Consider the following 57,671-nt stretch of genomic DNA (forward strand, 5'->3'; position numbering starts at 1 on the left):
GCGGACTTCTCCTTGCCAGGCGGCAGACTGCGCTGGCAAAATGGGTCATATTAAAAGAAACATGCTTTAGGGTCCCCGGCAACGTCGGCAACAGGTAGAAAAGGGATTTCAATTGTGCGGTGGGTAAAATGGCGCGGCACAAAAGCAATCCCGGTCGGAGCATTGCACCCCGAGCGGTGAAAAAGAGGAACACCGGACAGCCTGCCTGTGGGCGGCAGGCTGTCCGCGCAAGGCGATTACATGATGCCTTTTTCTTTGTAGTAACGTTCTGCACCCGGGTGCAGCGGCAATGGCATGCCTTTAATCGCATTTTCCAGTTTGATCGCCTTGGCAGCGTTGTGGGCAGCTTCAAGGGTCGGCAGGTTTTCAAACAGCTGTTTGGTCATCTGATAGGCGATTTCATCGGAAACGCCGGAATGACTGACCAGGAAGTTGACGATGGCCACGGTCGGAACATCGTCGGCCTGCCCTTCATAGGTGCCAGCCGGAATTTCGCGGGCAATATAAGGGGCACCCAGCTTGTCGGTAACGTCAGCAGGAACCGACACAATGGTGACTTCCATTGATGCCGACAGATCCTTAAGCGATGCAACGCCAAGACCGGCAGATTGCAGGGTCGCATCAAGCTGACGGTTTTTCATCAGTTCGACCGATTCTGCAAACGGCAGATATTCAACTTTGCCAAGGTCCTCATAGGACATGCCTGCGGCTTCGAAAATCTTGCGAGCGTTTAGCTCGGTGCCCGATTTCGGCGCGCCAACAGAAACGCTTTTGCCTTTGAGGTCGGCCAGCGACTTGATACCGGATTCCTTGGACGCCACGATCTGGATGTAGTTCGGATAAATGGCGGCAATACCGCGCAGCTTATCAAGTGGCTTTTTAAAACCGACTTCTTCGTTGCCTTCCCAGGCAAGTTTAACTGAATCGCCCAGGGCAAAACCGATTTCGCCCCGGCCAGCCTGTAGCAGGTTCAGGTTTTCAACCGAGGCTTTGGTTGACTGAACCTGGGTGCGGGCCCCTTCGATCTTTTCGCCATAAACATTGGCCAGTGCCGCGCCCAGCGGGTAATAAACACCCGATGTACCGCCGGTCAGAACATTGATAAATTCGTCGGCCTTGGCCATCGAGACGGAGCCAAAGCTCAGTGCTACCGCCATTGCCCCTGCAAGTACGGATTTCGCACGGATAGATGTCATCAGGTCTTCCTCCCTTGAAGATATGAATTCGGTTGCACCCCGGTGCCGCATCCTTCACGGTTCTTTCTTCACGCCAGCGTGAAGCAGCTTAGGGGACTTCCAAAGAATAGGCCAGATTATATCTGTGGCATATATACATATTGTCGTACCGAAATCTGTTTGGCATTGCAGCGACCGCATTGCAACAGTGTTTAATAGATATGAAAAACCTCAAATATGTCGCATCAGGTTATTTTTTCGCCACAAAGCAGTGTTTTTTGTATAGTCCACGTTAAGTAGTTCAATTTTTGAAACGAGGATCCAGGTGAGTAAGATTGCGCTTGTGGATGACGACCGGAACATTCTGACATCGGTTTCGATGGCACTGGAAGAAGAAGGTTATGAAGTCAGCACCTATTCCGACGGGTCAGAAGCCTTGCATGCTTTGACCAGGGAAGAGCCGGATCTGGCCGTTCTGGATATTAAAATGCCGCGTATGGACGGGTTGGAACTTTTGACGCATTTGCGCAAAAAGACCCAGATGCCGGTTATTTTCCTGACATCCAAGGATGACGAGGTCGATGAATTGACCGGTTTGCGCCTTGGTGCGGACGACTATATTAAAAAGCCGTTTTCCCAGCGTTTGCTGATCGAACGTATTCGCACCCTTTTGCGCCGCGCTGAAATTATTCGCGCCGGGGGTGTGCGCCCGACCGGGTCGGATGATGTTATCCAGCGCGGCGACCTGGTGCTGGATCCGTCGCGCCATATGTGCAGTTGGAAAGGTCAACATGTGAACCTGACCGTGACGGAATTTTTGTTGATTCAGGCACTGGCAAAACATCCGGGCCACGTTAAAAACCGCGATCAGCTGATTGATGCGGCCTATGGCGAGCATATTTATGTCGATGACCGGACCATTGACAGTCACATCAAGCGCCTGCGCAAGAAATTCCGCGAAACTGACAGGGAATTCAAGGAAATCGAGACGCTCTATGGTGTGGGGTATCGCTACCGTGATACGGCAGCCGCCGTTGTTCCTGGTGCCGTTGGTATTTCAACGGACTAAAGCATATTAAAGGAAAAATGCTTTAGGCATCAGGCTTCTGGCATCAAACATCAAGCACGGCTTCAACAACCCGGCGCGCACAAATGTGCCGGGATAAAGTATGGATTGCATGAGCGATAAAACTGCTTCGGCACCCCAACAGGGCGGAAACCAGACCGATTCCCGATCCGGCGAGGCGCGTTCTGTGCGCCTCGAGGAACGGCATGGGTTATTTTCTCCGCTGACATGGCGAATCCTTGCCGTTAATGCGCTGGCCCTTTTTGTGCTGGTGGCGGGGATTTTGTATCTGGGGCGTTACAAGCAGGAACTTATTCATTCCGAACTTGAAGCAATGGCCGTGCAGGCCGAAATGTATGCAGCCGCCCTGTCAACCGCGGCTGTGGGGCGCGGCGATGATGCCACTGAACGGGTTAAACTGGAAACCGCGCGTGAAATGGTGCGGCGCCTGGTGGGCATTACCGGGGCGCGCGCCCGTTTGTTTGGTGCCAACGGGCAATTGATTGCCGATAGCCGCAATATTCAATCCTTTGGTGCCGGTGCCGTGCAGGCCGAAGAATTGCCCGCCCCGGGGGATGACGACGAACTTGCCGAGATTATGCGCAACCTGACCGAAGGGGTGTTATCGCTGTTTGAAGGCGATCAGCCGTTGCCGCTTTATGTGGACCCGCCAATTGCCAGCGCATCGGATTACCCCGAGGTGCGCGCCGCCCTTGCCGGTTATTCGCGCGGGGTGGTGCGGGTCGATGGAAGGGGGCGGCGGGTATTGTCGGTTTCGGTGCCGGTTCAGCGGTTCAAGCAGGTTCTGGCATCGATCATGCTGACCAAAAATGGCGACACGATTGAGAGTGCCCTGCACGCGGTTCGGCTTGATATCCTGAAAATCTTTGTTTTTGCCTTTGGTATTACCGTGCTGCTGTCGATTTATCTGGCCGGGGTGATTACCCGTCCGCTAAACCGGCTGGCCCGTGCCGCTGAACGGGTGCGGCGTAGCAAAAATCGCCAGTTCACCATCCCCGATCTAACCGACCGTAACGATGAAATTGGCGATTTGTCGGGCACCTTGCGCGATATGACGGAAACCCTGTGGGACCGCATGGATGCCATTGAACGTTTTGCCGCCGATGTGGCCCATGAAATCAAAAATCCGCTAACATCTTTGCGCAGTGCTGTTGAAACCGCGACCCGGTTAAAAGATGCCGAACGCCAGCGCCGCCTGATGGAAATCATTGCCGAAGACGTGCAGCGCCTGGACCGGTTGATCAGCGATATTTCCGATTATTCACGCATGGATGCTGAATTGTCGCGCGCTGAAAGCGAAGAAGTTGATTTGCGGATTTTACTGCAAACCCTGTCGGAACTTTACAATGCTGGCGGGAAAGGGCCACAGGTGAAGGTCTCCGCCCCTGAAAATCTGGTGGTGCCCGCCCTTGAAAGCCGCCTGGTGCAGGTGTTTCGCAATCTGATTTCCAACGCCCTGACCTTTAGCCCCGAAGACGGCGAAGTGCGCGTGCGGGCATGGCGCGATAAAAACCAGGCCGTGATTACCATCGAAGATGACGGGCCGGGCATACCGGCGGGCAAGGAAGAAGCCATTTTCAACCGGTTTTACACCGAACGTCCCTCAAGCGAGAAGTTTGGTCAGCATTCCGGGCTGGGTTTGTCGATTTCGCAGCGAATCGTCGCGGCCCACAATGGTCACTTGAGTGCATCGAATCGCACCCTTGAAGGGGCGGTTAAAGGGGCCATGTTTACCGTGCGTTTGCCGCTATAAATGGCGGCCATTCATTGCTTGAATATGTTTTTTGTGCAGTGCGGGCGGTTTACCTTAATTCCCCGTTTGACAAGCCGTGCCGGGCCGCGCATCGTTTTGCCCGACATGACACAGCTTCACGCAAACTGCGTCGCGTTTGACGGGCTCGGCATTTTGTTGCGAGGCCCGTCAGGCAGCGGCAAATCCGATCTTTCCCTGCGCCTTATTTCGCGCGGCGCGCAACTGGTATCGGATGACTGGACCAATATTGTTGCGCAAAACGGGGTTCTGGTTGCCTCCGCCCCCGATGAAATTGCCGGATTGATGGAAATACGCGGGTTGGGCATTGTTGCGGGTATGGCGCTTTGCCCTCATGCCGAAATTTGTGTCATTGCTGATCTGGTCGAACCCGGTGCAGATGATATAATTGATCGTATGCCAGACCTTGCAAGCGATATTCTGTGCGGGGTTTCACTTCCGGTCTGGAAGATAAATGCGTTCGAGGCCAGCGCGCCTGACAAAGTCAAAATGGCCCTGGCCCTGGCCACCGGGAAGATGCGGATTGTATCATGACTGACTTGCCCCAAAAAACTGACCTGCCGCCAGGCAGCAAAAGCCAGCCCGCCCACGCCGATACGGTTGATGCCCTGACCGTCATGCGTGCCCGGGCGCGCGACACGGATCAGCATGGCGGTGGCAACCCCGATGCCCGGCTGGTGCTGGTCACCGGTGTTTCGGGGGCGGGGCGCACCACCAGCCTTAAAATTCTGGAAGATTTTGGCTTTGACGCAGTGGATAATTTGCCCCTGCGCCTGTTGCCCAACCTGTTATCGGGCGATGCCGAATTACATGTGCCTGTTGCCATTGGCCTTGATATTCGCACCCGCGATTTTGGCGTGGACCAGTTTGGCGATATTATCGCTTCCCTGCGGGCGCAAAGCGGGCTGGATGTAACGGTGGTTTTTGTTGATGCCGAAAATGCTGTTTTGCAACAGCGTTTTACCGAAAGCCGCCGTCCTCATCCGCTGACCCAGGACCGGCCGCTGGTTGATGCGATTGCCCATGAAAAACGGTTAATGGCCCCGATTGCCACCATCGCAGATGTGCAAATCGACACATCTCGTTTAAAGGCAGCCGAACTTCGCAAAATTTTACAAGATCAGTTCGCCAGCCCGACATCCGGGCAGATGGCGATTTTTGTCAAAAGCTTTTCGTTCCGGCAAGGGGTGCCGGGCGAAGCCGACCTTGTTTTTGATGTGCGCTTTTTGCGCAATCCGCATTATGATCCCGATCTTCGCAATCTGACCGGCATGGACCTGCGGGTGGGGGATTATGTTGCGCAGGATCGTGATTTTGCCGGTTTTATGGATCGGTTAAAGGCCCTGATCGGGCCGATACTGCCCCGCTATGCCGAAGAAGGTAAAAGTTATCTGACCATTGCGGTCGGTTGCACTGGCGGGAAACACAGGTCCGTGTATATTGCGCGCCTGCTAAATGAGTGGATATCAACACTGGGATATGACGTTCATCTCAGTCATCGTGACAAACCGGCAGAGCCGGATGAAACCAAGCAGGGGGAAATGATTTGATGGAGAAAACGGCATGATCGGGATGGTGCTTGTCACCCACGGCGATCTCGCACGGGAATTTGTTGCCGCGCTTGAACATGTTGTTGGCGCGCAGGACAATGTCGCAGCCGTGTGCATCGGGCCGGATGACGATATGGAACAGCGTCGTGCCGATATACTGGCTGCGGTCGAGGAAGTTGATAGTGGTCAGGGTGTGGTTCTGTTGACCGACATGTTCGGTGGGACGCCGTCCAATCTGGCGATTTCCATTATGGAACAGGCCCATGTCGAAGTGATTGCCGGGGTCAATTTACCGTTATTGATCAAGCTGGCATCGGTTCGGGTTGAGGGGACACTGGCCCAGTCAGTGAATGCCGCACAGGATGCAGGCCGGAAATATATCAATGTCGCTTCACGTTTGTTAAGTGGCGAAGAATAAGACCATTAAAGGTGCGGCAGCCAGGATCCGATTTCCTTCTGCCGACGGGGAACAGAATGTCGCAAACTGAAAAGCATATCGTTACCATCGTCAATCAGCGTGGATTGCACGCGCGGGCGGCGGCGAAATTTGTTAAACTGGCGGGCGAGTTCGAGGCCCGTATCATGGTTCGCAACCGGGGAACCGAGGTTTCGGGGGTGTCCATTATGGGCTTGATGATGCTGGCAGCATCAACCGGCACTGAAATTGAAATAGAAGCAACCGGCATGGATTGTAATCAGGCGATTGCGGCACTAAGTGAACTGGTCGAGGCCAAGTTCCACGAAGAATAGGGTCGGCATCCTAAAACGGTAAAAACCGATCAGGAAACGTTTGCAAGTTACACCGCGCGATACGACTGACCAGAGCAAGGACGCCTCGGTTACCGGGCGACGTATGATTGTCGGCCTGGGGGCTTCTGGCGGCATCGTCATTGGCCGGGCCTTTGTGCTGGACCGGCAATATATCCATGTTGTTCGTCAGACCATTTCTTCTGACCGTATCGACGACGAAGTCGCCGCCCTGCATCGGGGCGTTGATGACAGTATCGAGCAGTTGCGGCGCCTGAAATCGCAATCTGGTGCGCGGGAAGCCTCGGGGTCCGACGAACTGGGTTTTCTGCTTGATGCCTATATCCAGATGCTGACGCAGTCGCGCCTGTTGCGTGGGGCCGAAGACCGGATTCGCCAGCAGAAAATGAATGCGGTCTGGGCGGTCAGCGACGTGATCGACAGCATCGCCCAGCAATTTTTCGGCATTAAAGACAAATACATTGCCGCGCGCGCCGCCGATATTCGCGAGGTGGGCCTGCGCCTGATGCGCAGCCTGACCGGCGAAAGTGACCGTGCGTTAGACCAGGCCCCGCCGGGCGCCATTCTGATTGCCGAAGAACTCAGCCCGGCTGACATGGCCCGCCTGCAACCGGGCAGTGTTGGCGCGTTTGTAACCGCCATTGGCGGGGCCGAAGGCCACACGGCCATTATGGCCCGGGCGCTGGGCCTTCCGGCTGTTTTGGGGGCGGCGGATATTATTCGCGGCATTTCGGGGGGCGATACCATCATTGTTGATGGTTTGCGCGGCGAAGTTATTTTGCGGCCCACTGCGGCTGATTTGGCCCTGTATGGCAAAAGGCGGGAAGACTGGCAGGCAAAACGTACCAAATTGCTGGGCTTGCGCAGCCTGCGGTCGGAAACCCGGGATAATGTGCCGGTAGAACTGCATGCCAATATCGAATTGCCTGTCGAGGTCTCGACCGTTTTGCAAAACGGGGCATCGGGCATCGGGCTTTTGCGCAGCGAGTTCATGTTTATGAACAAAAGCTATCTGCCCGATGAAGAAGAACAATATCAGGAACTTGCCGGTATTGTCAGCCAGATGAAAGACCTGCCCGTTACCATCCGGACCCTTGATATCGGCGGTGAAAAACTGGCAGTGGCCCTGCAAAACGACGTTGGCAGTGGCCCGAATCCGGCGCTGGGGCTGCGTGGTGTGCGCTTGTCACTGCGCCGCGAGGATTTGTTGGAAACCCAGCTTGCCGCCATTTTGCGCGCATCCTTGCACGGCAAGGTTCGCGTATTGGTGCCTATGGTGGTGACTGTGGGTGAAATGACCCGTGTGCGCCAGATTTACACCAAAGTCGCCGACCGTTTGCGCTGCGATGGTCATGCCCTGCCCCAAACGCTGCCGCCGCTCGGCGCGATGATCGAAATACCGGCCGCCGCCCTTAGCATTGATGCGCTGGCGCGCGAATGCGAATTTTTTGCCATCGGCACCAACGATTTAACCCAATACACCCTGGCCATTGACCGCAGCGACGACCAGGTGGCGCATTTATATGACCCGCTTCATCCCGCTATTTTACGCCTGATTTACGAGGCGGCAAAGGCCGCGGCCCGTACGGGCATCCCCATGAGTGTTTGTGGTGAAATGGCCGGGGATCCGCGCTATACGCCTCTGTTTTTGGGCATGGGACTGCGTAAATTATCGATGTCGCCGGGCAGTTTGTTGCAGGTAAAACAACGGGTGCGCCGCCTTGACAGCCGGACATCCGAATATCAGGCCCAGCAAATTCTGGATCAATGGGACCCGGACCGTATTGCCGTGATGTTAGATGATTTTAACGATCTGGCCTGATCGCGCCGGTTTGCCAACAGCGTAAGTTTTCTTTGCGGGCTGGGCACTGGTTATCACATGACAGCGTACCGATATGTGGCAGGCACGCCGCGCCATGATGTGAACAGCGCGTTGGGCGATATGTTTGGCGTTGCGTTTGCCACGGGAATAAGAAAACACTTGATGCCGATATAAACATATCTTTATATATGCGTCAGGCAAGGTTGGCATTGCTGGCCAGATGCACGTAATTTAACGGCGGTTTCATTTCCTTTTTCGGTGAAAATCGGCAAAGGATATGAAAGCGCCATATCTGATTGATGGAGACGACATGTCTAATTTTACCGATTGCAAGGTCGCAGACCTTTCGCTGGCCGGCTGGGGTCGCAAGGAAATTGCGATTGCCGAAACTGAAATGCCGGGCCTGATGGCGCTGCGCGAAGAATTTGGCACCACCAAGCCGCTGAAGGGTGCCCGCATTGCCGGTTGCCTGCATATGACCATTCAGACCGCCGTTCTGATGGAAACCCTGATTGCCTTGGGCGCCACCGTTCGCTGGTCGTCTTGCAACATTTTCTCGACCCAGGATCAGGCTGCGGCGGCGATGGCTGCGGCTGAAATCCCGACTTTCGCCTGGAAAGGTGAAACCGAGGAAGAATTCTGGTGGTGCATCGAGCAGACCATCGAAGGGCCGGATGGCTGGAAACCGAACCTCATCCTGGATGATGGCGGTGATTTGACCCAGTTGATCCACGAAAAATACCCGGAACTGCTGGCCGACATTAAAGGCCTGTCCGAAGAAACCACCACGGGTGTGCATCGTCTTTATGAAATGGCAAAAAAAGGCACCCTGAAGGTTCCGGCCATCAATGTGAATGATTCGGTCACCAAATCGAAATTCGATAACCTTTATGGCTGTCGCGAAAGCCTGGTTGATGGCATCAAACGCGCCACCGACGTCATGGTTGCGGGCAAGGTTGCTGTTGTTGCCGGTTATGGCGACGTGGGCAAAGGCTCTTCTGCATCCTTGCGCAGCCAGGGTGCCCGCGTTCTGGTCACCGAAATTGACCCGATCTGCGCGCTTCAGGCCGCAATGGAAGGTTATGAAGTCACCACGATGGAAGATGCCGCACCGGTTGGCGATATTTTCGTCACCACCACCGGTAACATCGATATCATCACGCTGGACCATATGCGGGCGATGAAAGACCGGGCAATTGTTTGCAATATCGGCCATTTTGATTCCGAAATTCAGATCAATTCGCTGCGCAATTACAAATGGGACAACGTCAAACCGCAGGTCGACGAAGTTGAATTCCCCGATGGCAAACGCCTGATCGTTCTGGCCGAAGGCCGTCTGGTCAATCTGGGTTGCGCAACCGGTCACCCCAGCTTTGTGATGTCGGCATCCTTCACCAACCAGGTGCTGGCCCAGATCGAATTGTGGACCAACCACGCCAATTACGAAAACCAGGTTTATGTTCTGCCCAAACACCTTGACGAAAAGGTTGCTGCCCTGCACCTCGAACGTCTTGGCGTCAAGCTGACCAAACTGTCTGCCGAACAGGCCGAATACATTGCCGTTCCGCAGGCTGGTCCGTTCAAGCCGGATCATTACCGCTATTAATTGCCGCACCTTTTCCGGCACAACAAGCAACCGGCCCGCATTGATGTGCGGGCCGGTTTTTGAATATTCTGTCCATTTGCCCATTGAAAATGCCCGGCGTCACCTCGCACTTGACCTGCCTTGGCCTGGCTTGCCGAGCTGGCGGGAAACCTTATGTTCGATCCGCTTGATCAAGACGGATACTTTAATAGCTGTTGTTACATTAACAGGGCTTCGTGGATGGGGTGGTCTGGGCTGTAACGGTGGTTGAGCAGGCCGATTAATTCTCGCGAAAACTGTTTGCCGTCATCAAACAGTTTGCGTAATTCCGGGTGGTTGCGGTCGTTCTGGTCGATTTTTTCCAGCCGTTGGCGAATTTCCGGGTCATTCAAGCGCGATAGAAAATGATCGTACAGTTCCAGGGCCGCCAGGCTTTTGTCGCCAAACACCGTTTGCAGGCGCGTGATCGGCGGTAATTGCAACAATTCGGACAATTTGGCCCGTTTGCCAACATAGTCAAACCCGGCGGTTTCAGCCGCAGCGATAATGCCGCCGAAATACAGCATCTTGCGCGAAAAAACCAGTTTCAGGCGGCGTGGTGCCCATGCTTTGGCCCGACCTTCACGGGTTTTGATCTCAAAATCCACGCTGATGGTGCGGTAATAGCGGATCACGTCATTGACCAGAAACCGCGCAATTGAGTCGCGCGTGACATTTTCGGTGACGTAATTGGCAATCAATTCGTCAAAAAAGGCGCGTTTGGCCGGTTCGTTATACAGCCATTCGCATTCCAGCAAAAACAGCAACCGACGTGTGGTAATGGAATTTGTATCGCCATCCAGACCAATGCGGTTGACCAGTTCCTCGGCCGGGACATAGGCCGAAAACGGCCCGCCAACGGCTGGCTTTTTGGCCACCATGGCCCCTAAAATATCGCCAACATCGCGATAGGGGGCCAAATTGCGGTCGGCTTCGCGGCCAATCAGAAAATAGTCCAGATCCGATTGGTCCGATGCCTCGTGGCGGCCAAACGACCCGGTCACAACCACGCAAAAGGCACTGCCGTGTAAATGCGCAGCCAGCGCCTGACGCATATTGGTCAGATGCCGGGCCGAATATTTTTGGTTTTGGGCAATACAATCGGGCAGCACAACCGGTTCCGTTTTCTTCGTTTTGAAGGGTTTTACTTTTGATATTATTGACATAACGCTGCGCAATTAAAAACCGGGATTACGGTGTCGGGCGGCGCATTTTTGTAAAATCTGTCAATATTTCGCCCCGTTCGACGGTTACTATCGTCGATAGGGAATAAATATCCCACGAAAATCAGGACCACCAAAGGTGGCCTTAAAACGATACCGGCAAGGCACCTGGTATTGCAGAAATGGTTGATCGACACCGCAAACAAAGGAGTGCCTGTTAAAGTGCAGCTTCGCAAATTTTTGAGGATATTGCCCGTGATCGCAGGTTTGGGGGCAATGCCTGTGCAGGCCTATGGCAAAACCGAACCGACCTTTAACGATATGACGGCGGGCGAAATTCGCGACCATATCGAAAACAAACATCCGGCGGCCTATTATATTCTGGCGCAAAAGCTGTTTAACGCGGCACAGCGCCAGGAAGCGGTTTTCTGGTTTTATGCCGGTCAGTTGCGCTATCGCGTTTATCTGACCTGCCACCCCGATTTGCCCGCCGATGGTGACCCGGCCCTGTTTGGATCACTGAGCGAACAGATCGGACGGCCGCTTAATGTGTATGCGTTTGGTAATGTTGATGCCCTGAGTGCAACACTTGACCGGGTGCTGGACTGGGATCGGGAAACACCTAATGGTTTCACCCCGAAACCCCAATGTGTGGACGCTGTTAAACTGCAACGCGCCGGGCTGGATGATTTACGCCGTATGGTGATCAGCCAGGCCGATGACATCCGTAAGACGCGACGTGAAAACGGCCTTCCAAACCATTAGGAATACTTGGTTTTAAAAACAATATTCACAAACTGTCCCGGGTTTCTTCCACAGAAAAAATGCCGTTTTCCTGCGGTTTTGCACATTCCGCCCACAAAGTTTTCCACAGGCATCAAGCGCGCCCGCCATTGGCTTTTGGCGGTTTAAAAACAGGTCGCCGAGGCAGCATCTGAACCCGATGTTCGATAGGCTATTTTGGCGAATGTGGGACAACAGGGGCTTGAAAACAGGTCTTATTTGGCCGGGCAGATGGCATTGCGGCGGCGAATTTGCCCGCTTAATGAAAGGGCAGCCAGTGCAATCAGGACCATGCCATAGCCATTTGCGGTTGTGATCAACCCAACCTCGTGCACCATTGTACCTGCCACAAGGGCCGGGACACTGAACGCCAGATAGGACATTACGTAAAATGCCGACATAAGACCGGCACGCTGATGGGGTTCTGCCAGGGGCATCAATGTGCGGACAGACCCTAGAAAACTGCCGCCAAATCCGGCACCGGCAACAAGATATCCCAGAAAAAACAACCACAATTGACCGCTATTGACGGCAGTCAAAATGACGGTAATACCGCTGGCCTGGATTGTGGTGCCCAAAAGCAGCACCCGGGCCGGGTCTTTCGTGCGCAATGTTAGCACTGAAATCGTGCCGGAAAGTGCCAGAATCGCCACCACAATTCCGCCATTGAGCGAAGATGTTGACCCGGTTGCCGCTGTAATAAGGGAGGGTGCGAGCGACAGGGTAAACCCGCCCAGGGCCCATGTGGCAATATTGACCGGGGCAATTTCAAGCATGGCCTGGCGCGCCGCAACAGGCACAGAAATACGCGGATATAATGATTTTAAGGCCCCCGGCCGACGTTTTGCCGTTTCGGGCAGGCCAAAAACCATCAATGCCTGCACCACCATTAATCCCGCCATGCCCCAATAGGTCAGATGCAGGGGCATTGGGGCATATTCAACCAGAATGCTGGCAATAAGTCCCCCGGCAGCAAGGCCTATGAGGGGGGAGATACTGTTAAAAAGTGGCCCTTTTTCATGGTCGCTGTCAAACAGGGCAGCGGCAAGGACACTGGTGGCGATACCTGTGGCAAGCCCCTGTAGGACACGGGCAAAAAGAAGCCCGGCAATGCCATCGGCATTGATAAACAGGGCCATCGATAATATTTCCAGTATCAGGGCTGCAAAAATAACCGGTTTGCGGCCAATATGGTCGGAAAGTGACCCCAGAATTAACAGGGAGACTAAAAGTGTGAACGGATAAACCGCAAAAATCAGGGTCAGCATTGGTGCCGAAAAATGCCAGGCCTGCTGATAGAGGTGATACATCGGTGTTGGTGCAGCCGAGGCCGCAAGAAAGGTCATTAAAACCAGTGACAGAAACCAGCGCACAGCCGGGTGGGGCGCATCGGGAACAGTGATATGAGATGGGGAACTCATCAGCATCTCCATAAAGGCGAATTATTTGCGTTAAGTGCAGTGTGATGTAAAACCTCGCTTAACGCAAATAATTTGTGTTAAGGTGTTTCATGGCGATTAACAAAGGCATACGCACCGGCGGTCGTAGCGCCCGGGTGCAACAATCGATTCATGCGGCGGTAAAAAGCCTGCTCGATACCTATGATCGGGCGGATGTGACCGTGCCAATGATCGCCCAGCAAGCAGGTGTTACCCCCTCGACCATTTATCGGCGCTGGGGCGATATTTCGACCTTGCTGGCCGATGTTGCCCTGGAACGGTTTGATCTTGACGATACATTGCCCGATACCGGTGATTTTCGCTGTGATGTTCTGGACTATGCGGAACAGTATTTTGACGAGATGAACTCGGATCTGGGGCGGTCGATGTTGCGCAATATGATTGCGTCAGATGATAACAGTTCGACCTTGCGCTGTGTCGATATGCTTACAACACGCCTTGGGGAGTTGGCCGGACGGGCAGCCGCACGCGGTGAAACCGTTCCCGCGACCGACTTTTTAATCGATGGTATCTTTGCCCCCATGGTCTATCGCATTTTGTTTTCATCCATAGCGCCCGATAATGCCTATGTGCGGGGGCTGGTGGATCGTTGTTTGCCACCTGAACAAGTGGTGCGTTTTTAACAGCCGCGGGCATTAAAGGAAAAGTGCTTTAAAGGAAAAGTGCTTTAATTGGCTCAGGATTTCGGGTTTGCAGACCCCAGGGATGGAGGATGAAATGACGGATGTGGAAAATGAAAATCTGGACCAGTCGCCGTCCCGCCCTGTTTTTCTATCGATTGGCCCCGATCTTTGGCAAACCCCGCGATTGACGCTGCGCCCGCCGCAGATCAGTGATCTGCCTTTTCTAAGCGATATGTTCGCGCGCCCCGAACTGACCCGCCACCGGCCTGACCCAACACCGGACGATGCTGCCGCCAGTGCGGCACGGCTGGATCGCGATATGGCACATTGGGCAGAACACGGCTTTGGCCGTTGGGCGGTTCTGGATGGTGAAAAAATTGTCGGCTTTGGTGGTGTTGCGCATTCGCTTCATTACGATGTGCTTAATCTTTCCTATCATGTGCACCCTGACTGTTGGGGGCGTGGTTTTGCCAGCGAAATTGCCCGGGCTGCGGTTTTTTATGCCCGCCATAATTTGCAGGCACCGCTGATTATCGGGTTGGCACGGGCGGTTAACCCGGCATCGCAACGGGTGTTGATACGGGCCGGTCTGGTCTATCAGCGCGATGTGTTGCTGTATGGCGAAATGACCGGCCTGTTTGAATTGCGCTGATATAAAATTTTGCGGATCGCAACCGATCGTCGGCCTCCTCCATCGGCATGTCGTTTCCCGGAGACATGATATTACCCCAGGAAAATCTGGCTGGACGGATAGCGAATGCGCGGGGGCACCCGGGTCGCCATGAAAAAACCCAAGGTTAACGGGCCAATACGGCCAATAAACATGGTCAGGATGATAACGGTGCGGCCTAATGTATCAAGGTCGCCGGTTGCCCCGCGTGACAGGCCCACGGTGCCAAAGGCCGAGGCCACCTCGAACATCAGGTCTAAAAAGTCGCCATCATTTGAAAGGGTGATCAGGAACAGGGCGGTTGCCACAATCAGCATGCTGATCATGGTTAAGGCCAGCACCTTTAAAACTTCTTCAAGGGCGATGGCGCGGCCAAAGGCGTGAAGTTGTTGCCGACGTTTGAAAAACGCAACCGTTGCCAGCAAAAGGACAATAAAGGTTGTCACCTTGATGCCACCTGCCGTTGATGTGCTGCCGCCGCCAATCAGCATGAGCAAGATGAAGGTCAGGGTTGTGCTGTCATGCATGCCGGCAATATTGACGGTGTTAAACCCGGCGGTGCGCGTTGTGGTGCCCTGAAACCAGCTGATCTGTAATTTGTCAAAAATACTGGCGATATGGCCCAGTGTGGCGGGATTGTTCCATTCCAGAATGGCAAATGACGAAACCGACCACAAAATCAAAGCCGCACTGCCGCACAGCATCAGTTTGCTATGCAGTGAAAACTTTTGCCAGCGGCGCACATAATACAGATCGGACAGCACACTAAAACCCAGCCCGCCGATCAACAACAAACCCGGCACGGTCACATTGACCAGCGGGTTGGTGGCATAGCGGGTTAAACTGTCGGGAAACAGGGAAAACCCGGCATTGTTAAAAGCCGAAACCGAATGAAACAGCGCCTGCCATAGCCCTTCGGCCCAGCCCGCATCGGGGATGAACACAAAAGCCAGCAAAATGGCCCCGATCAGTTCGCACAGTAAAACCACCCGCAAAATGACTTTGACCAGCCGGATCAAATCGCCGATCGAGGTCTGGTTTAAATCCTCGCGCAGATAGGTGCGGTGGGGAATATCAATTGGCAGGCCCAGAACGGATAGCACCAGGGCGGCAAAGGTCATCAGGCCCAGTCCGCCCAACTGGATCAGAACCAGAAGAACAATTTGCCCAAACAGGCTGAAATGGCTGCCAACATCCACCACCGACAGGCCGGTAACGGTGACCGCCGAGGTTGCGGTAAACAGGGCATCGGACCAGGTCAATGGTTGGGAAACGCCGGGTATTTTAAAAAGAACGGTGCCCAGAATGATCAATATCGCATAGGTCGCGGCCAGCACCGCAGGGGGCGGGATGCGAAACTTTTTTGAGGAAATCTGCGGCAGCGAAATTTGCATGACTTGGAAAGATAACCTTGAAAACAGGTGGTGTTGCACCCGTACTTTTTTAAAATGGCGATGACCGCAGGCGGGCTTCGGGCCTATAAGCCATCGCCAAACAGGCGCAATTCATCGCGGCGGCCCAGCACCATCATTTTATCGTCCTTTTTGAGCTGAATATTGCCTTCGCAACCCAGATAGTCGCTGCCACGCATGACGCCAAGGCAGCGGGTTCCGTATTCCTTGCCTAATTTAAGGTCGCTTAACGGTGTGTTTTCAAGCTCTTCGGGAACATTGATATTAATAACATGGAAATTGTTGCCCAGACTAAGATAGTCGCGCACCGCAGGGTTATGCAGCATTTGTGCAATATGCTGGCCCATTTCCTGTTCCGGCAAAATCACCCGGTCCGCCCCCATTTTGCTGAGGATACGGTGGTGGGTTTTGCTTTGCGCTTTGACCCAAACGGTTTTGATGCCCATCAGTTTGACATTCATGGTGCATAAAATATTGGCTTCCAGATCTTCGCCAATGGCGACAACGGCCACGTCATAATGGTCGGCCCCGGCCTGGCGCAGGGCTTCTTCATCGCGGCCATCGGCAATCACGGCTTCGGCCACCGTGTTGGCAAGGTCGCTGACGTTTTTTTCGTTGATGTCAATGCCCAGAACCCGGTTGCCAAAACGGGCCAGTTCGATGGCAATGGTGCCGCCAAATGTGCCCAGACCGATAATGACAAAGCTGCGTTTTATCTTGTCTTTGGTTTGCGCCATGAAACGGAAAATCCCGGTTATGATGTGGTGTGCGCCATGATTTGCAGGGTGATGGCAACACGGGCAGACATCGGCAAACATCTATTGTGAACAATGTCGGGTTTCACCCTCAACGTTTGGTATATGTGCTTGTTCCGCCTGTAAGGGGCAGGCCAGGGGCAGGGTGCGTCCTTGCAGGTTTAGGTCAGGAGCCTAGTCAAACAGGCTGGCGGCGGCGGCCTGTTGTGCCGGGTCTGCCAGGTTGCCAACACGGCGCAGAAAGCTGTGTTTTTCTTCGTAATAGCGTTTGCCAAGGTCGGCAAAGCTGGTCACCGCGACCTCGGTATTAATGTGAAATTCGCGTTTGGGCACTTTGGTCGCCTGTTCTGCCCCGATTAAATTGGCAAGGTCGGCGTCGATCACGTCGGCAACCCCGTCCAGTTCGATACGGTTTTTCAGGCTGTGCAGAAATTTGCGAAAGGCCGGATGGCGGCGCATAAAGGCCGTTTCGGTCAGCAAAAAGTCATTGGCGGCAAAGTCCGGCGCGTTATCAACCACAAATTCCCGGCACAGATGGTCGGTGGCAAAGCACATCGGCCCGAAAATGAAATTGCGATAGATGTCTTCTTTTAACTGCCAGAACTTGTCAAGGCGCTGAAGCGATTCGTCATCAAGCTTGACCGCCGCATCAAGCAACAGGCGCGGATGGCAATGCACATAATGTGGATGCACATATGTTTTTGTCCGGCTAATGCCTTCCAGCGTATCAATATTGACCGGGCCGGTAAAAAGGGTGGCGTGCGGGTGGTCGGATTTTTTTGACAAAATCGCAATCACCGCTTCCGGGTCTACATTGTGCTTTTCCAGCAAATGACGCACCGATAAATCCAGGTCCACTTCACCCAGAATGATTTTGTTGGTCAGTTGATGGTGGTTCAGTTTGAACCGCCGGGCAAATTCAGGTTCGAGCGTATGGGAAAACGGCCCGTGACCAATATCGTGCAGCAGGGCGGCGGCGCCTAAAAGATCGCGATCTTGTTCGGGCAGCCCGTTTAACCGGCAATATTGTTGCGATAACAGGGCAACGCCAATGCTGTGATCATAGCGCGAATGCCGGATATTGGCCGGTTTGCCGTTGGGATGAAACAGATAGTCGATGGCACCCAAAAACGAAATCTCGCGCAGCCTTTCAAAGGCGTGCGAGGCGATCAGGCGTTTATGTAGGGGGCGATCAAAGGCCGAACTGATCTGTGCGCGTTTGAAATGATAGCTATATTGCGGCGCATTGGGAAACAGCTGGTTCCATTCCCGGATGTCTTCGGCGTTAAAGTCGCTATCAAACAGGTCCTGGGCGACGGGGGTTGCCGGTGCCGGGGGGGACGGTGCGGGCGAATCCTTGCGCGGCGCTGCCGGTCTTGGCGTGGCGCGTGGGGCAAAAAGATCCAGCTGCGGTTTGACACTCATTCTGATACTAACTGCGTCGATTTTTGATCAAGTTAACGGCATTGGCAGACATAGCCCGATTTCCCCCTTATGTCATTGCAGATTTTCCCAAAATCGCCGAAACTGCCCTCAAGGTCAGGACCTGTTAATAGGATCGAAATGGTTTTAAAATCACGCGTAACTGCGCATAAAATATAAATGGATGATTGGTTGTAAATACGTGACAGGGGTTTGGTCCACATACCGTAAGGCATGTCGGCGTCTTCGTCGTTTGACGACGAAACAAGACCCGTTTGTCATGTCCAAATTATGGCAATTTGGCGTGTTTTCAGCATGTTATGGCGTTATTTTTGAAATTTTCCAGCCAGGTGTTGTTCATGCGCAGGCCCGCAGTGCGGCGTTGCAGGCCGACCCTGAAATTACAGTTTCCTCCGGCGACTTTTTATCGGCGATTGGCGCCCTTGGCGCGCGGGATTTAACCGTGATCGGGCTGGCAACATTGGGCGGTGCCGCGATTGCCAGTGCCATTGGCTGGCGCCTTGCTGTGCGGATGCGCCGCCATCTTGACGAAGCAGAAGACCACGAATCGCAAATGGAAGACACAGCCGCCCTGTTTACCCATCTGTTTTATGCCGCCCCTGACCCGGTTTATTATTGGGCGCATAAAGGATTCGTCGATGGCGGCAGCCCGGCCTTGATGCGCAGTTTCAATCTGGCGGTTGATGCGCGCTTTCCTGATCTGCTTGAACTGTTGCGCGATGAAGATGCCCGCATCTTGCAAGACCGGGTCCGGACCCTGAAATCCACCCACGAACGATTCGCCATCTGGATAAATGCGATTGATGGCCGCAAGTTTCATGTGACGGGGACGGTTGCCAGGCGGGATCGTAAATCGTCGGTGCTGGGCCATGCGGTGTGGTTTCGCGATGAAACCCGCCATACCCGCGAACGTGAAAGCCAGATTGGTGATTTTGCTGCCTTGCGACAGGATGTTTCCAGCCTGCGCCACGTGATCGATGAATTGCCGTTTCCAGTGTGGCGGCGCGATAGCGAGCTTAATCTGGTTGATTGTAATGCCGCCTATGTCGAGGCAGTTGAACATAAAACCGCGCAAGAGGTTATCCGTGCCGGTAGTGAACTGGGTGCGGGTTCTATCCCCGATCAGGGCCGCGCGCTGGCGGCATCGGCATTGCGCAATAATGAAACCACAACGCGCGATTACCACGTTGTCATGCAGGGCGACCGGCGTTTGCTGCGTATTACCGAATCTCCGGTCATGCAGGGCGATGATGTTGGTGGCATGGTGGGTTTTGCCATTGATTGCACCGAGCTTGAGGAAAAACAGGCCGATCTGTCGCGCCATGTGCGCGCCCACGCCGAGGTGCTGGAAAATCTGGGCACGGCAATTGCCATTTTTGGCGGCAACAAACGGCTGATTTTCTTTAACGCGGCTTTTGCCGCGCTGTGGGACCTTGACGAGGAATGGTTGCTGGGTGAACCGGCCCTGGAAGATTTGCTGCGCCGCTTGCGCGATGAACGAAAATTGCCCGAGGTCACCGATTTCGGCCAGTTCCGCGATCAGGAAAACCAGCGTTTCACCGATCTTTTAAAACCGGTCGAAGACCTGTTGCATTTGCCAAACGGTGTAACATTGCGCCGGTTTGTGTCGCCTCATCCGTTTGGCGGGCTGATGTTTGCCTATGAAGATGTCACCGACAAGCTGGTTTTGGAAAGCAGCTATAACACCCTGATCGCGGTTCAGCGCGAAACGCTGGAAAACCTGCATGAAGCCGTTGGCGTGATTAGCGGCGATGGCCGCTTGCGCCTGTATAACCATGGTTTTGGCGATATGTGGGCGCTTGATGATGTGTTTTTGGCGGCCGCCCCGCATCTTTCCGATGTGATTGAAAAGTCGCGCGATTTCTGGTCCGTTCCGGGTGATTGGGGCAAGTTTAAAAGCCGCATGGTCGCACGTATTACCAACCACGAACCGATGTCGGGGCGCCTCGAACGCAGCGACGGCAGCATCATTGATTTTGCCGTGGTGCCCTTGCCCGACGGGGCGGTGATGATGTCTTACCTTGATGTCACCGACAGCATTCGGGTTGAACGCGCCCTGCGCGAACGGAACGAGGCCTTGCGCACGGCCGATCAGATGAAGTCTGATTTTATTTCCACCGTCTCGCGCGAATTGACCCGGCCATTGGACCATATCAACGGCTTGGCCGACCGGATGTTGCCGCATCTGCATGGCAATGTGTCGCAATCGGTGGAGATTATCCGCACCGAAGCGCAAAGTATGCTGGCGCTGGTGGATGACATGCGCGATCTTGCCACATTGGGGTCCGGGCAGGTGGCGCTGGAACTTGATACCGTTGATCCGCGCCGGTTGCTGCGCTCGCTCGAGGCGCTCACCCGGGCGCGTCTGGCGGAATTGAATGTATCATTGCGGCTTTATTGTTCGCGCAATATTGGCTGGATGGTCGCCGATGAACGCCGCCTGAAACAGGCCTTGTTCATTTTAGTAACCAACGTTTTGCGTAATGCCCCCGAAGGCAGCGAAGTTTCAGTTGTGGCCCGTCGTCGGGGCGAAAACATTGAAATCACCATTGGCCTGACCGATGAAACCCCGCAACCCATGCTGTTTGAAGGGTTGCGCGATGGTGAACCGGCATCGGCGCGCCGGGCCCTGGGCATGGCCATGGTGCGCGCCGTGGTCGAAATTCATGGCGGGCGGGTTAAAATCAGCCGCGATGGCCGCGAAATTTCCTGTATCCTGCCTGCGGGCGAAGAAAGCGATCTTGGGTGAAAACCGGTGGTCGGCACATATTTTTAAACAGAACAAAGCCGCCGTTCCGACAGGGAACGGGCGGCTTTGTTATTTGGTAAGTGGTGCCGTTGTCCTCAGACAGTCACGCGAAACGGCACCTCATTCCCGGCCAGGCAGGCATCGATATTATCAAGGGCACGGCTGCCCATTGCGGTGCGGGTTTCGGCGGTGGCTGATCCCAGATGGGGCAGCAAAAACGTGTTGGGTAAATCGCGATAGGCGGGCGCAATATCGGGTTCGCCTGCAAATACATCCAACCCGACCGCCGCCAGATCGCCCGATTTAAGGGCGACAATCAAATCGGCATCATTAACCACATCGCCGCGTGCGGTGTTGATCAGGATGGCGCCTTTGGGCAGTTTTTGCAGCAAAGCGGTGTTGACCATGCCACGGGTTTCGGCGGTGGAGGGGCAATGCAGCGACAGGAACTGGCAATGGGGCAGCAAGGCATCAATGCTGTCATGATAGGTCGCCCCATTTTCCTGATCGGCGGGCAGGCGTGTGCGGTTGAAATAATGGACTTCCATATCAAATCCGCGCGCCCGTCTGGCCACGGCCTGGCCGATGCGGCCCATGCCGATAATGCCCAGTTTTTTGCCGGTTACCTGCGTACCGATCATGTGGGTTGGCCGCCATCCGCGCCAGCGCGCTGTGCGAATTTCGGCTTCGCCTTCTCCGGCACGGCGGGCCGCACCCAATATCAGCAACCAGGCAATATCGGCGGTGGCATCGGTTAAAACGCCCGGTGTGTTGCCAATAATCACGCCTTTTTCGGCGGCTGCCGCAAGGTCGATATGGTCGGTGCCCACCGAAAAGGTGGCGATGATTTTGACCCTGGCAGGCAAGGCTTGGAAAAAATCGCGATCAATCGGGTCGCCGACCGAAACCAGTATCGCATCCGCATCCTGTGCCAGGGCCAGAATTTCTTCGCGGGTCAGCGGGGTGTCGCCTTCGTTGAGGCGCACATCATAGCTGCCCCGGGCGCGGGCTTCGATATTGGCGGGCAGGCGGCGGGTAATGGCAAGAACCGGTTTCATCTTTTCAATCCAGATCGCGGTGGAAAATATCGGCGACAAGCGTATTGGACGGGATGCTTTAGAACAATTGATGCATTGCCAGACGAATGCCGATAACCGTGATCGTTAGCGATAACAGGAAATCGAGCATGACAATGGCAACAGCATTAAACAGAGGCACAGACAAGGTTAGCATCACAATGTAACCGCCATAAACCATCATCGCGACGACCGAAAGCAGGGCAAACCCGCCCGCCCCCAGGCCCGGAAATGCGGTACCCAGCAACAGGGCCAGCAAATAGACCGCCATTTGCAAGACGCTGGACCAGTTATAAACCGTGATAAAGGCAATATAGCGCGATTGGCGCTCCAGCATGGCGGTGATGTGATGCATTACCAAGGGGAAGGCCAGCCATTTGATGACAAAGGCGATGGTTTCAATGCTGAGGTAACGCACCACGGGAAAATCATCGGGCGCACTGCCCAGATCATGCCAGCGCAACAGGGCGAAGGCCGGAAAAACAATGACAGCGGCGATGAAAGATCGCCAAAAGCCGTTAAGTGTAAATGTAAAATAGCCCAAGCCACGCGCATCGCCGTGGGCAATGCGCCATGTGCCATACAGGGCGCGCAGGGTTTCTGTGGCGATCGTCATGGTGGCGACTGATTTCCGGTGTTTGGGCCAACAGGGTGGCGTTTTTTAAGGGTGTATCCAACATAGGGGGTTTTGAACCCGATTGGAACGAGGCAGCCTGCGAAATATGATCTGACTCACAGGAACGACCTTACCCGTAACGATGAGCGCGCGCGATATTGGTGCGCCGACAGGATACCGCTTACAGAAAATGGCGGACCATTTGGCACAAGGTCCGCCATTTTTCTCGGTGTCCCGGTGCGATACAAACTGGCATCGCAGCGATCAGGTTTTAGTCATCGCTGTGCACCGACCAGCGCAGGGTGGTTTCCTTGCCCGCAGGCAAAGTGATCTGCCATTTAACCTGGCCTGCTTGCAGGTTCTGGTGCGGATTGTTTTCGTCGATGATTTTCCAGTTGGCGGGCAATGTTTCTTCAACGCTTACCGTTTCATCGCGCGGACCACTGTTTTTCAGTGTCCATTCCAGGGTGGCGGCAACTTCGTCGGGCAGGTTTTTACGTGCCTGGCGGTCATAGGAAACAACATGGCGGCTGCCGACAATGTCGCTGGCTTGGCCCAGTGTCAGGTGGGCCTTTTCGCCCGCCGGGGTCAGGTTGATCTGGTCTTCGCCCAAAAACGTGGCAATGCCATCGGCATCATTGGCGTAAATGCGAATTTGTCCTGCGGGCCACGGGCTTTGTTTGTCCGCGCCACCATCGTTTTCGACGGTCAATTGCAATTCCGGTCGGATAAAATCCTCTCGTGTGCCATCGCCGCTGTAATAAATTGATGTGTTGCCATAAAAGGCCATTTCACGTGTGACCTTGATCTGGCGGTTATCAAGCAGGGGCAGGGTGACGGCATCGCCATCTTTCATGTTCAGGCCGTTATAGGGGCCATAAACATGCAGGTTTTCAAATTTGCTGCGGTCGGCCTGTCCGCCCATGCTATCGGCACTGGCCGACATCAGCATTTCGGTGCGCATGGCTTTTGCCACCGGTCGGGGCGAATTCTGGTTGGGGTCACCGGCAATCAGTTGCAGGTTGGCATTTTCAATGTCGCCGCCACTGTTATTGACAATGCGGGCGCGTGCGCCCAGGTCCAGCGTGCCGGTTTTGCTGTCATAATGCCCGATATAGGCCGTTTGCCAGTTAATACCGCCAATCAGATAGGCCAGCGATACATGGTCGGTGGCCGCAGATGTGCGAACGGTGGCATCCAGCGAGGGGCGGGTGGTGTAATCTTCGGGCAGGGCAGGCATGACGATGTTTTGGGTGGGCACATATTCAATGCCATCATCGGTTTTAACCAGCGCCTGCCCATCAAGCGCAATCAGCGTGGCCTTGATCAGGTCATCATCGCGGCGGATTTTAACGTCCTTGCCAACAAACTGCTGCAACAGGGCATAGCCGCCGCGCGGGGCGGTGGGCTGGGTGGTGGTGATCAGTTGCAGGTTGGTGTTTTTATCGGCCCCGAGCAGCAACGAATCATCGATCAGGGTTTGGGGCAAATCCATGATTTTCAGGGTCTGGCGACCAGCAGGCAGGGTTGCCTTTCGTTGCTCGGCGATCATGGTCAGATTGCCGGGGTAAACCGTCATGCGCAATTTGGTGCGATCGGATGCCACCAGCACAACAGAGGTTTCCGCATTTTCGGCAGCCTCGGCGGCCTGTGCATCGGAAACGGACAAATCCGGCGCCCCAAACAGGGTTGCGCCCAGGATGGTTGCAAGAACAAGGCGGTTGCGCATTTCTGATGCCATGAAAGGGTCCTTTTGACGTGTGACAGCCGATTGGGCCTATATGTGTTTCAATAACGGGCAGTCTGACGGGCAAAGATGGCATCAAAAAGGAAAACACCGTTTATTTTGCCAGAAGACCAGTAACAAGTTTTTGAAATGGTTAGCGCAATTATGACTGATGCCGTCAAAGTGTGAAATGCAAAATATAATAAAAAGGGAGAACCCTGAATTGGATTCTCCCGGAGCGGTAGCAAGGCTACCGGGTTTGGTGCCGGGGGCAGCCTTGATGATCTGATAAAGTTGTTTAGGCCGTTAAAGGATGGCGGAAATCGTATTGCGGTTTATTCAGCCGAACCTGAAATGCCGTCTGTCGTGCGGTGTCGATCAGGATCGGGGCGCGCAAATTAACGGTCATTTCTACGGTATCTTTGCCGTCGGGCTTTTGCAGGGTAATGATCAGCACGATGGCAAGGTCCTGGGTCGCAATCCCGTGTGTTGCGGCAATCGGATCGATATCTTCAGGCGCAATCAGGTTGCTCTCGGGGTTGTAGGGGGCAATAATAAAGGCCAGTTCCGGATCGGTCAGGCATTGCAGTAATTTGAACGAACTGGTGATTTCGTTGGGGAAATTGGCCAGGGCAAATACGTTATTGTCAGAAAAACCGCTAAGACCGGCCGGCATATAAATGGCCTTGTCCCAGCGGAACTCGCGATCTCCCATCAGGGTCGAGATCGTGATCGTCTGCGGAATATTGTTTTCGTCAAGTTCTTCGCGGATGAAATTCTCTAACATGTCTCGCTCCGATGCCGTATTGAACTGTCCTTTAGTGCCAGCTATTGAGTCTTATATTGGCCCGCCAGGCGTGCAGGTAAAGCGACCAGATCAATTTCAGAAAAATAAAAATGCAGTTTGGTATCGGCTGTGGTGTTGGATCTTATATCGCGACGACGGGCTTTAGACGGTTGCGGGATTGAAACCGTATCGGGATCGGGGCTGAAAACCCTTTGACCCGAATGGTATCGCGGCTTGGCAGGGCATTTAGAAATGTTTGCCCGGCAGTGGGCAGTTCTTTTTCCAGTTGGCAGGCGAAATCTTCGCTCATGACAATCTCGGCATCAAGGGTGCGGGTAGCACGTTCCAGCCTGCTCGCCAGATTGACCGTTGCGCCAATAACTGCCGGTGTTACCGATTCGCCCTCGCCAATATCGCCAACAACAGCAGGACCATAATGCAAACCCACACCAATGCGCAGGGGCAGGGTGCTATCGGCCGGGTCCTGTGCGTGCCAGTCGCGGATATGTTCGATCATGGCCTGTGCCGCAGACAGGGCGTTGGCCGTGGGGCAGGACATGGCATCAAAGGCGCCAAAGCTGGCCATCATGGCATCGCCAATATATTTTTCGACAATCCCGCCATAGGAGGCGACCTGTGTGGTCATGGTGCCATGAAAACGGTTTAGCAGCCGCATCACATCCTGCGGGTCGCGGTTTTCGGCAAAGCTGGAAAAACCGATAATATCGGCAAACAGCACCACACATTCGCGCCGTTCGCCAATGCGGATCGGCTCGTCGCGTTCGGCCAACTGGTCGGCCAGGGCGGCAGGAAAATAGCGCGCCAGATTGCCGTGCGCGCGCTCGGCCGCCGCAAACTGGCGGATCAGAATGCGCAGCCGTGCCACCATCACCGCGCAGGCCAGCGTAAAGACAACAACAATCACCACCTGTTCGGCCAGGGCCGAAACATCAAGATATTCCGGCCTGTTATAAAGGGGCACCTGGCCGTTTTCCCCAGGGCGCCATTGATCGCCAAAATGCTGTGAAATCAAAATGCCGGGTCGGTTGACCAGCCAGACAATGCCCAGCACCCAGGCATTGAACAGCCACAGGCCGAACCACAAAATCAGACGGGGCGAAAAGGTTAGAATAACCAGCGCCATCATGATCATGGAAAAGACAATGCCGCGATCACGCGCAACAAAGCTGTAAACCCATGCTTCGTGGTCGAGTAGCGGGTGGCGCGGGTCGGGTACGACCGAAACATACACAATCAGCAAGGCATCGGCGACGGCCAGAACATAGAGCAGCCAGCGCCAGTTATGCCCGCGATAGGCGACAAATATCTGAACGGCAACGCCGGGGATAAACCACGTCAACACCTCCAGCAGCGAGTAAAGCTCGCCGGTGGGGGTGTTGGATTTGCTAAACAGCAACAGGATGAAGGCCAGCATGGCGATGCGCAAAAACGCGACGACAAAAAGCCCCCGCCGTTCCTCGCGATCAACAAGGCGGTCAAACAGCGTGGGTTTGTCAGGACTTGCTTGCATCGGCCAGTAATTCAGCCAGCCCATCCTTGTCACGAATGACCAGACGGCCATCGCGCCGTGTGATAAGGCCAGCCTTTTCCAGTTCGCGCAGCTTTTTGTTTACAGCCTCGCGGGTGACGCCCAGCATATAGCCAAGTTCCTGTTGTGATAATGGCAAGGCAATACGAATGCCTTCCGGGTCGGGGCCGCCATGCCGTTCCGCCAGCCATAACAACCGCTTGATCAGGCGGGCTGTCAGATCCAGGAAATTGGCATCTTCAAGCAACGCGCTGACCCAGCGGAGCCGACGGCACAGAAGGGCGGTGATGTGGCGGCGCAATTCGGTTTCGCGGTCGAAAATTTCAAAGAAATTATCACGCGAAATATACAAAAGCCGGGTCGGGCCAACCGCACGTGCACTTGCCGTGCGTGGTTCGCTGTCTAACAAGGCGATTTCGCCAAAAACAGCACCGGGTGCCAGCACGTTCAAGACAATTTCCTTGCCTGAACCTGACAGGCTGGAGATGCGGATTTTGCCTGCTTCAACGGCATAAAGGCCGTCGGCAGGATCACCTTTTTCAAACAATAAATCGCCATCCACCAACCGTTTGATGGTGGCGGATTCTGACAATTGCTCCAGCAGGGCCGGATCAAGGTCTTCGAATAAAAAACTGCCTGCCAGGATGCGCGAGGCGACTTTTGCAAACTGTGGTGGTGTTGTGAAACTGTTCACTGCGTCCTCAGGGGAGAAGGCGTAACGTAAGGATCGGAGACTACCGAAGTTCCAACGTATCACGAAAAGGTACATAAGCGGCAAGCCTTTTGCCCGGTCTTTCCAAGGCTTGTTAAAAAAAGTGTGTTTTTTGCGTGATATTCACCCGGATACTTGGTGTCTTTTGGCGGTAACTGGTCTCCCCGGGTTGCCGCCGAACCGGATTTTTGCGGCCTGTTGCATTTTCCCCGAGATGTAACAGGGCCAAATGCAGGTCCGGTAAGCTCAATGTTATCAATCTTGCTTTTCCGGCCTCTCTGTTCGCAGATGGGGCCGGTTTTTTTTAGAGTATGTTTCCCTTAATTAAAGGAAATATACTTTAAAGGAAACATACTCTAACTGCGCGCGCGCAAAGCGGCCGTCAGGGTGCCATCATCAAGATAGTCCAGCTCGCCGCCAACCGGTACGCCATGCGCCAGCCGGGTCACTTTAACCCCGGTTTCCAACAAACGTTCGGTAATGTAATGCGCGGTGGTTTGCCCGTCGACCGTCAGGTTGGTGGCCAAAATAACCTCGGTAGCGGGGGTGTCGACAACCCGCGATACCAGTTGGTCAATGCGCAAATCTTCGGGGCCAATGCCATCAAGCGGGGATAAGGTGCCACCTAAAACGTGATACAGCCCCTTAAATGACGATCCGCGTTCCAGGGCCCATAAATCCTGGACTTCCTCGACCACACAAATCATTTCGCGCTGGCGGTTATGGCTGGCGCAGATATGGCACGGGTCGGTCACATCGACATTGCCGCAAACACTGCAATTGGTCATGGCGCGCGCGGTTTCTTCAAGGGCCTGGGCCAGGGGCATCATCAGGGTTTCGGGTTTTTTCAACATCTGTAAAACCGCACGCCGGGCCGAGCGCGGCCCAAGGCCGGGCAAGCGTGCCAATAGTTTGATCAGATTGTCTATTTCCCGTCCGGTCATGATGTTCCTGTATCACAGATGGCGATCTGTCATTTCTGGCACAAAAATAAAGGGCGGCGCAATGCCGCCCTTATATCGCGTCGTTACCGGGGCGTAAAACGCACCGATATCGGCCTGTTTTTAAAACGGCAGCTTGAAGCCCTCGGGCAGGTTCATGCCGCCGGTTACTTCTTTCATCTTTTCCGAAACTGTGGCTTCAACCTTGACCTTGGCGTCGTTATAGGCCGCCACGATCAGATCTTCGAGGACTTCGATGTCTTCGGGATCGACAATGCTTTTATCCAGGCTCAGGCCGCGCATTTCGCCTTTGCCATTCAGCATGACCTTGACCATACCGGCACCGGACTGGCCTTCAACTTCCAGCGCAACCAGTTTTTCCTGCATTTCCTGCATTTTGGACTGCATCTGCTGGGCTTGTTTCATCATCCCTGCAAGGTTCTTCATAGCTCGTCGTCTCCTTCGAGATAAAACGCATCATCATAAACCGACCCACTGTCGTCGCCTTCGGCCAGTTCCGGGGTGGTATCCACCGGTAAATGCACCGCAACGATTTTCGACGATGGAAACCCCTCAAGAACAGCTTTCACCAGCGGATCAAGTGATGCATCCGCCTTGCGCTGTTCAAGTTCTTCAAGTTCCTGTTCTTTCAGGGTGGCGGCACCCTGCTCGCGTTCGGAAACCGATACGATCCAGCGCTGCCCGGTCAGGCCGTTCAAGGCCTTGATCAGTTGGCTCGATAAATCGGCATTTGCCCCGCGTGCCGGACGAAAATCAATCCGACCTTTTTCAAACTTCACCAGATGAAGATAGTTTTTAACCTGAATGGCAAGGCCGGTGGTTTCCCGATCGGCTGACAGCAGGGCAACCACTTCTTCAAGGCTTTCGGGCATGGTGGCATAAACAGGCTGGTCAGCCTGTTGTGGTGCCGGGGCGTGTTGACGGGAAATGGCCCGTGCGGCATTACCGCCCCCATGAACAACCTGCATACGGGGTCCGCCACCGCCGCCATTGCCGCCGCCTGCCGGGCCATTGTTGCCTGCGGCCGGGCCATTCAGGCCCGATTTCAGCTTTTTAATCAAATCGCCCGGCGATGGCATTTCCGCAGCATAGGCCAGGCGGATCAAAATCATTTCGGCGGCCTGGATCGGCGAAGGCGCAATTTTGGTTTCTTCCAACCCCTTAAGCAGCATTTGCCATGCACGGGTTAATTGCGGCATCGCCAGTTTAACGGCAATTTCGCGACCGCGTTCGCGTTCAATTTGCGAAACGCCCGGCGCATTTGCTGCATCAGGGGCCAGTTTAACGCGGGTTAGCCAGTGGGTCAGGTCCAGCAAATCTTGCAACATCACCGCCGGGTCGCCGCCCAGGGCATATTGCGCGCCGAGCAATTCCAGGGCTTCGTTGATTTCACCCTTCATGGTCAAATCAAACAAATCGAAAATGCGCGACCGATCCGACAGACCCAGCATGTCGCGGACCTGTTGGGTCGTGACCGTGCCAGCACCATGCGAAATCGCCTGATCCAGCAGGCTCATGCCGTCACGCACCGATCCATCTGCGGCGCGTGCGATCAGGGCCAGGGCTTCGTCTTCGATCCCGGCATGTTCAAGCCCGGCGATGCGCCGGTAATGGGCGACCAGTTCGTCGGTCTGCACCCGGCGCAAATCAAACCGCTGGCACCGCGACAGGACCGTGATGGGAATTTTGCGAATTTCGGTGGTGGCGAAAATGAATTTCACATGCTCTGGCGGTTCTTCCAGCGTTTTCAAAAGCGCGTTAAACGCACTTTTCGACAGCATGTGCACTTCGTCGATGATGTAGATTTTATAACGTGCCGATGTGGGACGATAGCGCACACCTTCGATCAGTTCGCGAATATCATCCACACCGGTGCGCGATGCGGCGTCCATTTCCATGACATCAACATCGCGGTCTTCGGCAATGGCGCGGCAATGCTGGCATACGCCACAGGGCGCAATGGTCGGCCCGCCAGTGCCGTCCGGCCCAATGCAGTTAAGGGCGCGGGCAATGATACGTGCGGTGGTGGTTTTACCAATGCCGCGCACCCCGGTCAGAATAAAGGCATGGGCCAGCCGTCCGCTTTCCAATGCATTGGAAAGGGTTTTGACCATCGGCCCGTGCCCGATCAACTCGTCGAACGATTTTGGCCGATATTTGCGGGCCAGTACCTGATATTCGCTTTTGGGCGTATCTGGGCTGGCGGTCTGGGTCTGATCCGTCATTCATCCGGTCCGGCATGTTTGTGGTGCGCGCATGTCATGGTGCGCGATTGTGTTTTAGCAGCATCGGGCGCCACGGGCAAAGGCCAGATATGCATTGACGCCGCATTTGCAACAATCGGCAATTATATCAGTCGGTTTCTGCCTGCAATATAGGGTTCATGATGGTTGAAAGCGATATGGTTGCCAGGATTGCTGACGCATTATTGGTATAACAACGTCAAAACAGCTTGAATGGCTATTGATCTATGATCAGAAGCAATGCGTTTTTTGCCGACGAGATGTTGTTGAGCATCGCAAATGTGGCATTCAGGGTGGGGGGGCTCAAAGGCGGGGATTTCGCAAGAAACTTTTGCAGGGCAAGGATGTCTTTTGGCAATAAAATGCCGGCCTGCTCGGGGATATTGGTGCCCGGGGCAATGTGCGGTTTGGGCAGATCAATAAATATTGTGCTGTCAAATTCCTTGCCGCGTGCCGGATTTGGTACTGCCCGAGACGGGCCGGTTTTATGAAAGTGCAACCAGTCAAGCAACGGTGTGATTTCTTTGGCGGACAGGCCTGGTAGAACTTTGAAACATGAAAGAGATGCCAAAAACGCACCATACGGGGTGGCAAGGTTTTGGTCTGTTACCTCCTCGTCGACACGTAGTGCCTCAATAATCTCTCGTGCCGTATGAGAGGTCGGTATTTGCTGTAGCGCTTTGTTACGTTCCGGTAATGACTGGCGAAAAAAGGTCGCCATCTCGCGTTTTAAAGTATCGGGATCAAACTGATAGGCGAGATGGCGTATGGTCATCGGGGTCAGATTTCCATTAATTGCAGTTGTTTTGGGTGCCGTTCAGAACATTACCACGATTGGCTTTTGCGTAATCGGAGACAGCCTGTTTTGCCTGGTCCGCAGTGACATCTGCGGGGTGCGCAATGCCCCAATGACCTGCAGGATTATTATCAAAGGTTGCAACATAACCTGCCAGCCCTTGAACCGGGCCGTGAGCGCCGACTGCCGGAACACCCTGTAGCACTACAGTAAAGCGATAATTGCAAGCTTTTTGCACCGGGGCCAGTGCCGGATCATTGAATGTTGAAAGGTCCGGGTTAAACCTGAACTGGCCGCGGGCAAGACTTGCCTGTCCACTTTTGGCGTTGGCATCAACGCCCCGATAAATACCAACATCGGCCAAAGCCGGGGTTGCCATAAAGGCAAGTGCGAGCAGGCAAGAACCTGGAAAATGTGCTTTAAAATGCGGCATATTGTTTCTCCTGTTGCTATGCGCGTGAGGACAAAAGCGGGCGATGTATTCGTGCCGCATTTTTGTCCTTCCTTGCATATTTTCGGAAAAGTTATGCCCGTAACACGGGAAGGCTTCCGTTGCGGGTATTTCCAGGCATTTATGCGCACAGACATGCAAACAGGCTGATCAATGATCAGCATAAAGGTCGAAAATATGTGGGAAAAGGGTGAGAGACTGGACCGCGACCCGGAAAAACTCGTTACGGCTGCTACCTTCCGGTCCTGACCGGGTTGGCGAGCGGTCCGTCCACGACCAGCCTCTCGCCCCCTATATCGCGCAGGGCGTTTAAAAACGCAAGGGCCGATTGGGAATTTTTACAAAGTCTATGTTCGGCCTTTGCCTGAGCGGGGTTGGCGGTCTAATCTCGCGCAAAATTTTATTTACGGCTGATGCGCAGCAAGGGCTGCGGGAGCCATTATTTGCAGGTAGGAAATGGAACAGCTGTTTTATGCGTCTGTCGGGCTTGATCGCGACGCGGAAATTCGCAGCTCGTCGCGGTGGCGTCAGCAGGTTTTGCGCGAATCCGATGTGCGTATTTTAGTGTGTCATGGCGGTGATCCGTTATTTTCCCAGCCCGAGGAAAGCGGCGCGCACGAGATTGTTATGTTCGACGCCGCCCGGCTTTTGCAGCTTGATTTTGATCACGAGGCGGCAAATTGGGCCTATCTTGGCCGTCATGCCCGCGGGCCGGTGCTGGCCCTTGATATATCGCCGCTTGAGTCTGACCGTGATGTGGCCGCGATTGCGCTTAACGGTGCCTTTGGCGATATGCGCACCCGGATGGCAGCTCTGCCCCACGAAGAAGCCGCCCTTGCCGCACAGGCGCGCGCCCTGTTTTTATGGCAGGCGCGGCACCGGTTTTGCGGGGTATGTGGCCACCCTAATCATGTCGCCGAGGCGGGCTATCGTTTGCAATGTTCCAATGCGGCCTGTGGCACGGCGCATTTCCCGCGCACGGACCCGGCGGTAATTATGCTGGTGCATCATGATGACCATGTATTGCTGGCGCGGTCGCCGCAATTTCTGCCCGATATGGTCTCTGTGCTGGCGGGCTTTGTTGAGCCTGGCGAAACGCTGGAGCAGGCCGTTCAACGTGAAGTCTATGAAGAAGTGGGCCTGCGCACCAAAACGCCGCGCTATATTGCATCCCAGCCCTGGCCGTTTCCGGGGTCGTTAATGTTGGGTTTTGTTTGCGAGGCCGAGAATACCGACATTAAAATTGATCATAACGAAATTGAATATGCCATGTGGGTGCCGCGCAACGAGGTGCATGATCTGGCGAGCCGGGGCATTAAATTGCCGCGTGAAATTTCGATTGCGCGTTATTTGCTGGAAAACTGGACGCAGGGTCGTAATGGTTTTATCTGACCCCAAATATAGTCAGGTATTGAAGCTGAACTGACTTTGTGTGGGGGAAAGATGAACAGAATGATGTGGCGACTATTTGGGTTTTTAGCCGTGGTTTGTGCGACAAACCCGGCTGTGGCACAGCATAGAACCGATGTCATGGTCGGGGTTTATGAATATAGCGTCGTGCATTTTTACCATCAGGGTGTGCAAACCGGGTTTGCCCATGAACTGATTAAACGTCTGAACGGGGTTCAGGGCGACTATCAATTTGTGGCCGTCGAAACATCCTCCCGCCGTCGATATCTGGATATTGCGACCGGTCAGGTCGATATGATGATACTTGAAAACCCGGAATGGCACTGGGCCGGGCGCAATGTGGAATTTTCGACCCCGATTGTCCGGGAAAGCGACATTCTGGTGGCCCGCCGTGATCATGTGCCAGGACCAGCCTATTTTAGCCGTGTTCTGGAACGTTCTATCGCCGGGGTGTTGGGCTTTCATTACAAATTTGTCGATTTCCGCGATGATCCCAAACAACTGACCCGGTTGCTTGATATTTCGTTGCTCTATAACGAGTCCGAGGTCATGGAAGCTGTAATACGCGGCGATGCGGAAATCGGTATTTTGTCAGCCGGGTTTGTATCGCAGCAATTTGAACATGTGCCAGATATTGCATCGCGGATTGAAATCGGACCCCAAGCCGACAATAGCTATCAATTGTCTTCGGTTCTGTCGAATCGGTCGCCAGTCAGTGTTGAACGCTACAACAGTTATCTGGATTTGTTACGGGCGGAAAACGCCATTGCGCCGAACTGGTCACGCTGGCATCGGGGCATTTTGCCCTGAAAGACCGGCTATCGGTGTCATTCCGGTAAAACGGGTGTTAATTGCCAATCGGGGGAATGCGGGCAATAACGTTGCGTCTGACGGTTTCGGGGCGTTCACGCCAGGGAATGATGCCATCGTCACTGTTGGCATAGGCCTCGGCGAGTTTTAAAATGTCGGCGCTATGATCGTTAATCGACAAATTGCCATAAACATAGCCCCATTTCCCCGCTGCACTTAGCGCCACCGAGCACCCCGATTTACAATTGCTCAGGCATTCAACCGGGACAATTTCGAACGCTACCGGGTCTGCACGGGTCGCCATTTCATGCGACAAGGCGTCATACAGCACCTTGCCATCGCGTTCCGCTGCCGGGGCGGGGGGCGTGTCGCTGTTCTGGCTGGCAGCGGTGCTGCTGGCGCGACAGGTGACGCAAATATTGAGGCGGGCCTTGGCGGTCGTCGTCGCTGTCATTGTGCTGATATATCCGGGTTGGGGGTCATGCTGTCGGGCAACCGGGTTTTGGCAGTTTCAAACGCGTCACTTACACGAAGTTGGATGTGGCTTGCAAGCTGACGGTTGACCAACGGGTGGGCGGCTTCGTTGATCAGCAAGGCAATGCCAACCGCAGGCAGGGGCGGAAACCCGTCGCGATGGTCCAGAATTTGCAAGCTGTCATTGACCGTGATCGCGGCCAGTGCTGCCACACCCAGTCCGTCGCGCACCAGATGCAACAGCGATGCGGCCTGGCGGGTGGTTGCCAGCAATTGAAAGGCCCGGCCCGATTTTGAAATGGCATCAATCGCCCAGGCGTGAAATTTGCAATCTTCGGCCGGTAACACCAGGGGCAACGGGGTGTTAAGATGCTGTTGATGCTGTGGTGATGTTGCCCAGACACCGGCCTCGCGGCGCAGAAAGTACCCTTCTTCGCCTTTTTCCGACCGACTGATAAGGGTTAAATCCAGTTCGCCTTGATCCAGCATCCGGCGCAAAATGATGGTCGGGTTGATCGAGATGAAAAACTGCACGCCGCGATGTACATCGCGGATGGCGCGCAAAATAACCGGCAGGATTTTTTCCGCATAATCATCGGGGCAACCGATACGAACCGGGCGTGATACGGTTTCACCCCGGATACTTTCGCGTGCTTCGTCCTGCAATGACAAAATACGCCGGGCATAGCCCACCAATGTAATGCCGTCATTGGTTAGCGTGACATTGCGTCCCTCGCGGCTAAACAGTTTTTGCCCCACCGTTTCTTCCAGCCGTTTCATTTGCATGGAAAAGGCCGATGGTGTTCTGCCTACGCGGTCTGCCGCGCGGTTAAAACTGCCGCATTCGGCAAAGGAAACAAAACTGCGCAAAAGGTCGGCATCCATGGGTGTGTCCTGACTGTCGGGGCGTTTTACACAACACTATCTGAAATTGGTCAGAAATAATCATCAATGAAATTGAATAATATCATCAAAACTATTCGATTGTTTGCGCACGCGCGCTTGGCAAAGATAGGGCAGCGGGGCCGGCCCGATGATGCCAACCAAACAGAAATTCAGGAACGAAACGATGATTTTGCACGATTTTCTGCCATCGGGTAACGGGTATAAAATTCGGTTGCTGTTGCGGTTTTTGGGCCAGGAATTTTCCCTGACCGAATATGATATTACCAAGGGCGAAACCCGAAATGATGATTTTCTAAGCAAGATTAACCCGGTCGGGCGTATTCCGGCCCTGGAATTTGACGATGGCCATGTGCTGGTTGAAAGCAATTCGGTTTTGCTTTTTCTAGCTGACGGCACATCGTGGCTGCCCACCGATAAATGGCAACGGGCCGCGGTGACCCAGTGGCTGTTTTTTGAACAATATGAACACGAACCCAATGTCGCAGTTTTGCGCGCCTGGTTTAGCGTGAAAGGCATGCCCGATTACGGCAAGGCGTTGTTGCCCATCAAGCAGGCCGGGGCGAAAAATGCGCTGGCTATTATGGAAAGCCGCCTTGCCGACCATGACTGGCTGGTGGGAGATCAATGCTCCATCGCTGACATCGCCCTTTATGCCTATACCCATGTAGCCGATGAAGGGGGCCTTGATATGAGCGTATATCCGGGGATTGGCCGCTGGCTTGCCCGTTTTGCCGCCCTGCCCGATTACGTTCCCATTACCTGGAAGCCGTAAGTGCAGAAACCATAAATGAACAAGCCGGGAATATCGCATTCCCGGCTTGCTGGTATTTGCGGTCGATTATTTTTTCATGTTCAACGGTTGCACCGTACCGCGATGTTTGGCCATCATTTCCTGTTCATGGCGGGCACCGGCGGAGTCGGTTAAAAAGGTGAAAATGCCAAAACGTTCCCCTTTGGTCACCGGCATGGCTTCGTGCAAAAGCGAGCAGGAAAAAATCAGTGCGCCACCTTGCGACGGGGCATATAACGCCTGGCCGTATTCGGGGAAGTTTACCTGCCCGCCTTCATAGGTGATGGGGTTGAGGTTAAGCGAAACGGCAAAACGGCGGTGGGCGGTAAAGGTTGTTTTATTATCGCGGTGGCGGGCAAAAAAACCTTTGTCATTGCTGTGGTAATTGCCAATGCGCAGGGCTTCCATACTGGCGGTCTGAAACTGGAATGCCTTGAAAATTTCGGGCAATACCCGTTTGACGATGCGGTTTTTAACCTCGGTAAACAGCTTTTCATCAAGTAACACCACATCATTGCGAACTTTGATTGCGGTATCGCCGCTTTGGTTGCTTTTATTGCTGATCGAAACACCATTGGCCTGTTTGTCACCCGTGCGCCAATAATCCAGCAATTGATCACATAAGGCGGGTTCTAAAACGTCATCGACCACCAGAACCGGGGCCTGACGATGAATAACGCTAACGGGAACAATGTCGTGATGTGCCTGGCAATAGGCCATGGCCATTTCAAAGCCGTTCATCGGTGTTTTTGACGAAAACACACCGCCCAACCGCCCATCGGGCCGAATGGCGATAAAGCTGGTTGTGGTGATGTCAAAAACCGGCATCAGGCGGTTTTCAGGATCAAACAGCACGGTTACAAAATCGGGAATTTCGGCCAGAAAGGCGTCATTCAATGTTGCTTTCGTGCCAGGAACGACCAGGTAAAGCCGAATATGGGTGTGCGACATTTGTGCGGCAAAGCCGCTGGCAACCTTGAAATCATCCAGGGTCGGAAGATCCGGGCCAACCCATAAAACCAGACTGTCCCCGGCGATACGCTGATCTGTCAGGTCAACTGCTGTGCCGTCAAGGTTGGGCAGGGCAATACGGGGTACCGGGTCGCCTTTGGTGCAGGCACGAACGGGCTGCGGGCTGGCCTTGGTCGCAGAAGCAGCGGCTGGTTTTTTCATGGTTTTGGAAATCCGGCAAAAACAGGCGGAACAGAAGGGATGATACACTGCGCCGCAGGAAAAATGCGCGAAGCACCTGATCATAGCGGTGTTCGCGCATTATTGGCAAGTTGCAGGTATCAGTCGAAAAAACGGTTCAGCAATTCATCATAGATCAAAACCAGATTGTCGATATCCTCGACCATGGCATGTTCATCAACCTTGTGCATGCTTTGCCCGACCAGGCCAAATTCCACCACTTCGCAATATTTGTGGATAAAGCGGGCATCGGATGTGCCCCCCGTGGTCGACATTTCCGGGCGATGACCGGTGATTTTTTCCGAGGCATCGGCAATCAGCCCGGCCAGTTTTCCCGGTTCGGACAAAAAGGCTTCGCCCGATATTCTAACCTTTACGTCATGCGCCCCGGCATGTTCGGCACAGGTATCGCGGATCCATTTTTCCAGCTCAAATCCCTGATGAACATCATTGAACCGAATGTTAAACGCGGCACTGATTTTGGCCGGGACAATGTTGGTGGCCGGGTTGTTGGCATCAATCGTGGTGACTTCCAGATTGCTGGGCTGGAAATGATCGGTGCCGGTATCCAGCACGCGCGATGTCAGGGCATCCAGCACGCGGATCATGCGCGGCACCGGGTTATCGGCCAGGTCGGGATAGGCCACATGCCCTTGCGCGCCGTAAACCGTGACCCAGCCCGTGATGGAGCCGCGACGGCCTACCTTCATCATCTGGCCCAGATATTTGGGATTGGTTGGTTCGCCCAGCAGGCAGGCATCAAATTTTTCGCCATGGGCATCGCACCATTCCAAAAGTTTGACAGTGCCATTTATTGCATCGGCTTCTTCATCGCCGGTGATCAGCAGGCTGATGCTTTCGTCAAAATCGGGGTTGGCGCTTAAAAAACGGTCCAGGGCACCGACAAAACAGGCAATACCTGTTTTCATGTCAACCGCACCACGGCCAAACAGCCGACCGTTAATCACCTCACCGCCAAATGGCGCAACGGTCCAGGCGGTTTCGTCGCCAGCCGGGACGACATCGGTATGGCCCGCAAAGCAAAAATTGCGGCCTTTGCTTCCCCGCCGGGCATAGAGGTTATCGATGCTCTCTGTGCCGTTTTCTTCAAATATTTTGCGTTTGACCTCGAACCCGCGCGTTTCAAGGGCAGTTTGCAAAACATCCAGCGCCCCGGCATCAAGCGGGGTGACAGACGGGCAACGGATGAGCGACTGGGCAAGGGTCAGGGCGGCGGAGGACATTGAGCAATCTCTTTTGCGGGGGACAAACACGGGGCACATATAGGGAAGGGACGAAAACGCGATCTGCGCTTTCGTCCCTTATAGTCAATCACATCACAGGCTGACAGCGATCAATCGCGCAGCAATTCGTTGATCGAGGTTTTTGAGCGGGTTTTTTCATCGACCCGTTTAATGATTACCGCGCAATACAGGCTGGGGCCAGGTTTGCCATTGGGCAGCGGTTTGCCCGGAATAGATCCCGGAACCACAACCGAATAGGCCGGAACACGACCGATAAAGATTTCGCCGGTTTCGCGGTCAATGATCTTGGTCGAGGCACCAATGAAAACGCCCATCGAAATGACGGCACCTTCTTCAACGATCACACCTTCGACAATTTCCGAACGCGCACCGATAAAGGCGTTGTCTTCGATAATGACCGGGCCTGCCTGCAGCGGTTCAAGCACGCCGCCAATACCGGCACCGCCTGAAAGATGCACGTTTTTGCCGATCTGGGCACAGGAGCCAACGGTGGCCCAGGTGTCAACCATCACGCCGGTGTCAACATAGGCACCCAGATTGACAAAGCTGGGCATCAAAACCGTGCCCGGTGCGATATAGGCCGAGCGGCGCACAATGCTGCCCGGAACGGCACGGAAACCGGCCTTTTTAAATTCTTCATCACCCCAACCGGCAAATTTCGACGGAACTTTGTCCCACCAGTTGGTGTTTTCACCGGGGCCGCCGGGAATGGTGGCCATGTCGTTGAGGCGGAAAGACAGCAGAACCGCCTTTTTCGCCCACTGGTTCACGGTCCACTGACCGTCGTTCTTTTCGGGTGATTTTTCAGCCACGCGCAACGTCCCGCTATCAAGTGCGATCAGGGTCTGTTCAACAGCTTTGCGGATTTCGCCCTTGGTGGCCGAGGTGATCTGGTCGCGGTTTTCCCAAGCGACATTGATCACGCCTTCAAGTTCCATCTTGTCCATCTATGGTCGTCCTTGCGGTGTGGCTGGTTTTTTTCTTCGCGGCGGAGAATGGGCAATGCGGGTCGTCAAGTCAACTGTGCCTGTCTGTGTATTTTGACTGATTATATCTTTCAATCGTTCCTGGCGCATTGCAGGAAAGCTAAATAATTGTGGCGATAGTGTTTATATCGCCTGATCAGCGGGCGGCTTTTGCCACCAGCATTTCCAGAAATACCGGCAGATTATCGGTTTCGTGGTCGATACGCGGGTCGTCGCGGCCTTCATGCGCCCAATCGGAATCACTGTGAACCCAAACGGTCGTCATTCCCATATCCTTGGCCGGTAACAGGTTTTTGGCCATGTCTTCAAAATAGATGGCGTTTTTGGGGCTGATGCCATCCCGCGACAGCAAACGGTCATAGGGCAATTTTTCCGGCTTGGGGATATAGTCGGCATCAACAATATCAAAGATGGTTTCAAAATGATCCGCAATGCCCAGACGCGCCATCACACGTTCGGCGTGGCCGCGTGATGCATTTGTGAAAATAACCTTTCGGCAGGGCAGGGCCATCAGTGCGTTGGACAGAACCGGTGCCGGTGCCACAACTGACAGGTCAATGTCGTGCACTTTATGCAGATAATCGGCCGGGTCGATTTTATGTTCCAGCATCAGGCCACGCAGGGTGGTGCCATAGCGATGGAAATAGGATTTCTGGATTCGGAATGCTTCTTCGGGCGGCAGGCCAAGAGAATCGCTGACATATTGTCCGATCAGCGTTGAAACCTGGGAAAACAGGTCGCAACTTGAGGGGTAAAGTGTGTTGTCGAGGTCAAAGATCAAAACGTTTTCTTCGGTGACAATCGGCAACGCGGCAGGATCAATTGGCAAGACAGCTTTGGTCATCAAATGCATTCCGTGATTGGGGCAAACAGCCTGGCGGCACATCATCAGATGCACAGGCAACACTATTAAAACATACATATCGCGACTTGGCGCGATGATGAAGACTCAATATCGAAATCTGCGACCGGCGGCATGATGCCTCGAAATGACGGGTTGCAGGGCAAATTGATGTCTGCATAATCGAATAAATTAAGGTTCTTGATCGCCGGATGCAGATAAAATTCGACAAATTGGCTTAAAGGCGGTTTTAATTGTAAGAATGATGGTCAGGGGGTAAACGCTTGCTGCAATGCGATGACCATCATGACGGAGGCTACCATGGAAATGCAATGTTTCCGAGGATTGATCGAAATGACAGTGCCTTTTAGGCATGCGAGGGGCAATTGAATAAAGGCCTTAAAAAACACGCATCGTCTTTGCGCAATGAACGTAACCGTTTTGCCGCGCTGGCGTTTGTGTGGGGAGATCTGTTGCTGGAACTTGACGAGGCGTTCGAGATCGTTTTTGCGTCAGGTGCATCAGAAGGCATATTGGGGCTAAGTAACGGGCAGATTGAAGGCATTCGCTTTGTCGATTTGCTGTCCAGTAATTTTCGGCCTCTGGTCAGCGAGATGCTGCATGTCGCGCGTCGTCGCGGCAGGATGGACAATGTTCTGGTACGCTTTACGCGCCCCGACGAACGGATCAGTCCGCCCGTATCCATGACCGGTTATTTTTTGCCTGATCTGGGCGGGCATTTTTTTGTTGCCTTGCGGGTGACCGTCAATTCGTTGCCCCATGATGTTTTGCAATCCATTAAACGCGATGGCCCGACCGGCCTTCTTGATGAAGAAAGCCTGTCGCGGGTAGTGACGGAACGCTTGATGGCGCAACGCGAAACCGGCCAGAATCAGAAATTTTCTCTGTTTACCCTGAATGCTTTTGAACCCCTGTGTGAGCGCATGGAGCATGTGGCCCGTGACGAAATGCTGGCGACCATCGGGTCGTTTTTTCGCGCCCATTCTATCGGCGGGGATACGGCAGGGCGCCTGAATGCCAGCCAGTTTGGCATGTTGCATAATCCCGAAGTTCGCATTGGCGATCTGCAACAGCGCATTGCCGAATGTGCCATGGATGCCGACCCGCAGGGTAAAGGCATTATTGTGCGCACATCGGAAACCGATTTTACCGCCCATGCCATGCCGCCGGGTGATTTGGCACGCGGTGTTTTATATTCTATCCGTCGTTTTTGCGATAAACAGGAACATAACTTTACCTTCTCGCGGCTGACCGGGCATATGCCCAACCTGGTCAATGATACCTTTGGCGCGATGCGCGATTTTGGGCAGCGGGTTGACCGGCTTGAATTTGATGCGGTTTATCAGCCGATCGTGCGGTTGCCATCAGCTGAAATTCACCATTTTGAAGTTTTAGTGCGGTTCTATCGCGAAGATGGCGAGTTGATCCCCACTGACCAGCTGATCATGTTTGCCGAACAGGTCAATATGATCCACCGGCTGGATCTGGCAATGATACGCCGTACTTTGAAATGGATCAGACAGCAGCTTGAGGAAGGCATTGATGCCCGTGTGGCCGTTAATGTTTCCGGGCAAAGTTTGGCCAATCCTGATTTTTGTCGATCTGTCATTGCCTTGTTTGAACGCAGCAAGGAATCGCTGCCGCAATTAATGATCGAAATTACCGAAACTGCCGAAATTACCGACCTTGAACATGCGGATATATGGTTGTCGCGGTTTCGGCAATACGGGGTTGAAATTTGCCTCGACGATTTTGGTACCGGGGCAGCAAATTTCAATTATCTCAGCGCACTGGAAGTTGATTACGTCAAGATCGATGGTCCGTCGATCCATCAGTCGTTAAAAAACCAGAAAGGCCGGGCATTTTTACGCTCGTTGGTCGGGCTGTGCCATCAGCTTGGTGTCGAAGTGGTGGCCGAGATGATTGAAACCGACGAAATGCGCGACCTGGTCACGAAGGCAGGCTTTGATTTCGCCCAGGGTTATTTGTTTGGCAAGCCGGAAAAAGACATTACCAGCTATTGGCGCAAACTGCGTTCGCGGCGTGGACGCAAAAAACAGATATAAAAATGACCGGCTTGAAACGGCAGTTTAATGCCGCTTTGACGTGCTAATGGCGCCCCTGAGAACGGGGCGCCCTTTTTTTTGAAAAAAAACTGCGCCAGTTTTCCCTGTCTCCCGCGTGGATATCTGTACCGGTCGGCATTCCGGCCGGTTGGCAGGTATGTCAAATCCACAATATCCATATAGGAGACAGGGTCATGCCCAGTATTAACACCAATATGTCGGCCACACTGGCGGTATCAAACCTGAACAAGACCAACGACGAAATGTCGTCGGTCCTGACCGCAATGTCGAGCGGCAAAAGCATTAACTCGGCGTCGGATGATGCATCGGGTCTTGCTGTTTATACCGCCATGTCGGTTGACTATGCGTCGTGGGAACAGGCTGGCGACAATGCTGAAGTTGCCAATTCCATTCTTGAAACGGCCGACGGCGGTTTGTCCGCCATTTCGGACATTCTTGAACGGATGTACGAACTGGCATCAGAAGCGTCTTCTGGCTCGGTTACCGATACCGAACGCGGGTATCTCGACACAGAATATCAGGATCTGATTAACCAGATTTCCTCGACTGTGGCATCGACCACCTATTTCGATACCCAGTTGCTTGATGGTGCCTATGACGAAGGCTTTCTGGTTTCGGCGGATTCATCTGATGCCAACGCCACCATTCAGGTGACCTTGTCGACGGATTTCAGTGCTTTGACCCTGGTTGGTACAAGCCTTACCGATGCCACCAATGCCACCGCAGCCCTGACCGCCCTTGATGCCGATATTCAGACGGTTTCTTCGGGTCGGGCAGAAATTGGTGCGCTTGAATCACGGTTCGATTTTGCCGCTGACGTTATCGATACGGCTTCGACAAATCTGGAATCCGCAATGGGCGTCTATATGGATGCTGATGTTGCCGAACTCAGTGCTGAGCAAACCGAGTTGGGTGTGAAGTTGGACTCTGCCATTCAGGCGTTGTCTGTTTCAAATTCGAACCTCGAAAAGCTTAGCCGTTTGATGCAGTAGGCTTTGACATGACAGGATCGCGCCTTTGGGCGCGGTCCTGATGTCGCGGTTATTTTCCATGCGCGTTGCCAAGGAAACCGGGTATGTCGACCGTTAATTCTGCCACATCGTCAAGCTATATATCGTCTTCTTACACATCTGGATTGACCGATATTGATACGGCATCCCTTGTGCAGGACGCTTATGATGCAAAAATGGCAAAGGCCGATGTTGTTGATGCCAAAATCGATGATATTGACCTTCAGATTGCTGCATATGACGAGTTGCAGGATTTACTGACTGCTTTGGAAGATGCCGCCGAAAACCTGACGGCAGACGCCGAACTGACCAGTACCCGTGACGATGTGTGGGTTAGCAAAACTGCTTATTTGTCGTCATCGGACAGCTCCGTAACCGCAAGCGACGTTGTTGGCGTGCTGGTTGATGATGCGGCAACGACAGGCACGTACGAGCTTGAGGTCACCCAGATTGCCACGGCTCACAAAATTGCGGGGGATGTGGTCACAAGTGCCAGCGATGCTGCTGGTGTTGCGGGTAATTTAAGTTTGGCATTGGGCGATGGCGACAGCGTTGATATCAGCGTTGATGCCGATATGTCCCTTGAGGACATTGCCGATGAAATCAACAAGCAAAAATCGACCAGCGGTGTTTCCGCCTCGGTGCTGCAAATTTCCGATACTCAGTTTATGCTGGTTTTGTCGGCAAACGATACCGGCCAGGAAATCAATTTTTCCACCGATGGCGCGGATACATCTGTTGCCCAGGCCCTGGGGCTGGTCGGTGATGATGGCAGTTATAGCAACGAACTGATTTCTGCACAGCCGGCCATTTTTAAAGTTGACGGGGTTGAAGTTACCCGGAGCAGCAATACCGTTGACGACGTGATCAGCGGTGTAACGCTGTATCTGTATGATGCTGAGGAAGGCACTAAAATTACCCTTGAAGTCGAGGACGATGCCAGTTCTGCCTACGACGCGATCGAGGCCTTTGTCGACGCTTATAACGATTTCAGAAGTTTCGTTTTAAGCAATCAGGCCTATACCGCCGGTACCGGGGCTGATGACGATGCGGTGCTGTTTGGGGACAACCTGCTGTCCTCGGCCGCGCGCGATGTCTATGACGCGCTTGGATTTCGCAGTGATTCCAGCTTGTATCAGTCCCTGTCATCGATCGGTATTTCCTATGATGACAGCAACTATCTGGTGATCGACAGCGAGACGCTGGAAAGTGCCCTTGTTTCGGATTTTGACACGGTTTCCACGCTTTTTTCCCTGCAAACCGACAGCAGTTCGGATGATTTGCTGGTTTACGGTGCTGATGGCGGCTTCAGCGGCAGTTTTACGGTCAATCTGACGGTTGATGCAGATGGTAAACTGTCATCGGCTGATGTTGGGGGGGATGACAGTTTGTTTACGGTGGACGGGAATAAGGTTACCGGGGCTGAAGGCTCGATTTATGAAGGGGTGACGCTGTATTTCGGCGGCAGCGAAAGCCAGTCTGTTGATGTCACCATTACGCCTGGTCTGGCTTATGGCCTGAAAAACAGCATCGATACCTATACCAACGCAACGGATGGCTTTTTAAGCGACCGGATCGACCGGCTGGAACAGCAGACCGACGACCTTGAAGATGAAGTTTCCGACATCACCCAGGATGCCGAAGATTACGCGGCCAAACTGATTGACCGTTATTCCGTTCTCGAAACGAAAATGTACCAGTTGGAATTATTGCGCGACCAGCTAGAGGCCCTTTGGGGAAATGATGATGACTAAAATGAAGCTGAAAAACAAATCCAGAACCCGTAACGTGCCGCCACAGCGCCCGGCATTAAGCCAGTTTGTGGGCGCCAGCAGCTTGTATAACAATGCATTGCGCACGACCTCGCCTGTGACCATGATGGTTCTGGCAATTACGCGTGTGCGACAGCATTTACGTCAAGCTGCCAAGCATCGTGCTGACGGGCATTTTGATGAAGAGACTCAGGAGCGTTCAATTGTTGTCGGAAAGTTGCGAGGCTTGCGCGCGGTGGTCGCACCGAATGAAGCGCCGGAGCTTTCACGCGATTTGATGGCGTTTTATACGCGTATGTTGCGTGTTCTGACACGTGTTGGTCGCAATATCCCTCAGGAAACGCGATATTCTTTTGTTGATCGTCATCTTGAAGCTATGGCGCGGCAATGGAATCAGGTAGCTTTGGGCAATACGGAAACGGCCAGTTCAGCGCAATCGCCGGAAAAATCCCGGTTCAATCAGGTTTTGTGAGGCATCGTTGAGCGTAGGCCTTAGCCAGAATATGACAACAGCAAGCCATGTCCGCGAGGCGGCATCACAAAGTGTCGCGTTATCGTCGCTGAGTGATGAGGCATTGGTTGAGCGAGTTGTCGCCGGTGACAAGGCTTCATATCGTGTGCTGGTTGAAAGGTATTATCGCCCAATCCAGGGGATTGCCCGGCGTATGGGGCTGTCCTCCGGGGATTGTGAGGATGTCGCGCAGGATGTTTTTGTCCGCGTCTGGCTGCATCGGGAAAAATGGCGTGCCGATGGGGCAAAGTTCAAGACCTGGCTTTATCGGGTTGCAGTTAACCGGGTGATTGATTTTAAACGTCGCCCGCGCCCGGTGGAGAATGTCGAGATCGAAGAAACCCCTGATGGCGCAATGTCACCGGTGGAAAAACTGGCCCAGCATCAGGATTTCGTCCGGTTGCGGGCGGCGGTTAAAAAATTGTCTGATCAACAACAAATTGCCATCAACTTGTTTTATGATCGCGAACTTTCCAATGCGGAGGCCGCCGAAATCGTTGGCATATCGGTCAATGCAATGGAATCTTTGCTAAAAAGGGCGCGAAAGCGGTTACGGGAAGAATTGAAGAATATCCTGTAGGTGCTATTGTTGTTGAAATGTTCGAACAGGTAGGTTCGTCCTATGAAAAAAGCGGTGATCAGTGAATATCAGCGAATTTGAAAGCTTGCTGGATCAACATGGCTGGGACATTTCGTTCTGGCCAGAGCCGTTTCGCCAGGAAGGCAACAGGTTCGTTGCACAGAATGACGAAGCAGCCGAACTGATTCGGCATTTGCACGCCCTGGAAGATGATTTTGTCGCCGATCCATTGCCCATGGGACGGCACAAAGCAATTGACGATATTTTTGGCGCTATCGAAGCTGCCGAAAACAACCTTCGTGACAACAACACCGATAACGATGATCTGGCACCAGACGCGCGCGGGCAACATAATGCCGCTGCGGACCCGGATTCAGATTATATGGCACCGTTATCCGAACATGGCCCCGCCGAAAAAGCGCGTCGCCATGTGCCATCCGGCTCGCCGCGCAAAGCGCCGGTCAATCATCTTGGTGTAACAGGTGATGGTCCTGTTGCCATGACTGATCGCGGAAATGCGCGTTCTGCGCGCTCGAATATCATATCGGGGACAGCAAGTGTTTCGCGCGCGTATGTTATTTCTGCCGCGGGAATGTTGTTATGTATGATTTTCGGGTTCGTGTTCGGGGTGACTTTTACCGCGCGTCAGGGCCTTTCCAACATGGCCGAGGCTGACGAAATCCCTGTTGCCCAGATCGTGGATCGGCATCTTTACGATCTGGCACTTCCGGATAATAACATAACTGGTGACAACACCGGGCGGGATGCTGCCGAGGAAAAACCAAATGTTAAATGACCGTCGCAAGCCGACGACAACCGCCAAGTTTCTTATGGCATCAATGGCCCTTAACCTGTTTATCGTTGGGGCACTGGCGGGTAACTATTTTGCGGGGAATGGCTCTGTTCTGACATTTGAACGCGAAGCACCTGCCTTTGACGATCGTCCGCCAGGGCCGCCGCCCATGCGGATGATGACCCGCCTGCGTGACAGCCTGTCGCCACAGGGGAAAATCGTTTTTGATGAGGAAATGGGCCCGGTTATGGACGTGATAGCAAAGAACCGTGAACCGGGTCTGTTCAAGCACATGGCCAAGGTGCTGTTAAAAGAACATCCTGCAGACAGCGAAATCAACGATGCCTTTCAGACGTTTGCGCAAACGGTTAGCAGCGAGATTACAACAGTTCTTGATCATATGGCGCGCATGGCTATTCGTCTGTCGCCTGATGACCGCTATCAGCTGGCGATCAATACGCCGCCATTGTCGCCACAGGGAGCACCTGCCGGGCAGCCTCCCAGGCCGTAATTTTGTAAGATAAAGACTTTGAAAAAGGGCGCTTTGGCGCTCTTTTTTTATGGATGGCACGAATAATTGAAATTTGTGCGCCAGTTTTTACCAGCCCAGCCGTGAAATTAACAAAGCGATCCATGATCATGTTATTTCCCGGAGGCGGTGATGAGTTTCCTGAGCGGTCTGACAACAAGTACTTTAAGTGCCGCAGCGTCAACTTCAAGCACGACATCGTCGGGCACAACCAGTTCGTCGGATAGCGACAGCAGCACATCATCGACCTACGAAACCTATATGACGTTGTTGCTGACCCAGTTGCAAAACCAGAATCCGACAGATCCCGAAGACACATCGGAAATCACAACCCAGCTTGCAACCTTCGAGCAGCTTAATCTGGCCGAGCAAAATAATTCCCTGCTGACGGATCTGAGCAGTTCGTTGCAGTCGCTTCAGGGGGTGGTCGAAAATTCGGCGGCGCAATCATATTTGGGCACTGACATTGTTGCCCTTGGCGACAGTGCCCCGCTCGAAGATGGCGAAGCAGAATGGTATTTCGTTCTTGAGGACGCCGCCGCCAGCGTCAATCTCAGTGTGTCGGACGAAGACGGCAACGTGGTTTATCAGACCACGACAACCGGTGACGAAGGATCAAACAATTTTGTTTGGGACGGCACCCAAAGTGACGGATCGGTTGCGACATCGGGTGTTTATACCCTGTCGGTAACGGCCACAGACAGCGACGGCGCATCCGTAAATTCCCAAACCTTGATGACTGGTGTGGTGTCCGCCCTGGACCTGACCGGGGATGACGCCGTTTTGTACGTCAATGGCGTTGATGTTGATCTGGACGATGTCCAGGGCACGCAAACCGTTTCCTGATGTGAAGGATTGATATCATGAGCCTGAGCAGCGCACTGAGTTCGGCCGTTTTGGGGCTAAATGCCCAATCTACGTCGCTAGGGGTTATTTCGGGCAATATCAGCAACAGTGGCACCGTTGGTTACAAGGACAGTTCGGCATCGTTTTCCTCGCTGGTAACAACACCGGGGTCTTCGACCCAGGGCTATGCCAATGGTGTGACGACAACGACGCTAACCAATATTACCTCCCAGGGGTTGGTCGAGACTGATTCCGATGTCACCAGCCTTGCCATTTCCGGCGATGGATTTTTTGTCGTCACCAATGAAAGCGGCGATGTCTATTACACCCGGGCAGGTGACTTTGACACGGATGATGACGGCAATCTGGTCAACAGTTCCGGTTATTATCTGATGGGGTATGCGGTTGATGAAAACGGCGATCCGGCAACGGGTACCGTGCCCAGTTCAACCTCGGCGCTAAGCACCATCAACCTCAATGAACTGACCGGCACCGCTGATGCGACATCAAATATCTTGACAGTGATGAATTTACCGGCCGACGCCGAAGTGGGTGACAGTTTTTCGGTTGATGTCGAAGTGTTCGATTCCCTTGGGACCAGCAACACCGTGACCTATAGCTATGAAAAAACCGGCACCAACGAATGGGAACTGACCTATGGCGACCCGGTTCGGACGTCGGACGGCACGACGGTTACCGGCACATCGTCGGGCGGGCCGCTGACCATTACATTTGATGGTACGGGCAACCTTTCTGCCGTCACCGATGCCTCCGGCACTGATGTGACAAATAGTTCGACCTTGACGATCACGGGTTGGACCACAGGTGCCAATGACAGCACGATCACCAATGATCTGGGAACGTCTGGCAGCACCGACGGTTTGCAGCAATCGGCATCGAAGGATGGCGACGGCGACATGACACTTTATTCTGTGACCAGCGATGGCAGCAATTACAGCGAAGTTGAATCGGTTGCCATTTCCGATGATGGCGTGGTGTCGGTGACGTTTGAAAACGGTTCAACCAAGCCGATCTATCAGGTGGTGCTGGCTGATTTTGCCAATCCCAACGGGCTAACGGCTTATTCCGATACAGTTTTCAAGCAAAGCAATGTATCGGGCGACTATGTTCTCAATACCCCGGGCAATGGCGGGACAGGCGATATTTCCAGTTACTCGCTTGAAGGTTCCACCGTCGATACGACCACCGAATTTTCCAAAATGATTATCGCTCAGCAGGCTTATTCGGCGGCCGCCCAGGTGGTTTCAACCACCTCGGATATGTATGACACGCTGATTTCGGCAGTAAACTAGGCACAGGGGACCAATGATGAATAATCAGGCTCAAACATCGATGCCTGCGTCTGGGGCATTGCCCGACATTTTGTCGCGGCTTGATACGCTTCTGGATGTCGAATTTCGCATCCTCGAACAGGCGCAATACGATCTTCTGCCCGGTATCACGGCCGAGAAAATTGAACTTCAGGGCAAGCTGGAAGTCGCACTTAAAGCCGAGTTGGCCCAGAAATCGATTAAAGGTCCAATCGCCTGTTTTAACGACAGTTTCTTTATGGTCAGCGAACTGAAAAAGAAGCTTGATCGCAACAACACCCGGCTTTTGGCGCGCAAGGATGCCTGCCTGAAACGCATTCGTGCCGGCTGGTTGGCCGTCCGTCCCGATAGTGCCACCCGCTATGACCGTGATGGCGACCTTGCTACTGATTTTTCCCACGTTCTGTTGAACATGAAGCTTTAATCCCCCTTCCCTGAAACCGACGACATAAAGGCAGGTTCCATGTCCATTCGTGCCGCCCAGTCCGCAGCATTAAGTTCGCTCCAGGCAAGCCAGTCCGGCATTGCGGTGGCGTCGAACAATATTGCGAACGCGTCGGTCGAGGGCTATACCGCCAAAACTCAAAGCCTGGCTACCAATACCCAGGCAGGTTCGACAACCGGGGTTAATGTTACGGCGACCGGGTCGAGCGTTGATAAATATCTGTTAAAATCGATCAGTGGTTCCGCAACCGATAGCGGCTATGCCGATGTTTTTACCAACCCGCTGACAACGGTCAGTTCGGCCTTTGGTACGGTTGGCGACGATGATTCCCTCTCGACCATGATTACCGAACTGGAAACATCGCTGGCGACCCTGGCCTCGAATGCCAGTAGTACATCGCAAAAATCGCTGGTTCTGGCCGATGCCGAGAATATTTCCAACAACCTCAATACATTGTCGGAAACCGTTCAAAGTGAACGTGGTAATGCCGATCAGAAAATCGATGAAACGGTTGAGCAGGTTAACAACCTGCTTTATCAGATTCAGTCTTACAATGAACAACTGACCGGCCTTGATGCCAGCACATCTGCCGCAAGCGAGCTAAACGATGCCCGTAACCAGGCGATCAATGACCTGTCGGAACTGGTCAATATTAGTTATTTCACCGATTCAAAAAATCAGACGCAGGTTTATCTGGGCGGGACCCAGTTGGTCGGAAGTCAGGTTCACGAACTTTCCTATACGCCCTCGGGTGCGGTTAATGCCGATACCACGTTTGGCGATATTACGGTCAATGGCAAGGCGGTTACATCCTCAATTGATGGCGGCACGCTGGGCGGTTTGATCGATCTGCGCGATGAAACCCTGCCCGCCATTCAGGACCAGCTTGATAATATGGCGGTGACATTGATGGATAGTATCAATGCCATAACCAATATGGGAACGGCCTATCCCGGGGCGGACGAACTGACTTCAAGCCAGAATGTGGCGGCAGGGGATGCGATTTCGGGGACCGGGACGGTACGTCTGGTTGCCACCGACGATAATGGCGATGCCGCTGAAATCCTTGATATTGATCTGTCGACAATTTCGACGGTGCAAGATCTGGTCGATACCATCAATGCCAGCAGCACCCTTACCGCGACCCTGAATGATGATGGCACCATGACCATCGCGGCTGCCAGCGATGATGTGAATGTCGCGATCATTAATATGGATGCCTCTGTTGGTGCAGATGAACAGGGTTTTTCCGATTATTTCGGTTTTAACGACATGTTCATCGGCACATCGGCGGCAGACATGTCGATTAACAGTGTCTGGAGCGACAATTCTTCGTTGCTGCCCACAGGCAGCGGGTCTTCCGACAGCACCCTTGCGGTTGGCGATAACGTTATCGCGGTTGCCAGTGACGATGTCGCCAGCAGCCTTTCCGCCCTGTTTGACGAAAACCTTTCTTTCGGGGCGGCTGGTGCGATGGGGGCGACATCGTCAAGCCTGTCAAATTATGCCGCTGAATTATTGTCTGATGTGGCAAGGCAAACGTCAGAAGCCCAAACCAATGCCGACGTTGCCGATGCCGCCTATAGCGACCTTGTGGAAAGTTTTTCCAATCAGTACGGGGTCAATCTTGATGAAGAGGCCCTGACCCTTACCAATCTTGAAAGTGCCTATAGCGCTGCCGCCTCTGTTATCGATATTACCAAGTCGATGATGGATACATTGTTGCAAATGGTTCAGTAACGGTTTGATTTCATGAGAGTTTCCACATCCGCCATGCAGCAGTCCCTGATCAGTCAGATGCGTAATGTTCAGACCCAGCTTAACACTGCGTCCGAGCAGAGCACCACAGGCATCAAATCGACCAATTATGCCGGTGTTGCCGATCAGGCATATGTATTAACCAGCCTGTCGGCTGAAATTTCGCAGGCAACAAGCTATGCGGATCTGGCTGAATCCATTCAAAGCCGGGTGGATGTCTATTATGACAGCCTAAGCACCATGACCGATGTTTTAACCGACATGCTGAGCGACCTGTCAGCTGCACAAAGCAGCGGTACAAAAACGGTTATCGGCTTGAATGATTCCGCCCAGTCTGCCCTTGATACCATGGCAACCCTGTTAAATACCCAGTATGAAGGCCGTTATCTTTATGCCGGGTCGGCGACGGATACAGTGCCGGTAACCGTCGATAGCACGACCTATGGCGCGATCACTGTGCCGTCATCAACCGATACATCCTATTACGCGGGCAATGACGATGTTTCATCCGCGCGCGTTGCCGATGGCATGACGGTGGATTACGGCATGACCGCCGATATGGATATGTTTGAAAATGCCCTGCGGGCTTTGAACATTGCCGCCAATGCCAGCACGGACCCGATTGACAGCGATGCCCTTTCCGAAGCAACCAGTTTGATTAATTCGGCATTGGACGGGATTGGTGAACAACAAACCCGGATGTCGTCAGTACATGCCCAACTGGAATCGGTGATTGATATGCATACCGATTTTCAGCTGACTGCCGAAAGCATGGTGTCGGATCTATCGGAAGTCGATATTGCCGAAGCAATGGTGCGGCTTGATACCCTGTCTGTTCAGCTTGAAGCATCCTATTCTGCGGTGGCAAAAGTTTCGGATCTGTCGCTGTTTGATTATTTGCGTTAGTTGGTCCAGGCGGTGGGCTGCTTGATGTCGGTAACATCGGCGACGCCGTATTTTTCAAGAATATTTTGGTAAACACCATTGGCACGGATGGTTTTGATACCGTTATTAAGGGTGTTTAACAGTGCTGGTGCATCGTCGATCTTGCGCGAAATACAGCTGTAATACGGTGCCTGGCTGGTTTCATGATATCGCAGCGCTAACCCGGTATTGCGTGCTTTGTGCGCCACCATAACCGGTTCGCGAAAAGAATAAATCATATCAATGCGGTTGTTATAAAGCATGCCCAGCAGGATTTGTTCGCGCGTGGCGGTAATGACCGTCAGCCCGGCATTTTCGGCCGTATTTTCCAGGTTATACCCGCCGACAACACCAATACGCAGATTTCGTGCATCGCCAAGCGAGGTGATCTTTCGCGATATGCGACCGGCAATGGAAAAAAGCCCGATCCGGATCCGGCCCAGTTCAGCCGAATACAGCATGTCGGCTTCGCGCTCCACAGTGTAGGAACACGAACATAACCCATCCACGCGGCCTTCCTCGGCTAAAAGATAGGCCCGTTTCCACGGATAAAACGGGGTTTTCAGGGTTAAGTTTCCCACGGAAAAGGCCGCTTTAAGCAATTCGATGTCATATCCGGGCAGGGGGGCTGTTTCACTTATTTTGGATGGCGGGAACGGGTTGCAGGCCATGGTGACAGAGCGGCGTATCTCAGTGGCGTGGGCTTGACCTGAATATGCAAAAAACGTTGTCACCGCCATGATGGCAATGCCCAGTTTGATTGGCCTTAATCTTGTCATCCCGGTTCTCCCCGCCCCCAAATAACAATTCTGTTGGCTGTTTTTCTTGCAAGGTTCTGTGTGCGGTTTCTTGGCGAACCGTTTTTTGCTTTACCGTTATTGGACGTTATAAAAAAAGGGCCGACCCGAACCGGGGCCGGCCCTTTTGGAACAATAAGAAATTAACCTTATTCAGCAGCTTTGATTTCGGCGCTGTTGCGAATGGCAATTTCTTTAACGTCATCATTCACGTGTTCTTCGAACTTGGCAAAGTTCTTTTCAAAACGTGATGTCAGATTTGCTGCCGCCTTGTCATAGGCGGCCTTGTTCGACCAGCTTTCACGCGGGTTCAGCACACTGGCCGGAACGTCGCCGCATTCGGTCGGATAAGACAGACCAAAGAACGGGTCGGTTGCGAAGGGCACGGTGTTTAACTCGCCATTCAGGGCGGCGTTTAACAGGGCGCGGGTGTAACCGATTTTCATGCGCGACCCTTCGCCAAAACCACCCCCGGACCAGCCGGTATTGACCAGCCAGCAATCGGCACCGTGCTTTTCGATCAGTTCGCCAAGAAGTTTGGCATAAACCGAGGGATGGCGCGGCATGAAGGGGGCACCAAAGCAGGCTGAAAAGGCGGCGGTCGGTTCCTTGACACCTTTTTCAGTGCCAGCAACCTTGGCAGTGTAACCCGACAGGAAGTGATACATTGCCTGGGCGGAACTGAGTTTTGCGATCGGGGGCAGAACGCCAAAAGCATCGCAGGTCAGCATGACAATGTTTTTCGGGTGGCCGCCCCGGCCATTTTCCGACGCATTGGGAATAAACTCAATCGGATAGCACGACCGGGTATTTTCGGTGTGGCGCTGGTCGTCAAGGTCAAGCTCGCGGGTTTGCTTGTTCATGACAACGTTTTCAAGAACCGTGCCGAAGGTTTGGGTGGTGGCATAAATTTCCGGTTCGGCCTCGCGCGACAGCTTGATCACCTTGGCATAACAACCGCCTTCAAAGTTGAAAACGCCGTCTTCGCCCCAGCCATGTTCATCATCCCCGATCAGGGTGCGCGACGCATCGGCCGACAGGGTGGTTTTGCCGGTGCCCGACAGACCAAAGAAAATGGCGGTGTCGCCATCGGGGCCGATATTGGCCGAACAATGCATCGGCAGAACGTTTTTGGCGGGCAGGATATGATTAAGAACCGAGAAAATCGATTTTTTCATCTCACCCGCATACCAGGTACCGCCGATCAGCACCATTTTACGCTCGAAGCTGACCATGACGAAAACATCAGAACGGGTTCCGTCCGTTTCAGGGTCAGACTGAAGGCCCGGCGCATGCAGGATGGTAAAGCCGGGGTCAAAATCGCGCAGGTCTTCTTTCGGCGGCTGAATGAACATGTTGCGCACAAACAGGTTGTGCCATGCATTTTCATTAATAATGCGTACCGGAAGGCGGAATTGCGGGTCGGAACCGGCGTAACAATCCTGTACGAACAGTTCAGTACCCTGGAAATATGCGCGCATTTTCTGATACATGCGCTCAAATACATCCGGGGAAACCGGGCGGTTTACATCGCCCCAGTCAATGTCGGCTTTAACCGATTCTTCTTTAACGATATAGCGGTCCAGCGGGGAACGGCCGGTATGTTCGCCGGTCAGGGCGACAAAGGCGCCACCCTTGGCAATCTTGCCTTCCGAACGACGAATGGCATGTTCGTAAAGTCCGGCAGCGTCCAAATTCCAATGAACGGCGCCAAGATTTTTGAGGCCATGTTTTTCAAGGCCTACACGGCTGACAACGGGTCCTGATTGCAGCACAGATCTCTCCTAGTGGGAACAAGAAGTCTGGGGTTTATATTATCATTATGTCAGCAACCCGTGGGGGGGACGCCAACATTGCGACATATTGTTACAATGACATGGCAAAAGCAACCGCTGCTTTGGGCAAATAACCCGCATTTTCGGCCCCTTTTTCCGAATGTGAAAATGCCATGTTCATATATGCAGAAAATGCCGGAAATCTGCCGTTTTATGCCAGGTTTCAGGACTGTTTCTGACCCATTTTCACCAGAATTTTTTGCCCCTCGATTTTGCTGCTAATTGTATGAGGAAATTCGATTCGCAACACTGTATCGTTGCAGGTCAAATTCATCCCGTCACAGTCGATTGTCATCACTTTCCAACCTGGGGCGGAGTCGTTATTTTCCGGGCTGTGTGTTTGCACAATCTGGTTAATCAGTTCGTGCTGATCGGTATTGAGGTTTTGAACCAGGGTGTCGTGGTGGTGTGCCAGGTCCTGTGTCTGGGTTAAAACCAGTTGGTCGCCACGTAACCGCCGCTGCTTGCCAAAACCGCCCACCCAATAGGCAGCTTCAATCTCGACGCGGTAAAACGCGAAATCGGCAAAACCGGCATAAAGCCCGGCATCGGGTTGCAGTGTTAGATAGCGGCGCTTGAGGCGTTCATCTTCATGGCGGTGCGCACGGCCAAAAATTGTCAGGCGCTGGGTGTTTGTAACCGGTAAATTATCGTCCTTTTCGTCAGATGCCGCCAACTTTGAGGCGCAGGATAAAGGACGGAACATCAGCGAAACACGCGGATCATTGTGGATATGGCGGGTGTGATCTGCCAGCTCCGAAATCAGCAAAACAGGGGCACCGTCAATATCGATGACCGGCTGCACCATTGAGGCGACCGGCCAGCCATCATCGATTTGGCTGTGATCGTGGGCAAGGGTGGCAAGGGTGGCTTCCCGGGCGGCGCGCATCAGGCGGCGCAGGCTGGCGGCATTGTTAACGGGGCCGGTGGTTTGTTTCATGTCTGATGCTCCAATACGGGCAGGGCATAAACGTCGCATTATGGCAGGATAACCGGATATATTCCGGCTGCCCGCCCGGGACCGGCCCCCTGTAACCCCCTGTAACAGAGAGGCAGGGTAATAGAATATCAGTTTTTGTCGCTTTGCTGTCGGCGGGTTGCGGCGTTTTGCAGAATGCGCTTTTTCTGGCCGTCGCTGGCACTCCCCCACGCGCCGATTTCGTCAGGATTGCGGAAACATCCGGTACATATCTGTTTTTGCGGGTCAAGTTCGCATATGCCAATGCAGGGCGATGAAACGGCCATGTATGAAACCAGATTGATCCCGAATTTTTAAACCTGTCTGTTTTGTATCATTCATGCCAGGCGCACCAGCATAAATTTTGCTACGCCATGGCCGGTGCGCGGATCTCCAAACAAGCCCCTTTTGCGCAAGGGGGAAAAAAGGGGGGGCAAAAGGGGCTTTGATCGTTATCTGGCCTTTCAGGCGATAGGAAAGGCGTTATCCGTCACGGTCGGCAAACGGGTCGCTGACCTCTGTTTTTACAGGCGATCAAACCATTTGCTGACCTGGCGGTCGGCTTCTTCGCGTTCAACGCCATAGGCTTCTTGAATTCTGCCGACCAGTTTGTCGCGGCTACCATCAACGCGATCAATGTCGTCATCGGTCAGTTGGCCCCATTGCTGTTTGACGTTACCGCGCAATTGCTTCCATTTGCCTTCGATTTGATCCCAATTCATTGTGGATCTCCTGTCTTGTCATATCGGATGATGCGTTTTAAGGCGTCAGATCGCAGGGAATTCTGCGTCGACGAGATAATCTTTCTCGCCTGCCAACTGGTAATAGAACGATTTGTTGAGGCAGATGTTCCACAACCGCCCCTGTTAAGGCGCTTTCGTTTCCTGATTTTTACGTGCGCGTCCGTAATGCCGCTGTCAGAGGAAGCCGTGTTGCGACAAGTGCCGGAAAAGCCCCGCCGACAAGGCCGATTGCGAGGCTCAACAAACCCGCCGTTATCATGATGC

The 57,671-nt window shown here is 53.6% G+C and carries 56 protein-coding genes and 1 other RNA gene (1 of these 57 running past the window's edge); 27 read left to right on the forward strand and 30 right to left on the reverse strand.

The window, feature by feature from the left end; translation table 11 throughout:
• Nucleotides 1–236 precede the first annotated feature (236 nt).
• The gene (locus AAC086_RS18990) at nt 237–1,196 is read right to left on the reverse strand and encodes a TAXI family TRAP transporter solute-binding subunit (protein ID WP_339781072.1); all 960 of its coding nucleotides are present in this window, start codon (nt 1,194–1,196) and stop codon (nt 237–239) included.
• Between the two features lie 304 nt (nt 1,197–1,500).
• On the opposite strand from AAC086_RS18990, the gene AAC086_RS18995 reads away from it, so the two are divergent.
• The 8 genes from AAC086_RS18995 (at nt 1,501) to ahcY (ending at nt 9,779) form a co-directional block, all read left to right on the forward strand.
• Nucleotides 1,501–2,244, forward strand: a complete 744-nt coding sequence (locus AAC086_RS18995; RefSeq protein ID WP_339781074.1) for a response regulator transcription factor — start codon at nt 1,501–1,503, stop codon at nt 2,242–2,244.
• A 109-nt stretch (nt 2,245–2,353) separates the two neighbouring features.
• Nucleotides 2,354–4,015: a stimulus-sensing domain-containing protein gene (locus tag AAC086_RS19000; protein ID WP_339781076.1), complete on the forward strand. Its 1,662-nt coding sequence runs from the start codon at nt 2,354–2,356 to the stop codon at nt 4,013–4,015.
• A 105-nt stretch (nt 4,016–4,120) separates the two neighbouring features.
• Nucleotides 4,121–4,567, forward strand: coding sequence for an HPr kinase/phosphatase C-terminal domain-containing protein (locus AAC086_RS19005; RefSeq protein WP_339781078.1), 447 nt, complete (start codon nt 4,121–4,123; stop codon nt 4,565–4,567).
• Nucleotides 4,564–5,583 carry an RNase adapter RapZ gene (gene rapZ / locus AAC086_RS19010; protein ID WP_339781079.1) on the forward strand — a complete coding sequence of 340 codons (1,020 nt, stop codon included), beginning with the start codon at nt 4,564–4,566 and terminating at the stop codon, nt 5,581–5,583. Before AAC086_RS19005 ends, rapZ begins: the two co-directional genes overlap by 4 nt.
• A 13-nt stretch (nt 5,584–5,596) precedes the next feature.
• Nucleotides 5,597–6,001 carry a PTS sugar transporter subunit IIA gene (locus tag AAC086_RS19015; RefSeq protein ID WP_339781081.1) on the forward strand — a complete coding sequence of 135 codons (405 nt, stop codon included), beginning with the start codon at nt 5,597–5,599 and terminating at the stop codon, nt 5,999–6,001.
• A 56-nt stretch (nt 6,002–6,057) separates the two neighbouring features.
• The gene (locus tag AAC086_RS19020; protein ID WP_339781083.1) at nt 6,058–6,333 is read left to right on the forward strand and encodes an HPr family phosphocarrier protein; all 276 of its coding nucleotides are present in this window, start codon (nt 6,058–6,060) and stop codon (nt 6,331–6,333) included.
• 40 nt (nt 6,334–6,373) lie between these two features.
• Nucleotides 6,374–8,173: a phosphoenolpyruvate--protein phosphotransferase gene (gene ptsP / locus AAC086_RS19025; RefSeq protein ID WP_339781085.1), complete on the forward strand. Its 1,800-nt coding sequence runs from the start codon at nt 6,374–6,376 to the stop codon at nt 8,171–8,173.
• Nucleotides 8,174–8,483: 310 nt separating this feature from the next.
• On the forward strand, nt 8,484–9,779 hold the full coding sequence (ahcY, locus tag AAC086_RS19030) for an adenosylhomocysteinase (protein WP_339781086.1): 1,296 nt from the start codon (nt 8,484–8,486) through the stop codon (nt 9,777–9,779).
• Nucleotides 9,780–9,976: 197 nt separating this feature from the next.
• On the opposite strand, the gene AAC086_RS19035 is transcribed toward ahcY, so the two are convergent.
• A complete protein-coding gene (locus AAC086_RS19035; RefSeq protein ID WP_339781088.1) occupies nt 9,977–10,909 on the reverse strand; it encodes a DUF294 nucleotidyltransferase-like domain-containing protein in 933 nt (310 codons plus the stop codon).
• Nucleotides 10,910–11,215: 306 nt separating this feature from the next.
• Between AAC086_RS19035 and AAC086_RS19040 the strand changes: the two genes are divergently transcribed.
• Nucleotides 11,216–11,725 carry a hypothetical protein gene (locus AAC086_RS19040; RefSeq protein ID WP_339781090.1) on the forward strand — a complete coding sequence of 170 codons (510 nt, stop codon included), beginning with the start codon at nt 11,216–11,218 and terminating at the stop codon, nt 11,723–11,725.
• A gap of 233 nt (nt 11,726–11,958) precedes the next feature.
• On the opposite strand, the gene AAC086_RS19045 is transcribed toward AAC086_RS19040, so the two are convergent.
• Nucleotides 11,959–13,164, reverse strand: coding sequence for an MFS transporter (locus AAC086_RS19045; protein ID WP_339781091.1), 1,206 nt, complete (start codon nt 13,162–13,164; stop codon nt 11,959–11,961).
• An 89-nt stretch (nt 13,165–13,253) separates the two neighbouring features.
• Between AAC086_RS19045 and AAC086_RS19050 the strand changes: the two genes are divergently transcribed.
• Nucleotides 13,254–13,826, forward strand: a complete 573-nt coding sequence (locus AAC086_RS19050) for a TetR/AcrR family transcriptional regulator C-terminal ligand-binding domain-containing protein (RefSeq protein ID WP_339781092.1) — start codon at nt 13,254–13,256, stop codon at nt 13,824–13,826.
• A 94-nt stretch (nt 13,827–13,920) separates the two neighbouring features.
• Nucleotides 13,921–14,478, forward strand: a complete 558-nt coding sequence (locus tag AAC086_RS19055; RefSeq protein ID WP_339781093.1) for a GNAT family N-acetyltransferase — start codon at nt 13,921–13,923, stop codon at nt 14,476–14,478.
• Nucleotides 14,479–14,549: 71 nt separating this feature from the next.
• On the opposite strand, the gene AAC086_RS19060 is transcribed toward AAC086_RS19055, so the two are convergent.
• The 3 genes from AAC086_RS19060 to AAC086_RS19070 all read right to left on the reverse strand — a co-directional run bounded on the left by AAC086_RS19060 (nt 14,550) and on the right by AAC086_RS19070 (nt 18,088).
• Nucleotides 14,550–15,890: a TrkH family potassium uptake protein gene (locus tag AAC086_RS19060; protein ID WP_339781094.1), complete on the reverse strand. Its 1,341-nt coding sequence runs from the start codon at nt 15,888–15,890 to the stop codon at nt 14,550–14,552.
• A gap of 83 nt (nt 15,891–15,973) precedes the next feature.
• Entirely contained in the window at nt 15,974–16,645 is a 672-nt protein-coding gene (locus AAC086_RS19065) for a TrkA family potassium uptake protein (protein ID WP_339781096.1), read from the reverse strand.
• A 192-nt stretch (nt 16,646–16,837) separates the two neighbouring features.
• Nucleotides 16,838–18,088: an HD domain-containing protein gene (locus tag AAC086_RS19070; protein ID WP_339781098.1), complete on the reverse strand. Its 1,251-nt coding sequence runs from the start codon at nt 18,086–18,088 to the stop codon at nt 16,838–16,840.
• A gap of 250 nt (nt 18,089–18,338) precedes the next feature.
• Between AAC086_RS19070 and AAC086_RS19075 the strand changes: the two genes are divergently transcribed.
• On the forward strand, nt 18,339–20,876 hold the full coding sequence (locus tag AAC086_RS19075; protein ID WP_339781100.1) for a PAS-domain containing protein: 2,538 nt from the start codon (nt 18,339–18,341) through the stop codon (nt 20,874–20,876).
• A 95-nt stretch (nt 20,877–20,971) separates the two neighbouring features.
• Here AAC086_RS19075 and AAC086_RS19080 read toward each other — a convergent pair whose 3' ends face one another.
• The 12 genes from AAC086_RS19080 to ffs form a co-directional block, all read right to left on the reverse strand.
• Nucleotides 20,972–21,934 carry a D-glycerate dehydrogenase gene (locus AAC086_RS19080; protein ID WP_339781101.1) on the reverse strand — a complete coding sequence of 321 codons (963 nt, stop codon included), beginning with the start codon at nt 21,932–21,934 and terminating at the stop codon, nt 20,972–20,974.
• Between the two features lie 58 nt (nt 21,935–21,992).
• Nucleotides 21,993–22,568 (reverse strand): hypothetical protein, encoded by a 576-nt coding sequence (locus tag AAC086_RS19085; RefSeq protein WP_339781103.1) that lies wholly within the window; start codon nt 22,566–22,568, stop codon nt 21,993–21,995.
• Between the two features lie 271 nt (nt 22,569–22,839).
• Nucleotides 22,840–24,309 carry a DUF4139 domain-containing protein gene (locus tag AAC086_RS19090; protein WP_339781105.1) on the reverse strand — a complete coding sequence of 490 codons (1,470 nt, stop codon included), beginning with the start codon at nt 24,307–24,309 and terminating at the stop codon, nt 22,840–22,842.
• 283 nt (nt 24,310–24,592) lie between these two features.
• Nucleotides 24,593–25,081, reverse strand: a complete 489-nt coding sequence (locus tag AAC086_RS19095; protein ID WP_339781107.1) for a flagellar assembly protein FliW — start codon at nt 25,079–25,081, stop codon at nt 24,593–24,595.
• A gap of 142 nt (nt 25,082–25,223) precedes the next feature.
• Complete coding sequence (locus tag AAC086_RS19100) at nt 25,224–26,612, reverse strand: adenylate/guanylate cyclase domain-containing protein (protein WP_339781109.1); 1,389 nt, start codon at nt 26,610–26,612, stop codon at nt 25,224–25,226.
• Nucleotides 26,596–27,324 carry a Crp/Fnr family transcriptional regulator gene (locus tag AAC086_RS19105; RefSeq protein WP_339781111.1) on the reverse strand — a complete coding sequence of 243 codons (729 nt, stop codon included), beginning with the start codon at nt 27,322–27,324 and terminating at the stop codon, nt 26,596–26,598. Before AAC086_RS19105 ends, AAC086_RS19100 begins: the two co-directional genes overlap by 17 nt.
• A gap of 374 nt (nt 27,325–27,698) precedes the next feature.
• Nucleotides 27,699–28,286 (reverse strand): recombination mediator RecR, encoded by a 588-nt coding sequence (recR, locus tag AAC086_RS19110; protein ID WP_339781113.1) that lies wholly within the window; start codon nt 28,284–28,286, stop codon nt 27,699–27,701.
• Nucleotides 28,287–28,406: 120 nt separating this feature from the next.
• A complete protein-coding gene (locus AAC086_RS19115; protein WP_339781115.1) occupies nt 28,407–28,730 on the reverse strand; it encodes a YbaB/EbfC family nucleoid-associated protein in 324 nt (107 codons plus the stop codon).
• Nucleotides 28,727–30,529: a DNA polymerase III subunit gamma/tau gene (locus AAC086_RS19120; RefSeq protein WP_339781117.1), complete on the reverse strand. Its 1,803-nt coding sequence runs from the start codon at nt 30,527–30,529 to the stop codon at nt 28,727–28,729. Before AAC086_RS19120 ends, AAC086_RS19115 begins: the two co-directional genes overlap by 4 nt.
• Nucleotides 30,530–30,764: 235 nt before the next feature.
• Nucleotides 30,765–31,322 carry a hypothetical protein gene (locus AAC086_RS19125; RefSeq protein ID WP_339781119.1) on the reverse strand — a complete coding sequence of 186 codons (558 nt, stop codon included), beginning with the start codon at nt 31,320–31,322 and terminating at the stop codon, nt 30,765–30,767.
• Nucleotides 31,323–31,338: 16 nt separating this feature from the next.
• Entirely contained in the window at nt 31,339–31,776 is a 438-nt protein-coding gene (locus AAC086_RS19130; RefSeq protein WP_339781120.1) for a hypothetical protein, read from the reverse strand.
• A 208-nt stretch (nt 31,777–31,984) separates the two neighbouring features.
• An RNA gene (ffs, locus tag AAC086_RS19135) (signal recognition particle sRNA small type) lies at nt 31,985–32,079 on the reverse strand.
• Nucleotides 32,080–32,250: 171 nt separating this feature from the next.
• Between ffs and nudC the strand changes: the two genes are divergently transcribed.
• Together nudC and AAC086_RS19145 are read left to right on the forward strand one after the other, a co-directional pair.
• Nucleotides 32,251–33,186, forward strand: coding sequence for an NAD(+) diphosphatase (gene nudC / locus AAC086_RS19140; protein WP_339781122.1), 936 nt, complete (start codon nt 32,251–32,253; stop codon nt 33,184–33,186).
• Nucleotides 33,187–33,237: 51 nt separating this feature from the next.
• Nucleotides 33,238–34,014 (forward strand): hypothetical protein, encoded by a 777-nt coding sequence (locus tag AAC086_RS19145; RefSeq protein WP_339781124.1) that lies wholly within the window; start codon nt 33,238–33,240, stop codon nt 34,012–34,014.
• Between the two features lie 37 nt (nt 34,015–34,051).
• On the opposite strand, the gene AAC086_RS19150 is transcribed toward AAC086_RS19145, so the two are convergent.
• Nucleotides 34,052–34,468 (reverse strand): DUF1636 domain-containing protein, encoded by a 417-nt coding sequence (locus tag AAC086_RS19150; protein WP_339781125.1) that lies wholly within the window; start codon nt 34,466–34,468, stop codon nt 34,052–34,054.
• On the reverse strand, nt 34,465–35,373 hold the full coding sequence (locus tag AAC086_RS19155; RefSeq protein WP_339781126.1) for a LysR family transcriptional regulator: 909 nt from the start codon (nt 35,371–35,373) through the stop codon (nt 34,465–34,467). Before AAC086_RS19155 ends, AAC086_RS19150 begins: the two co-directional genes overlap by 4 nt.
• A 184-nt stretch (nt 35,374–35,557) precedes the next feature.
• Between AAC086_RS19155 and AAC086_RS19160 the strand changes: the two genes are divergently transcribed.
• Entirely contained in the window at nt 35,558–36,166 is a 609-nt protein-coding gene (locus tag AAC086_RS19160) for a glutathione S-transferase family protein (RefSeq protein WP_339781128.1), read from the forward strand.
• A gap of 66 nt (nt 36,167–36,232) precedes the next feature.
• Here the strand turns inward: AAC086_RS19160 and AAC086_RS19165 are convergent, their stop codons facing one another.
• From AAC086_RS19165 to AAC086_RS19180, 4 genes are all read right to left on the reverse strand, one after another.
• Nucleotides 36,233–37,357 carry a 2OG-Fe(II) oxygenase gene (locus AAC086_RS19165; protein ID WP_339781130.1) on the reverse strand — a complete coding sequence of 375 codons (1,125 nt, stop codon included), beginning with the start codon at nt 37,355–37,357 and terminating at the stop codon, nt 36,233–36,235.
• A gap of 119 nt (nt 37,358–37,476) precedes the next feature.
• Nucleotides 37,477–38,619 carry a succinyl-diaminopimelate desuccinylase gene (gene dapE, locus AAC086_RS19170; protein WP_339781132.1) on the reverse strand — a complete coding sequence of 381 codons (1,143 nt, stop codon included), beginning with the start codon at nt 38,617–38,619 and terminating at the stop codon, nt 37,477–37,479.
• A 110-nt stretch (nt 38,620–38,729) separates the two neighbouring features.
• Nucleotides 38,730–39,587, reverse strand: coding sequence for a 2,3,4,5-tetrahydropyridine-2,6-dicarboxylate N-succinyltransferase (dapD, locus tag AAC086_RS19175; RefSeq protein ID WP_339781134.1), 858 nt, complete (start codon nt 39,585–39,587; stop codon nt 38,730–38,732).
• 175 nt (nt 39,588–39,762) lie between these two features.
• A complete protein-coding gene (locus AAC086_RS19180; protein ID WP_339781136.1) occupies nt 39,763–40,470 on the reverse strand; it encodes a pyrimidine 5'-nucleotidase in 708 nt (235 codons plus the stop codon).
• Between the two features lie 383 nt (nt 40,471–40,853).
• Between AAC086_RS19180 and AAC086_RS19185 the strand changes: the two genes are divergently transcribed.
• The 12 genes from AAC086_RS19185 (at nt 40,854) to AAC086_RS19240 (ending at nt 53,056) form a co-directional block, all read left to right on the forward strand.
• Nucleotides 40,854–42,554 (forward strand): EAL domain-containing protein, encoded by a 1,701-nt coding sequence (locus AAC086_RS19185; protein ID WP_339781138.1) that lies wholly within the window; start codon nt 40,854–40,856, stop codon nt 42,552–42,554.
• 194 nt (nt 42,555–42,748) lie between these two features.
• Entirely contained in the window at nt 42,749–43,567 is an 819-nt protein-coding gene (locus AAC086_RS19190; protein ID WP_339781140.1) for a flagellin, read from the forward strand.
• 83 nt (nt 43,568–43,650) lie between these two features.
• Nucleotides 43,651–45,339, forward strand: coding sequence for a flagellar filament capping protein FliD (fliD, locus tag AAC086_RS19195; RefSeq protein ID WP_339781141.1), 1,689 nt, complete (start codon nt 43,651–43,653; stop codon nt 45,337–45,339).
• Entirely contained in the window at nt 45,326–45,829 is a 504-nt protein-coding gene (locus tag AAC086_RS19200; RefSeq protein ID WP_339781142.1) for a flagellar protein FliS, read from the forward strand. Before fliD ends, AAC086_RS19200 begins: the two co-directional genes overlap by 14 nt.
• A gap of 31 nt (nt 45,830–45,860) precedes the next feature.
• A complete protein-coding gene (locus tag AAC086_RS19205; RefSeq protein WP_339781144.1) occupies nt 45,861–46,448 on the forward strand; it encodes a sigma-70 family RNA polymerase sigma factor in 588 nt (195 codons plus the stop codon).
• 61 nt (nt 46,449–46,509) lie between these two features.
• Nucleotides 46,510–47,244: a hypothetical protein gene (locus tag AAC086_RS19210; protein ID WP_339781146.1), complete on the forward strand. Its 735-nt coding sequence runs from the start codon at nt 46,510–46,512 to the stop codon at nt 47,242–47,244.
• Nucleotides 47,234–47,752 (forward strand): hypothetical protein, encoded by a 519-nt coding sequence (locus tag AAC086_RS19215; protein WP_339781148.1) that lies wholly within the window; start codon nt 47,234–47,236, stop codon nt 47,750–47,752. The genes AAC086_RS19210 and AAC086_RS19215 overlap by 11 nt, the downstream gene beginning before the upstream one ends.
• 150 nt (nt 47,753–47,902) lie before the next feature.
• Nucleotides 47,903–48,616 (forward strand): FlgD immunoglobulin-like domain containing protein, encoded by a 714-nt coding sequence (locus AAC086_RS19220; RefSeq protein ID WP_339781150.1) that lies wholly within the window; start codon nt 47,903–47,905, stop codon nt 48,614–48,616.
• 17 nt (nt 48,617–48,633) lie between these two features.
• Entirely contained in the window at nt 48,634–49,929 is a 1,296-nt protein-coding gene (gene flgE, locus AAC086_RS19225; RefSeq protein ID WP_339781152.1) for a flagellar hook protein FlgE, read from the forward strand.
• 13 nt (nt 49,930–49,942) lie between these two features.
• Nucleotides 49,943–50,371: a hypothetical protein gene (locus tag AAC086_RS19230; RefSeq protein ID WP_339781154.1), complete on the forward strand. Its 429-nt coding sequence runs from the start codon at nt 49,943–49,945 to the stop codon at nt 50,369–50,371.
• Between the two features lie 39 nt (nt 50,372–50,410).
• Nucleotides 50,411–52,132, forward strand: a complete 1,722-nt coding sequence (gene flgK, locus AAC086_RS19235; protein WP_339781155.1) for a flagellar hook-associated protein FlgK — start codon at nt 50,411–50,413, stop codon at nt 52,130–52,132.
• A gap of 12 nt (nt 52,133–52,144) precedes the next feature.
• A complete protein-coding gene (locus tag AAC086_RS19240) occupies nt 52,145–53,056 on the forward strand; it encodes a flagellin (protein WP_339781156.1) in 912 nt (303 codons plus the stop codon).
• Here the strand turns inward: AAC086_RS19240 and AAC086_RS19245 are convergent.
• The 6 genes from AAC086_RS19245 to AAC086_RS19270 all read right to left on the reverse strand — a co-directional run.
• Nucleotides 53,053–53,853, reverse strand: coding sequence for an ABC transporter substrate-binding protein (locus tag AAC086_RS19245; protein ID WP_339781158.1), 801 nt, complete (start codon nt 53,851–53,853; stop codon nt 53,053–53,055). The genes AAC086_RS19240 and AAC086_RS19245 overlap by 4 nt on opposite strands.
• 167 nt (nt 53,854–54,020) lie before the next feature.
• A complete protein-coding gene (locus AAC086_RS19250; protein WP_339781160.1) occupies nt 54,021–55,646 on the reverse strand; it encodes a phosphoenolpyruvate carboxykinase in 1,626 nt (541 codons plus the stop codon).
• 223 nt (nt 55,647–55,869) lie between these two features.
• Nucleotides 55,870–56,646 (reverse strand): DUF2470 domain-containing protein, encoded by a 777-nt coding sequence (locus AAC086_RS19255; RefSeq protein WP_339781162.1) that lies wholly within the window; start codon nt 56,644–56,646, stop codon nt 55,870–55,872.
• Nucleotides 56,647–56,774: 128 nt separating this feature from the next.
• The gene (locus AAC086_RS19260) at nt 56,775–56,951 is read right to left on the reverse strand and encodes a DUF1289 domain-containing protein (RefSeq protein ID WP_339781164.1); all 177 of its coding nucleotides are present in this window, start codon (nt 56,949–56,951) and stop codon (nt 56,775–56,777) included.
• Between the two features lie 237 nt (nt 56,952–57,188).
• Nucleotides 57,189–57,386, reverse strand: a complete 198-nt coding sequence (locus AAC086_RS19265) for a CsbD family protein (protein WP_339781166.1) — start codon at nt 57,384–57,386, stop codon at nt 57,189–57,191.
• A gap of 169 nt (nt 57,387–57,555) precedes the next feature.
• Nucleotides 57,556–57,671, reverse strand: partial view of an ABC transporter permease gene (locus AAC086_RS19270; RefSeq protein ID WP_339781168.1) — the 3' end only. The gene runs 1,087 nt beyond the window's last position; the window shows 116 of its 1,203 coding nt (coding positions 1,088–1,203); its start codon lies beyond the right edge, outside the window; its stop codon occupies nt 57,556–57,558.

It is taken from the genome of uncultured Thalassospira sp. (genome assembly GCF_963976115.1).
Lineage (GTDB): Bacteria > Pseudomonadota > Alphaproteobacteria > Rhodospirillales > Thalassospiraceae > Thalassospira.

Coding starts and splice junctions, on each gene's coding strand:
- AAC086_RS19205 (WP_339781144.1), top strand. CDS start 45,861: ATGACAACAGCAAGCCATGTCCGCGAGGCGGCATCACAAAGTGTCGCG.
- AAC086_RS19050 (WP_339781092.1), top strand. CDS start 13,254: ATGGCGATTAACAAAGGCATACGCACCGGCGGTCGTAGCGCCCGGGTG.
- ahcY (WP_339781086.1), top strand. CDS start 8,484: ATGTCTAATTTTACCGATTGCAAGGTCGCAGACCTTTCGCTGGCCGGC.
- AAC086_RS19165 (WP_339781130.1), bottom strand. CDS start 37,357: ATGAAAAAACCAGCCGCTGCTTCTGCGACCAAGGCCAGCCCGCAGCCC.
- AAC086_RS19120 (WP_339781117.1), bottom strand. CDS start 30,529: ATGACGGATCAGACCCAGACCGCCAGCCCAGATACGCCCAAAAGCGAA.
- AAC086_RS19065 (WP_339781096.1), bottom strand. CDS start 16,645: ATGGCGCAAACCAAAGACAAGATAAAACGCAGCTTTGTCATTATCGGT.
- AAC086_RS19230 (WP_339781154.1), top strand. CDS start 49,943: ATGATGAATAATCAGGCTCAAACATCGATGCCTGCGTCTGGGGCATTG.
- rapZ (WP_339781079.1), top strand. CDS start 4,564: ATGACTGACTTGCCCCAAAAAACTGACCTGCCGCCAGGCAGCAAAAGC.
- AAC086_RS19130 (WP_339781120.1), bottom strand. CDS start 31,776: ATGCCGCATTTTAAAGCACATTTTCCAGGTTCTTGCCTGCTCGCACTT.
- AAC086_RS19160 (WP_339781128.1), top strand. CDS start 35,558: ATGATTTTGCACGATTTTCTGCCATCGGGTAACGGGTATAAAATTCGG.
- AAC086_RS19125 (WP_339781119.1), bottom strand. CDS start 31,322: ATGACCATACGCCATCTCGCCTATCAGTTTGATCCCGATACTTTAAAA.
- AAC086_RS19245 (WP_339781158.1), bottom strand. CDS start 53,853: ATGACAAGATTAAGGCCAATCAAACTGGGCATTGCCATCATGGCGGTG.
- AAC086_RS19080 (WP_339781101.1), bottom strand. CDS start 21,934: ATGAAACCGGTTCTTGCCATTACCCGCCGCCTGCCCGCCAATATCGAA.
- AAC086_RS19220 (WP_339781150.1), top strand. CDS start 47,903: ATGAGTTTCCTGAGCGGTCTGACAACAAGTACTTTAAGTGCCGCAGCG.
- AAC086_RS19190 (WP_339781140.1), top strand. CDS start 42,749: ATGCCCAGTATTAACACCAATATGTCGGCCACACTGGCGGTATCAAAC.
- AAC086_RS19100 (WP_339781109.1), bottom strand. CDS start 26,612: ATGCAAGCAAGTCCTGACAAACCCACGCTGTTTGACCGCCTTGTTGAT.
- AAC086_RS19200 (WP_339781142.1), top strand. CDS start 45,326: ATGATGATGACTAAAATGAAGCTGAAAAACAAATCCAGAACCCGTAAC.
- AAC086_RS19255 (WP_339781162.1), bottom strand. CDS start 56,646: ATGAAACAAACCACCGGCCCCGTTAACAATGCCGCCAGCCTGCGCCGC.
- AAC086_RS19095 (WP_339781107.1), bottom strand. CDS start 25,081: ATGTTAGAGAATTTCATCCGCGAAGAACTTGACGAAAACAATATTCCG.
- AAC086_RS19070 (WP_339781098.1), bottom strand. CDS start 18,088: ATGAGTGTCAAACCGCAGCTGGATCTTTTTGCCCCACGCGCCACGCCA.
- AAC086_RS19060 (WP_339781094.1), bottom strand. CDS start 15,890: ATGCAAATTTCGCTGCCGCAGATTTCCTCAAAAAAGTTTCGCATCCCG.
- AAC086_RS19000 (WP_339781076.1), top strand. CDS start 2,354: ATGAGCGATAAAACTGCTTCGGCACCCCAACAGGGCGGAAACCAGACC.
- AAC086_RS19180 (WP_339781136.1), bottom strand. CDS start 40,470: ATGACCAAAGCTGTCTTGCCAATTGATCCTGCCGCGTTGCCGATTGTC.
- AAC086_RS19240 (WP_339781156.1), top strand. CDS start 52,145: ATGAGAGTTTCCACATCCGCCATGCAGCAGTCCCTGATCAGTCAGATG.
- flgK (WP_339781155.1), top strand. CDS start 50,411: ATGTCCATTCGTGCCGCCCAGTCCGCAGCATTAAGTTCGCTCCAGGCA.
- AAC086_RS19055 (WP_339781093.1), top strand. CDS start 13,921: ATGACGGATGTGGAAAATGAAAATCTGGACCAGTCGCCGTCCCGCCCT.
- AAC086_RS19260 (WP_339781164.1), bottom strand. CDS start 56,951: ATGGCCGTTTCATCGCCCTGCATTGGCATATGCGAACTTGACCCGCAA.
- AAC086_RS19090 (WP_339781105.1), bottom strand. CDS start 24,309: ATGGCATCAGAAATGCGCAACCGCCTTGTTCTTGCAACCATCCTGGGC.
- AAC086_RS19005 (WP_339781078.1), top strand. CDS start 4,121: ATGACACAGCTTCACGCAAACTGCGTCGCGTTTGACGGGCTCGGCATT.
- AAC086_RS19155 (WP_339781126.1), bottom strand. CDS start 35,373: ATGGATGCCGACCTTTTGCGCAGTTTTGTTTCCTTTGCCGAATGCGGC.
- recR (WP_339781113.1), bottom strand. CDS start 28,286: ATGACCGGACGGGAAATAGACAATCTGATCAAACTATTGGCACGCTTG.
- AAC086_RS19020 (WP_339781083.1), top strand. CDS start 6,058: ATGTCGCAAACTGAAAAGCATATCGTTACCATCGTCAATCAGCGTGGA.
- AAC086_RS19015 (WP_339781081.1), top strand. CDS start 5,597: ATGATCGGGATGGTGCTTGTCACCCACGGCGATCTCGCACGGGAATTT.
- AAC086_RS18990 (WP_339781072.1), bottom strand. CDS start 1,196: ATGACATCTATCCGTGCGAAATCCGTACTTGCAGGGGCAATGGCGGTA.
- AAC086_RS19085 (WP_339781103.1), bottom strand. CDS start 22,568: ATGACGATCGCCACAGAAACCCTGCGCGCCCTGTATGGCACATGGCGC.
- AAC086_RS19115 (WP_339781115.1), bottom strand. CDS start 28,730: ATGAAGAACCTTGCAGGGATGATGAAACAAGCCCAGCAGATGCAGTCC.
- AAC086_RS19150 (WP_339781125.1), bottom strand. CDS start 34,468: ATGACAGCGACGACGACCGCCAAGGCCCGCCTCAATATTTGCGTCACC.
- AAC086_RS19145 (WP_339781124.1), top strand. CDS start 33,238: ATGAACAGAATGATGTGGCGACTATTTGGGTTTTTAGCCGTGGTTTGT.
- AAC086_RS19215 (WP_339781148.1), top strand. CDS start 47,234: ATGTTAAATGACCGTCGCAAGCCGACGACAACCGCCAAGTTTCTTATG.
- dapE (WP_339781132.1), bottom strand. CDS start 38,619: ATGTCCTCCGCCGCCCTGACCCTTGCCCAGTCGCTCATCCGTTGCCCG.
- AAC086_RS19045 (WP_339781091.1), bottom strand. CDS start 13,164: ATGAGTTCCCCATCTCATATCACTGTTCCCGATGCGCCCCACCCGGCT.
- dapD (WP_339781134.1), bottom strand. CDS start 39,587: ATGGACAAGATGGAACTTGAAGGCGTGATCAATGTCGCTTGGGAAAAC.
- AAC086_RS19265 (WP_339781166.1), bottom strand. CDS start 57,386: ATGAATTGGGATCAAATCGAAGGCAAATGGAAGCAATTGCGCGGTAAC.
- flgE (WP_339781152.1), top strand. CDS start 48,634: ATGAGCCTGAGCAGCGCACTGAGTTCGGCCGTTTTGGGGCTAAATGCC.
- fliD (WP_339781141.1), top strand. CDS start 43,651: ATGTCGACCGTTAATTCTGCCACATCGTCAAGCTATATATCGTCTTCT.
- nudC (WP_339781122.1), top strand. CDS start 32,251: ATGGAACAGCTGTTTTATGCGTCTGTCGGGCTTGATCGCGACGCGGAA.